Annotated in this window: 54 protein-coding genes (2 of these 54 cut by a window edge); 25 read left to right on the top strand and 29 right to left on the bottom strand. The window is 60.7% G+C overall.

Translation table 11 applies throughout. The annotated features are described in order from the left end of the window. From BUE92_RS19955 to fdhA, 4 genes are all read left to right on the top strand, one after another. Nucleotides 1-2,797 carry the 3' portion of a sarcosine oxidase subunit alpha gene (locus BUE92_RS19955; protein ID WP_073525867.1) on the top strand. 221 nt of this gene lie to the left of the window's left edge, so the window shows 2,797 of its 3,018 coding nt (coding positions 222-3,018); its start codon lies beyond the left edge, outside the window; it ends in the stop codon at nucleotides 2,795-2,797. 124 nt (nucleotides 2,798-2,921) lie between these two features. After that, entirely contained in the window at nucleotides 2,922-3,554 is a 633-nt protein-coding gene (locus tag BUE92_RS19950) for a sarcosine oxidase subunit gamma (protein WP_073525866.1), read from the top strand. A 161-nt stretch (nucleotides 3,555-3,715) separates the two neighbouring features. Beyond that, nucleotides 3,716-4,573: a formyltetrahydrofolate deformylase gene (gene purU / locus BUE92_RS19945; RefSeq protein WP_005792124.1), complete on the top strand. Its 858-nt coding sequence runs from the start codon at nucleotides 3,716-3,718 to the stop codon at nucleotides 4,571-4,573. Between the two features lie 135 nt (nucleotides 4,574-4,708). Continuing rightward, complete coding sequence (gene fdhA / locus BUE92_RS19940; protein ID WP_005792122.1) at nucleotides 4,709-5,908, top strand: formaldehyde dehydrogenase, glutathione-independent; 1,200 nt, start codon at nucleotides 4,709-4,711, stop codon at nucleotides 5,906-5,908. Between the two features lie 84 nt (nucleotides 5,909-5,992). Here fdhA and BUE92_RS19935 read toward each other — a convergent pair whose 3' ends face one another. From BUE92_RS19935 to BUE92_RS19915, 6 genes are all read right to left on the bottom strand, one after another. Further along, on the bottom strand, nucleotides 5,993-7,258 hold the full coding sequence (locus BUE92_RS19935; protein WP_256673990.1) for an efflux RND transporter periplasmic adaptor subunit: 1,266 nt from the start codon (nucleotides 7,256-7,258) through the stop codon (nucleotides 5,993-5,995). Beyond that, nucleotides 7,242-8,663 (bottom strand): TolC family protein, encoded by a 1,422-nt coding sequence (locus tag BUE92_RS19930; protein WP_073525864.1) that lies wholly within the window; start codon nucleotides 8,661-8,663, stop codon nucleotides 7,242-7,244. The genes BUE92_RS19935 and BUE92_RS19930 overlap by 17 nt, the downstream gene beginning before the upstream one ends. Next, on the bottom strand, nucleotides 8,656-9,867 hold the full coding sequence (locus BUE92_RS19925) for an ABC transporter permease (RefSeq protein WP_371915194.1): 1,212 nt from the start codon (nucleotides 9,865-9,867) through the stop codon (nucleotides 8,656-8,658). Before BUE92_RS19925 ends, BUE92_RS19930 begins: the two co-directional genes overlap by 8 nt. Continuing rightward, the gene (locus BUE92_RS19920) at nucleotides 9,855-10,565 is read right to left on the bottom strand and encodes an ABC transporter ATP-binding protein (RefSeq protein ID WP_073525862.1); all 711 of its coding nucleotides are present in this window, start codon (nucleotides 10,563-10,565) and stop codon (nucleotides 9,855-9,857) included. The genes BUE92_RS19925 and BUE92_RS19920 overlap by 13 nt, the downstream gene beginning before the upstream one ends. A 189-nt stretch (nucleotides 10,566-10,754) precedes the next feature. After that, entirely contained in the window at nucleotides 10,755-11,231 is a 477-nt protein-coding gene (locus tag BUE92_RS28175) for a hypothetical protein (protein ID WP_143170009.1), read from the bottom strand. Nucleotides 11,232-11,423: 192 nt separating this feature from the next. Next, the gene (locus tag BUE92_RS19915) at nucleotides 11,424-11,882 is read right to left on the bottom strand and encodes an anti-sigma factor domain-containing protein (RefSeq protein WP_371915193.1); all 459 of its coding nucleotides are present in this window, start codon (nucleotides 11,880-11,882) and stop codon (nucleotides 11,424-11,426) included. A 136-nt stretch (nucleotides 11,883-12,018) separates the two neighbouring features. Between BUE92_RS19915 and BUE92_RS19910 the strand changes: the two genes are divergently transcribed. Further along, nucleotides 12,019-12,591: a DUF2780 domain-containing protein gene (locus tag BUE92_RS19910; RefSeq protein ID WP_073525861.1), complete on the top strand. Its 573-nt coding sequence runs from the start codon at nucleotides 12,019-12,021 to the stop codon at nucleotides 12,589-12,591. On the opposite strand, the gene BUE92_RS19905 is transcribed toward BUE92_RS19910, so the two are convergent. Then, nucleotides 12,588-13,472 (bottom strand): acyltransferase, encoded by an 885-nt coding sequence (locus tag BUE92_RS19905; protein ID WP_073525860.1) that lies wholly within the window; start codon nucleotides 13,470-13,472, stop codon nucleotides 12,588-12,590. The genes BUE92_RS19910 and BUE92_RS19905 overlap by 4 nt on opposite strands. A gap of 171 nt (nucleotides 13,473-13,643) precedes the next feature. Here BUE92_RS19905 and rloA2 point away from each other — a divergent pair, with 171 nt between their 5' ends. The 5 genes from rloA2 to BUE92_RS29355 are packed head-to-tail and all read left to right on the top strand — an operon-like array spanning nucleotide 13,644 to nucleotide 17,843. After that, complete coding sequence (gene rloA2 / locus BUE92_RS19900; protein WP_073525859.1) at nucleotides 13,644-14,144, top strand: retropepsin-like aspartic peptidase RloA2; 501 nt, start codon at nucleotides 13,644-13,646, stop codon at nucleotides 14,142-14,144. Nucleotides 14,145-14,152: 8 nt separating this feature from the next. Continuing rightward, nucleotides 14,153-14,821 (top strand): two-component system response regulator CreB, encoded by a 669-nt coding sequence (creB, locus tag BUE92_RS19895; RefSeq protein ID WP_073525857.1) that lies wholly within the window; start codon nucleotides 14,153-14,155, stop codon nucleotides 14,819-14,821. Further along, nucleotides 14,821-16,260 carry a two-component system sensor histidine kinase CreC gene (creC, locus tag BUE92_RS19890; RefSeq protein ID WP_073525855.1) on the top strand — a complete coding sequence of 480 codons (1,440 nt, stop codon included), beginning with the start codon at nucleotides 14,821-14,823 and terminating at the stop codon, nucleotides 16,258-16,260. The genes creB and creC overlap by 1 nt, the downstream gene beginning before the upstream one ends. 51 nt (nucleotides 16,261-16,311) lie before the next feature. Next, a complete protein-coding gene (creD, locus tag BUE92_RS19885; protein ID WP_073525853.1) occupies nucleotides 16,312-17,661 on the top strand; it encodes a cell envelope integrity protein CreD in 1,350 nt (449 codons plus the stop codon). Next, nucleotides 17,658-17,843 carry a hypothetical protein gene (locus BUE92_RS29355; protein ID WP_178380730.1) on the top strand — a complete coding sequence of 62 codons (186 nt, stop codon included), beginning with the start codon at nucleotides 17,658-17,660 and terminating at the stop codon, nucleotides 17,841-17,843. The genes creD and BUE92_RS29355 overlap by 4 nt, the downstream gene beginning before the upstream one ends. Here the strand turns inward: BUE92_RS29355 and BUE92_RS19880 are convergent. The 8 genes from BUE92_RS19880 to BUE92_RS19850 form a co-directional block, all read right to left on the bottom strand. After that, entirely contained in the window at nucleotides 17,825-18,457 is a 633-nt protein-coding gene (locus BUE92_RS19880) for a glutathione S-transferase (protein WP_073525852.1), read from the bottom strand. The genes BUE92_RS29355 and BUE92_RS19880 overlap by 19 nt on opposite strands. 106 nt (nucleotides 18,458-18,563) lie before the next feature. Beyond that, nucleotides 18,564-18,734: a hypothetical protein gene (locus BUE92_RS28545; RefSeq protein ID WP_178380729.1), complete on the bottom strand. Its 171-nt coding sequence runs from the start codon at nucleotides 18,732-18,734 to the stop codon at nucleotides 18,564-18,566. Beyond that, nucleotides 18,731-19,834, bottom strand: a complete 1,104-nt coding sequence (locus BUE92_RS19875) for a PepSY-associated TM helix domain-containing protein (protein ID WP_073525851.1) — start codon at nucleotides 19,832-19,834, stop codon at nucleotides 18,731-18,733. Before BUE92_RS19875 ends, BUE92_RS28545 begins: the two co-directional genes overlap by 4 nt. A gap of 62 nt (nucleotides 19,835-19,896) precedes the next feature. Beyond that, the gene (locus BUE92_RS19870) at nucleotides 19,897-22,326 is read right to left on the bottom strand and encodes a TonB-dependent siderophore receptor (protein ID WP_073525850.1); all 2,430 of its coding nucleotides are present in this window, start codon (nucleotides 22,324-22,326) and stop codon (nucleotides 19,897-19,899) included. Nucleotides 22,327-22,533: 207 nt separating this feature from the next. Further along, entirely contained in the window at nucleotides 22,534-23,502 is a 969-nt protein-coding gene (locus BUE92_RS19865; RefSeq protein WP_073525849.1) for a FecR domain-containing protein, read from the bottom strand. Next, nucleotides 23,499-24,017, bottom strand: a complete 519-nt coding sequence (locus tag BUE92_RS19860) for an RNA polymerase sigma factor (protein ID WP_073525848.1) — start codon at nucleotides 24,015-24,017, stop codon at nucleotides 23,499-23,501. Before BUE92_RS19860 ends, BUE92_RS19865 begins: the two co-directional genes overlap by 4 nt. 94 nt (nucleotides 24,018-24,111) lie before the next feature. Further along, nucleotides 24,112-24,819 carry a 3'-5' exonuclease gene (locus tag BUE92_RS19855; protein WP_073525847.1) on the bottom strand — a complete coding sequence of 236 codons (708 nt, stop codon included), beginning with the start codon at nucleotides 24,817-24,819 and terminating at the stop codon, nucleotides 24,112-24,114. Beyond that, nucleotides 24,816-26,738: a putative nucleotidyltransferase substrate binding domain-containing protein gene (locus tag BUE92_RS19850; protein WP_073526455.1), complete on the bottom strand. Its 1,923-nt coding sequence runs from the start codon at nucleotides 26,736-26,738 to the stop codon at nucleotides 24,816-24,818. Before BUE92_RS19850 ends, BUE92_RS19855 begins: the two co-directional genes overlap by 4 nt. A gap of 246 nt (nucleotides 26,739-26,984) precedes the next feature. On the opposite strand from BUE92_RS19850, the gene BUE92_RS19845 reads away from it, so the two are divergent. After that, nucleotides 26,985-27,431, top strand: a complete 447-nt coding sequence (locus tag BUE92_RS19845; RefSeq protein WP_073525846.1) for a response regulator — start codon at nucleotides 26,985-26,987, stop codon at nucleotides 27,429-27,431. A 173-nt stretch (nucleotides 27,432-27,604) separates the two neighbouring features. On the opposite strand, the gene BUE92_RS19840 is transcribed toward BUE92_RS19845, so the two are convergent. Both BUE92_RS19840 and BUE92_RS28165 read right to left on the bottom strand, forming a co-directional pair. Next, nucleotides 27,605-29,782: a malate synthase G gene (locus tag BUE92_RS19840; RefSeq protein ID WP_073525845.1), complete on the bottom strand. Its 2,178-nt coding sequence runs from the start codon at nucleotides 29,780-29,782 to the stop codon at nucleotides 27,605-27,607. A 139-nt stretch (nucleotides 29,783-29,921) separates the two neighbouring features. Continuing rightward, the gene (locus BUE92_RS28165; RefSeq protein ID WP_143170008.1) at nucleotides 29,922-30,146 is read right to left on the bottom strand and encodes a hypothetical protein; all 225 of its coding nucleotides are present in this window, start codon (nucleotides 30,144-30,146) and stop codon (nucleotides 29,922-29,924) included. Here BUE92_RS28165 and BUE92_RS19835 point away from each other — a divergent pair. Beyond that, the gene (locus tag BUE92_RS19835; protein ID WP_073525844.1) at nucleotides 30,145-30,657 is read left to right on the top strand and encodes a glycine cleavage system protein R; all 513 of its coding nucleotides are present in this window, start codon (nucleotides 30,145-30,147) and stop codon (nucleotides 30,655-30,657) included. The genes BUE92_RS28165 and BUE92_RS19835 overlap by 2 nt on opposite strands. A 222-nt stretch (nucleotides 30,658-30,879) precedes the next feature. On the opposite strand, the gene rarD is transcribed toward BUE92_RS19835, so the two are convergent. From rarD to BUE92_RS19810, 5 genes are all read right to left on the bottom strand, one after another. Further along, nucleotides 30,880-31,764, bottom strand: a complete 885-nt coding sequence (gene rarD / locus BUE92_RS19830; RefSeq protein ID WP_073525843.1) for an EamA family transporter RarD — start codon at nucleotides 31,762-31,764, stop codon at nucleotides 30,880-30,882. Between the two features lie 189 nt (nucleotides 31,765-31,953). Then, nucleotides 31,954-32,928 (bottom strand): serine/threonine protein kinase, encoded by a 975-nt coding sequence (locus BUE92_RS19825; protein WP_057702225.1) that lies wholly within the window; start codon nucleotides 32,926-32,928, stop codon nucleotides 31,954-31,956. 165 nt (nucleotides 32,929-33,093) lie between these two features. Continuing rightward, complete coding sequence (locus tag BUE92_RS19820; protein WP_073525842.1) at nucleotides 33,094-34,992, bottom strand: PhoX family protein; 1,899 nt, start codon at nucleotides 34,990-34,992, stop codon at nucleotides 33,094-33,096. 79 nt (nucleotides 34,993-35,071) lie between these two features. Next, nucleotides 35,072-35,836 carry a TOBE domain-containing protein gene (locus BUE92_RS19815; protein ID WP_073525841.1) on the bottom strand — a complete coding sequence of 255 codons (765 nt, stop codon included), beginning with the start codon at nucleotides 35,834-35,836 and terminating at the stop codon, nucleotides 35,072-35,074. Nucleotides 35,837-35,894: 58 nt separating this feature from the next. Beyond that, nucleotides 35,895-36,632, bottom strand: a complete 738-nt coding sequence (locus tag BUE92_RS19810) for a ComF family protein (RefSeq protein WP_073525840.1) — start codon at nucleotides 36,630-36,632, stop codon at nucleotides 35,895-35,897. A 92-nt stretch (nucleotides 36,633-36,724) separates the two neighbouring features. Between BUE92_RS19810 and bioB the strand changes: the two genes are divergently transcribed. The 10 genes from bioB (at nucleotide 36,725) to BUE92_RS19760 (ending at nucleotide 49,220) form a co-directional block, all read left to right on the top strand. After that, nucleotides 36,725-37,780 (top strand): biotin synthase BioB, encoded by a 1,056-nt coding sequence (gene bioB, locus BUE92_RS19805; protein ID WP_014720209.1) that lies wholly within the window; start codon nucleotides 36,725-36,727, stop codon nucleotides 37,778-37,780. Nucleotides 37,781-37,845: 65 nt separating this feature from the next. After that, a complete protein-coding gene (gene bioF, locus BUE92_RS19800) occupies nucleotides 37,846-39,027 on the top strand; it encodes an 8-amino-7-oxononanoate synthase (protein WP_056783937.1) in 1,182 nt (393 codons plus the stop codon). Continuing rightward, entirely contained in the window at nucleotides 39,020-39,751 is a 732-nt protein-coding gene (locus BUE92_RS19795) for an alpha/beta fold hydrolase (RefSeq protein WP_073525839.1), read from the top strand. Before bioF ends, BUE92_RS19795 begins: the two co-directional genes overlap by 8 nt. Beyond that, nucleotides 39,744-40,556 (top strand): malonyl-ACP O-methyltransferase BioC, encoded by an 813-nt coding sequence (gene bioC / locus BUE92_RS19790; RefSeq protein ID WP_073525838.1) that lies wholly within the window; start codon nucleotides 39,744-39,746, stop codon nucleotides 40,554-40,556. The genes BUE92_RS19795 and bioC overlap by 8 nt, the downstream gene beginning before the upstream one ends. Then, nucleotides 40,553-41,233, top strand: coding sequence for a dethiobiotin synthase (gene bioD / locus BUE92_RS19785; RefSeq protein WP_073525837.1), 681 nt, complete (start codon nucleotides 40,553-40,555; stop codon nucleotides 41,231-41,233). The genes bioC and bioD overlap by 4 nt, the downstream gene beginning before the upstream one ends. A gap of 107 nt (nucleotides 41,234-41,340) precedes the next feature. Continuing rightward, nucleotides 41,341-41,622 carry a hypothetical protein gene (locus BUE92_RS19780; RefSeq protein ID WP_020302162.1) on the top strand — a complete coding sequence of 94 codons (282 nt, stop codon included), beginning with the start codon at nucleotides 41,341-41,343 and terminating at the stop codon, nucleotides 41,620-41,622. Nucleotides 41,623-41,937: 315 nt separating this feature from the next. Continuing rightward, complete coding sequence (locus BUE92_RS19775; RefSeq protein WP_073525836.1) at nucleotides 41,938-43,743, top strand: phenylacyl-CoA dehydrogenase; 1,806 nt, start codon at nucleotides 41,938-41,940, stop codon at nucleotides 43,741-43,743. Nucleotides 43,744-44,060: 317 nt separating this feature from the next. Then, nucleotides 44,061-45,350 carry a GGDEF domain-containing protein gene (locus BUE92_RS19770; protein ID WP_003194787.1) on the top strand — a complete coding sequence of 430 codons (1,290 nt, stop codon included), beginning with the start codon at nucleotides 44,061-44,063 and terminating at the stop codon, nucleotides 45,348-45,350. 90 nt (nucleotides 45,351-45,440) lie between these two features. Continuing rightward, a complete protein-coding gene (locus BUE92_RS19765; protein WP_073525834.1) occupies nucleotides 45,441-47,210 on the top strand; it encodes an acyl-CoA dehydrogenase C-terminal domain-containing protein in 1,770 nt (589 codons plus the stop codon). A gap of 231 nt (nucleotides 47,211-47,441) precedes the next feature. Then, on the top strand, nucleotides 47,442-49,220 hold the full coding sequence (locus BUE92_RS19760) for an acyl-CoA dehydrogenase C-terminal domain-containing protein (RefSeq protein WP_073525833.1): 1,779 nt from the start codon (nucleotides 47,442-47,444) through the stop codon (nucleotides 49,218-49,220). Nucleotides 49,221-49,446: 226 nt separating this feature from the next. Here the strand turns inward: BUE92_RS19760 and BUE92_RS19755 are convergent, their stop codons facing one another. Continuing rightward, nucleotides 49,447-50,346 (bottom strand): LysR family transcriptional regulator, encoded by a 900-nt coding sequence (locus BUE92_RS19755; protein WP_073525832.1) that lies wholly within the window; start codon nucleotides 50,344-50,346, stop codon nucleotides 49,447-49,449. 209 nt (nucleotides 50,347-50,555) lie between these two features. On the opposite strand from BUE92_RS19755, the gene BUE92_RS19750 reads away from it, so the two are divergent. The 3 genes from BUE92_RS19750 (at nucleotide 50,556) to BUE92_RS19740 (ending at nucleotide 52,634) form a co-directional block, all read left to right on the top strand. Further along, the gene (locus BUE92_RS19750; protein ID WP_073525831.1) at nucleotides 50,556-51,818 is read left to right on the top strand and encodes an aspartate aminotransferase family protein; all 1,263 of its coding nucleotides are present in this window, start codon (nucleotides 50,556-50,558) and stop codon (nucleotides 51,816-51,818) included. 246 nt (nucleotides 51,819-52,064) lie between these two features. Then, a complete protein-coding gene (locus BUE92_RS19745) occupies nucleotides 52,065-52,382 on the top strand; it encodes a helix-turn-helix domain-containing protein (protein WP_073525830.1) in 318 nt (105 codons plus the stop codon). A gap of 93 nt (nucleotides 52,383-52,475) precedes the next feature. Beyond that, entirely contained in the window at nucleotides 52,476-52,634 is a 159-nt protein-coding gene (locus tag BUE92_RS19740) for a YqaE/Pmp3 family membrane protein (RefSeq protein ID WP_003194776.1), read from the top strand. Between the two features lie 5 nt (nucleotides 52,635-52,639). Here BUE92_RS19740 and pqqE read toward each other — a convergent pair whose 3' ends face one another. The 6 genes from pqqE to pqqF all read right to left on the bottom strand — a co-directional run. Then, nucleotides 52,640-53,770: a pyrroloquinoline quinone biosynthesis protein PqqE gene (gene pqqE, locus BUE92_RS19735; protein ID WP_052200001.1), complete on the bottom strand. Its 1,131-nt coding sequence runs from the start codon at nucleotides 53,768-53,770 to the stop codon at nucleotides 52,640-52,642. Further along, on the bottom strand, nucleotides 53,763-54,038 hold the full coding sequence (gene pqqD / locus BUE92_RS19730; protein ID WP_073525829.1) for a pyrroloquinoline quinone biosynthesis peptide chaperone PqqD: 276 nt from the start codon (nucleotides 54,036-54,038) through the stop codon (nucleotides 53,763-53,765). Before pqqD ends, pqqE begins: the two co-directional genes overlap by 8 nt. Then, nucleotides 54,035-54,787 (bottom strand): pyrroloquinoline-quinone synthase PqqC, encoded by a 753-nt coding sequence (pqqC, locus tag BUE92_RS19725; RefSeq protein ID WP_003194770.1) that lies wholly within the window; start codon nucleotides 54,785-54,787, stop codon nucleotides 54,035-54,037. The genes pqqD and pqqC overlap by 4 nt, the downstream gene beginning before the upstream one ends. An 11-nt stretch (nucleotides 54,788-54,798) precedes the next feature. Next, entirely contained in the window at nucleotides 54,799-55,710 is a 912-nt protein-coding gene (pqqB, locus tag BUE92_RS19720; protein ID WP_073525828.1) for a pyrroloquinoline quinone biosynthesis protein PqqB, read from the bottom strand. Between the two features lie 71 nt (nucleotides 55,711-55,781). Continuing rightward, entirely contained in the window at nucleotides 55,782-55,856 is a 75-nt protein-coding gene (pqqA, locus tag BUE92_RS19715; RefSeq protein WP_003194766.1) for a pyrroloquinoline quinone precursor peptide PqqA, read from the bottom strand. Between the two features lie 158 nt (nucleotides 55,857-56,014). After that, a protein-coding gene (pqqF, locus tag BUE92_RS19710) for a pyrroloquinoline quinone biosynthesis protein PqqF (protein WP_073525827.1) crosses the window boundary here: on the bottom strand, nucleotides 56,015-56,034 show its 3' end. It continues 2,356 nt past the right edge of the window; 20 of the gene's 2,376 nt are visible here — the last part of the coding sequence; its start codon lies off the right edge, out of view; the stop codon is at nucleotides 56,015-56,017.

The following is a 56,034-nucleotide window of genomic DNA, read 5'->3' as shown; positions in this document are numbered from 1 at the left end:
CGGCGCCACCGAAGCCACGCAGATCCCCAACGTGCGCGCCACCCAACAGGCGCTGTACCAGGGCCTGGTCGCCACCAGCACCAACGGCTGGCCGAGCGTCAACAACGACATGATGGGCATTCTCGGCAAGGTCGGCGGCAAGCTGATGCCGCCGGGTTTCTACTACAAAACCTTCATGTACCCGCAATCGTTCTGGATGACCTACGAGAAGTACATCCGCAAGGCGGCGGGCCTTGGCCGTTCGCCCACCGAGAACGACCCGGACACCTACGACAACTTCAACCGTCATTGCGACGTGCTGGTCGTGGGCGCAGGCCCTGCGGGCCTCGCGGCTGCGCTGGCCGCTGCGCGCAGCGGTGCCCGTGTGATCATCGCCGACGAGCAGGAAGAGTTCGGTGGTTCGCTGCTCGATTCCCGCGAAAGCCTCGACGGCAAGCCGGCCACTGAATGGGTTGCCAGCGTCATTGCCGAATTGAAAGCCCTGCCGGACGTGGTGCTGCTGCCCCGCGCCACCGTCAATGGCTACCACGACCATAACTTCCTGACCATTCACGAACGCCTGACCGACCACCTGGGTGACCGTGCGCCGATTGGCGTGGTGCGTCAGCGTATCCACCGCGTACGTGCCAAGCGCGTGGTGCTGGCCACCGGTGCGTGCGAGCGTCCGCTGGTGTACGGCAACAACGATGTGCCGGGCAATATGCTCGCGGGGGCGGTGTCTACCTACGTGCGTCGCTACGGCGTGGCACCGGGTAAGAAGTTGCTGCTGTCGACCAACAACGATCATGCCTACCGCGTTGCCTTGGACTGGTTCGATGCGGGCCTCACCGTCGTCGCGGTGGCCGATGCGCGTCACAACCCACGCGGTGCCCTGGTTGAAGAAGCCCGCGCCAAAGGTATCCGCATCCTTACCGGCAGCGCCGTGATCGAGGCCCGTGGCAGCAAGCACGTGACCGGCGCCCGCGTGGCAGCCATCGACGTCAAGGCGCATAAAGTGACCAGCCCCGGCGAATGGCTGGACTGCGACCTGGTCACCAGCTCCGGCGGTTACAGCCCGGTGGTGCACCTGGCCTCGCACCTGGGCGGCAAGCCGACCTGGCGTGAAGATATCCTCGGGTTTGTACCGGGCGAAGCACCGCAAAAGCGCGTGTGCGTGGGTGGCATCAACGGCGTCTACGGCCTTGGCGATTCCCTTGCAGATGGCTTTGAAGGCGGCGTGCGTGCGGCCAGCGAAGCCGGTTTTGCCCCGGTTGAAGGCACGCTGCCAAAAGCCTTGAGCCGTCTTGAAGAGCCGACCCTGGCGCTGTTCCAGGTGCCGCACGAAAAAGCCACCGCACGGGCGCCAAAGCAATTTGTCGACCTGCAAAACGACGTCACCGCCGCCGCCATCGAGCTGGCCACCCGCGAAGGCTTCGAGTCGGTGGAGCACGTCAAACGCTACACGGCGCTGGGCTTCGGCACCGACCAGGGCAAGCTGGGTAACGTCAACGGCCTGGCCATCGCCGCCCGTTCGCTGAACGTGACCATCCCGCAGATGGGCACCACCATGTTCCGTCCCAACTACACGCCGGTCACTTTCGGTGCCGTAGCGGGCCGTCACTGTGGGCATATTTTCGAGCCGGTACGCTACACCGCCCTGCAAGCCTGGCACGTGAAGAACGGCGCCGAGTTTGAAGACGTCGGCCAGTGGAAACGCCCGTGGTATTTCCCGCGTAACGGTGAAGACCTGCACGCTGCGGTGAAGCGCGAATGCCTGGCCGTGCGCGACAGCGTCGGCCTGCTGGACGCGTCCACTCTCGGCAAGATCGACATTCAGGGCCCGGATGCGCGCGAGTTCCTCAACCGCATCTACACCAACGCCTGGACCAAGCTCGACGTGGGCAAGGCGCGCTACGGCCTGATGTGCAAGGAAGACGGCATGGTCTTCGACGACGGCGTGACGGCCTGTCTGGCCGACAACCACTTCCTGATGACCACCACCACCGGCGGCGCCGCCCGCGTGCTGCAGTGGCTGGAAATCTACCAGCAGACCGAATGGCCGGACCTCAAGGTGTACTTCACCTCGGTCACCGACCATTGGGCAACCATGACCCTGTCCGGCCCCAACAGCCGCAAGCTGCTCAGTGAAGTGACTGACATCGACCTGGACAAGGACGGCTTCCCGTTCATGACCTGGAAGGAAGGCCTGGTGGGCGGTGTGCCGGCGCGGGTGTTCCGTATCTCGTTTACCGGTGAGCTGTCGTTTGAGGTCAACGTGCAGGCCGACTACGCCATGGGCGTGCTGGAAAAGATCGTCGAGGCCGGCAAAAAGTACAACCTGACCCCGTACGGCACCGAGACCATGCACGTACTGCGCGCCGAGAAGGGCTTCATTATCGTCGGGCAAGACACCGATGGCTCGATGACCCCGGACGACCTGAACATGGGCTGGTGCGTTGGCCGTACCAAGCCGTTCTCGTGGATCGGCTGGCGTGGGATGAACCGTGAAGACTGCGTGCGTGAAGAGCGCAAGCAGTTGGTGGGGCTCAAGCCGATCGACCCGAACGTGTGGCTGCCGGAAGGCGCGCAGTTGGTGTTCGATCCGAAGCAGACGATTCCGATGAAGATGGTGGGTCACGTTACCTCAAGTTATGCGCATAACTCCCTGGGCTATTCGTTTGCCATGGGTGTGGTGAAGGGCGGCTTGAAGCGCATCGGTGAGCGGGTGTTCTCGCCGCAAGCGGATGGCAGCGTGATCGAGGCCGAGATTGTGTCTTCGGTGTTCTTTGACCCCAAAGGTGATCGGCAGAACATCTGATAGACCGAGGCGCGGCCTTCGCGAGCAAGCCCGCTCCCACAGGGGAAACGCGTTCCAAATGTGGGAGCGGGCTTGCTCGCGAAGACGCCAGTAGCCGCACAACAAAATTCAGGAAAGGTGCTCTATGACAGCAGCCAATGTTTACCAGCAACGCCCCACCACCGGTGCCAAGGCCGAGTCGTCGCTGCACCATGCCGACCTCGCCAGCCTGGTCGGCAAGGGCCGCAAGAATGCCGGCGTGACCGTGCGTGAAAAGAAACTCCTCGGCCACCTGACCATTCGTGGCGATGGCCACGACGCCGCCTTCGCCGCCGGCGTACACAAGGCCGTCGGTATCGAACTGCCCGGCCCCCTGAGCGTGGTCGTAAGCGGTGAAACCAGCCTTCAGTGGCTCGGCCCGGATGAGTGGCTGTTGATCGTGCCGAGCGGTGAAGAGTTTGCCGCCGAGCAAAAACTGCGCGCTGCCCTGGGCGACCTGCATATCCAGATCGTCAACGTCAGCGGCGGCCAGCAGATCCTCGAGCTGAGCGGCCCGAATGTGCGCGACGTGCTGATGAAGTCCACCAGCTATGACGTGCACCCCAACAACTTCCCCGTCGGCAAGGCCGTGGGCACGGTGTTCGCCAAGTCGCAACTGGTGATCCGTCATACCGGCGAAGACACCTGGGAATTGCTGATCCGTCGCAGCTTCTCGGATTACTGGTGGTTGTGGTTGCAGGATGCCTCGGCCGAATTCGGTTTGAGCGTTCAAGCCTGACATGGCGCTCGCGCTGTCTCCCCCCTTCACTGTAGGAGCGAGCTTGCTCGCGAAAAACTCAAAGACGCCGCGTTCATTCAGCATGCATGCATCATCGTTGGCGTTCTTCGCGAGCAAGCTCGCTCCTACAGTAGATAGCGTTGTTTGAGGAGTTATTCGTAATGAGCCGCGCACCCGATACATGGATTTTGACCGCCGACTGCCCCAGCGTGCTCGGCACGGTGGACGCGGTCACCCGCTACCTGTTTGAGCAGGGCTGCTACGTCACCGAGCACCATTCGTTTGATGACCGCCTCTCGGGTCGGTTTTTCATTCGTGTCGAGTTCCGTCAGCCTGACGGCTTTGACGAGCAGGCGTTCCGCGATGGCTTGGCCACCCGTGGTGAAGCCTTTGGCATGATCTTCGAACTGACGGCGCCGAACTACCGGCCCAAAGTGGTGATCATGGTCTCCAAGGCCGATCACTGCCTCAACGACCTGCTGTATCGCCAGCGCATCGGCCAGCTGTCGATGGACGTAGTCGCGGTGGTGTCCAACCACCCCGATCTGAAACCCTTGGCCGACTGGCACCAGATTCCCTACTACCATTTCCCGCTCGACCCCAACGACAAGCCGTCCCAGGAGCGCCAGGTGTGGCAAGTGGTGGAAGACACCGGCGCCGAGCTGGTGATCCTTGCGCGCTACATGCAAGTGCTGTCACCGGAGCTGTGCCGCAAGCTGGACGGCAAGGCCATCAACATTCATCACTCGTTGCTGCCCGGCTTCAAGGGCGCCAAGCCTTATCACCAGGCGTACAACAAGGGCGTGAAACTGGTGGGCGCCACGGCGCATTACATCAACAACGATCTGGATGAAGGGCCGATCATCGCCCAAGGCGTGGAGGTGGTGGATCACAGCCACTATCCCGAGGATTTGATTGCCAAGGGGCGGGATATCGAAGGGCTCACATTGGCGCGGGCGGTGGGGTATCACATCGAGCGGCGGGTGTTTTTGAACGCCAATCGGACGGTGGTGCTCTGACTGACGCCATCGGGGGCTTGCCCCCGATGAGGCCCTCACAAACAACGCAAAAACAGCATCTGTACCCGAGCACTTAAACGCGCTGCCCACCCAAGCGGCAACGCAGTTCCATAAAAACAACAGCGAGGTGAAAGCATGTCTGGTAATCGTGGTGTCGTGTATCTCGGCAACGGCAAGGTCGAAGTACAGAAAATCGACTATCCCAAAATGCAGGACCCCCGTGGCAGGAAGATCGAGCACGGCGTCATCCTGCGCGTGGTCTCCACCAACATCTGCGGCTCCGACCAACACATGGTGCGCGGCCGCACCACGGCCCAGACCGGCCTGGTGCTCGGTCATGAAATTACCGGCGAAGTCATCGAGAAGGGCAGCGACGTCGAGAACCTGAAAATCGGCGACCTGGTGTCCGTGCCTTTCAACGTGGCGTGCGGCCGCTGCCGTTCGTGCAAAGAACAACACACCGGCGTGTGCCTGACCGTCAACCCGGCCCGTGCCGGTGGCGCCTACGGCTACGTGGACATGGGCGACTGGACCGGCGGCCAGGCCGAGTACGTGCTGGTGCCGTATGCCGACTTCAACCTGCTGAAACTGCCGGACCGCGACAAGGCCATGGAGAAAATCCGTGACCTGACTTGCCTCTCCGACATCCTGCCCACTGGCTACCACGGCGCTGTTACTGCCGGCGTCGGTCCAGGCAGCACTGTCTACATCGCTGGTGCCGGCCCGGTGGGGCTGGCGGCTGCCGCCTCCGCTCGCTTGCTGGGTGCAGCGGTGGTGATCATCGGCGACGTCAACTCAATCCGCCTGGCCCACGCCAAGGCCCAGGGTTTTGAAATCGTCGACCTGTCTACCGACACCCCTCTGCACGAACAAATCGCCGCGCTATTGGGCGAGCCCGAAGTGGACTGCGCCGTTGACTGCGTGGGCTTCGAAGCACGCGGCCATGGCCACGACGGCGTCAAGGCCGAAGCCCCGGCCACCGTGCTCAACTCGCTGATGGGCGTGGTGCGTGTGGCAGGCAAAATCGGTATCCCAGGTCTGTACGTGACCGAAGATCCAGGTGCGGTCGATGCCGCCGCGAAAATGGGCAGCCTGAGCATTCGCTTTGGTCTGGGTTGGGCCAAATCCCACAGCTTCCACACCGGGCAAACGCCAGTGATGAAGTACAACCGCCAACTGATGCAGGCGATCATGTGGGACCGTATCAACATTGCAGAAATCGTCGGCGTACAGGTGATCAGCCTGGATGATGCGCCACGTGGCTATGGCGAGTTCGATGCGGGTGTGCCGAAGAAGTTTGTGATTGATCCGCATAAGTTGTTCAGTGCGGCGTAACGCGCTGGGTAAATGAAAAGGGCGGCCTGCGGGTCGCCCTTTTTGCGTATGTTGTTCAACTCTAAGAGTGGGGCGTCATTGTCATTATTGGGTGCCAAGGCGTACCAGACCCGGGGCCAGACCAAAAACCTCTACACCCTCCGCGTTGGCATGGCCAACCGTAACGACCCTGCGCTCAATCGGCTGATCCTCGTCCTTGCGGTAGGCCACGGTCATTTCATTGCCCTCTTGGCTGATTGCTTCTGGCGCAACGATCAGAGCCTGCTCATTGTGGTAGGTGATGATGCGCAGGCGTGCGCTCATGCCGGGCCGAATACGCCTGGCTTGTTCAGGGGACAGTTCAGGCAGGGCCAGCGTGACTGGAAACTGTGCGCTGGCGCTGGGGTCATCGTTGGGTAAGGCCAGGTTGCCGACCGTTTGTATATGGCCATGGAGCCGCTCTCCCTCAAACCCATCTCCAAGAATTTCGACGTGCTGACCTGGTTGTAATTGGTTGATATCCAATTCAGATGCCGTGGTGATTACCTTCAACGATTGGGTGTGAGCCAAGCCCAGCAATGATTGATTCTGGCTGACCCGATCGCCGGTTTGCACAGGGGCCACGACGCCCGATCCTTGTGATGCACTCACCGGAACAATCACGCCAGTGAAAGGGGCCACGACGGTTTGGCGGGTAAGTACTTGTTGCAGTTGTTCATACTTCACCGTGGCATTGATCAGCTCCATCTCGGCAATTTTTCGGGCCTCGCCTGTTCCTTCGCTGAGTAACGCTTGCAGTTCGTTTTGAGCGCTGATCCGTTCAAGCCGTTGCAATGTCGTTTGTTGATCCAGTTCGTCCAGTTCGTTACGCGCAATAATTCCGCGCTCGAAAAGATGGCGGCTTTCTCGCAGCCTGCCTTCCAGGCTGCTCAATGACATGTCGGCGGCGCGTAGCGCACGACGCGCTCGTGCGACTTGAGTGCCGTTTTCCCAACTCTTCAACTCTTGTAAGGCTCGTTGCGCCTTGAGTTGCCCGGATAAGGCTTCTCGTAACTGCAGCTCGATAAGTGTCGGGTCCATACTCAGGAGTGTTTGACCCTCTTGCACCCACTGTCCATGTTCTACTTCGAGAGATTGGATAACGCCTTCGAATGGTGCGTTGAGTACGATGGTTTGAATGGGCTCGAATTTCCCGACCAAGCCGATGTGTTGCGTCAGTGGTTGGTTCTGTATGCTCACCCATTGCGGTGCGGGAGGAGGCTGGATTACCCGTTTCTTCACGATCAGTGCAACGCATGTCAACGTCATGAGCACCATCAAACCTATGCGCCAATGGTACGAGCGAGGTGGGCTCTCAGTGTGGGTCTTCAAGTGCAATCTCCCATCGTTCCAGCGTCATGCCAAGGGTGTCGTCCAGTTGCGTTTGTGCATTCAAATAGGCGATCAGTGCGTTGATGCGAGCGTTTTCTGCATCGCGCAGATCGTTTTCGAAACTGATGATTTGAAAGTTGCTGGAGCGGCCGGCACTGAGCTTTTCGCGCTCGATATTCAGCTTGCGCATGGACAGTTCATTGGCGCGCAAAGCGATTTCATATTGGCGCCAGCGGGTACCAAGTTCGCGCACAACGTTATTGACGCTACGTTCCAACTCTTGACGGGCGTCGGCGATGAGCAATTGCTGGTGCTCTACGTTGATACGGGCATGTGTTTCTGCTTGACGGGTGCTGATGTCGCCAATGGGAATTTCCAACTGAAGACCGGTATAGCTTTCCCAACGTCGAACGGAGCCGGTACGTGGATGATCACGTACCTGATTGGCACCCGCCACCAGTGAGAGATCCCAGCGAGAAGCATCCTTGGCGATGATCATGTTCAGCTCGGCCTGTTGGCCATTGAGCAATGTGGAGAGGTATTGAGGTTGCTGAACTTGAGCCAGGCGTATGGCTTGTAATAGATCGACATCGACCGGTGTCGCCTGCAAGGCTTCAGTGGCCTGAAGATTCGTGGATAGGTCCAGAGCAAGCAGGCGCAGCAGTGCGAGGCGTTGAATATCCAGCTCGTTCTGTGCTTCTTCGACGCTCAATTCCTGCACGGCAATATCCGCTTCGGTCTGCACGATTTCGAATTGGGCCATGCGTCCGGCGTTGATCAGCGCCCTGTTTATCTCCAACAGGTCGCGGGCTCTTTGAAGCGATGCCTGGACAATGCTCAGCTGTTCCTGAGACCTGATCAGTTCCCGGTAGCTGGTGATGATAGCGGTGATGGACTGGGAAATACTGGCCTTGAGATTCAGGCGGTTGGCTTGCTCCGACAGTCTCGCGAGCCGCAGAGGGGCCGTGGTGACATCCGGGCCGGCCCCGCGCAACAACGGTTGGATTATCTCCAGGTTCACACCGTCGCTGCGTAGGTGCCCCGTCTGCTCGGTATGGTTGAACTGTTGGGTCCATCCCAAGTTCAGGCGAGTGCCGTACTGTCCGATCAGCGTAGCCGTGGGCGTTAGTGCGATTTGACGGGCCTGGTCATCGCTATCCTTGATGTTGCGGTACTCACTCTTGAGCAAGAGCTTCGGTTTGAAAGCATCTTCAGCAACGCGTAGATCGAATTTCTGCCCTACCCGTTGCAAATAGGCACTGCGGATATCCCGGTTGTTGCGCAGGCCCAGGTACAGGGCATCCGCGAGGCTCATGCGGATAGTCTGCTGACTTAATAACGTGGAGGCTTTGGCGCTCGGGACGAACACGAGTAACACCGCAGTCAGTACCAGGTACTTAGTCATCTTCACGCAGAGCTTCCACAGGTTGCAGCCGGGATGCCGAGAGGGCGGGATAAAGGCCAAAAAACACACCCACGGCGATCGCGCTGCACACACCCAATGGCACCGACGTCGGCGACAGCACGAAGCTCCAGCCCGATACACGGGCATAGAGGAGGGCCAGTCCAACGCCCAGAATGGCTCCGGTCAACGCTCCCAAGGTGGTCACGGTGAGCGCTTCGATCATGAACAGGTTGCGAATGTCACGTGGGCGAGCGCCCATGGCCATGCGCAAACCTATTTCTCGACGCCGCTGCGAGATATTCATCAGCATGACGTTCATCACGCCGATACCACTGGCGAGGAGCGAGATACTGGCGAGAGCGGCCAACAGGTAGGTGAAGGTACGATTCTGCTGGGACAGGCCATCGATGATTTGTTGGGGAACCAGCACATCGATAGCCTGGCCGGGAAACAGCGGGCTTAATGCATGTTCGAAGTCAGATACCACGCTATCAATGGGACTCGCGCCGGGGGCGCGCGCGAAAACGTGGGTGACAGGCGTCCAGGCTTGTAGTCGACTGATCCCCTCCAGTGGGATGAACAGTGACGTGTTGGTGTTGAAAGGCGCAATCGCTGAAGGGAACTTGGGATGCAGAATTCCGATGACTTGAAACAGCACGTGGCGCACTCGCAGTGTGTCGCCTATGCGTACCGGCTCGCCGGCCCCGGAGAGTTCATCGGCGAGTTGGTGGCCTATCACGGCATGAGTGGCTTTGTAATCGAATGCGCTCAAAAAACGTCCTTTGCGCATTTCCAAACCCAAGGCCTGCTTCAGTGGGGCCGTTGTGCCGATCAGCTCGATAGTGAGGTCGCGCCCCCTGAACATCACTGAGTTCCCCATCAGGGCAACGGGTGCAATGTCCTCCAGCTCAGGGACTTTCCTGCGCAAGTGAGCAATTTCAACGGTCAGGGGGCCGGCGTGCGTGATTTCTGCGTCATTTGAAATCTGTGCGACTACTGTATCGACGCCCATTCCCTGGAAGATTGCAGCGGCCTCTTCGGCGGCGTTGTGACCGATATTGATGAGGGCGACCACCGAGCAGCTACCCATGACGACGCCGAGAAGGGTGAGCACTGCCCGCCTGCCCAGGGTGCGCAGGTTTGTGCTGACGTCATGCAGCAGATCGTGAAAAGTCTGGCCTGCGCCGCTCATCAACTCTGACAAGGTGCAAGCTCACGCACGGTACGGTCTTGAACGCAGATTTGTCGGTCCAGGCGCTCGGCGATGGTTAAATCATGGGTGACGATAATCAGCGTGACGTGGTGCTCACGGTTGATCGCCAGCAGTAGGTCCAAGATGTCGTTTGCCGTACGGTTGTCCAGATTGCCAGTGGGCTCATCCGCGAGGATCAGGGATGGCTCACCCACCAGTGCTCGCGCAATCGCGACGCGCTGTCGTTGGCCGCCTGAGAGGTCGGCGGGTAGATGGTGTGCGCGGTGGCCGAGACCGACCTGGTGGAGTCTGTGCATGGCCCGCTGCAAAGCTTCACGCCGCCCAATGCCACGGTAGGACAGAGGCAAGGCGATGTTGTCCAGTGCGCTGAGGCGTGGCATCAGGTTGAAATTCTGGTAGATAAAACCGAGGTGTCGGTTGCGTAGAACTGCCAATTGATCCGGTGTCGCCTTGGACGTGTCGTGTCCGTAAAACTCATACCGCCCTTCATCTGCGCGATCCAAGAGGCCGAGTATGTTAAGTAACGTGCTCTTGCCAGAACCTGAAGTACCCAGCACGGCGCAGTTTTCACCCGCGCTTATCTGCAGATTTATATTTTCAAGAATCGAGATGGGGTGCCTGGCCAATTGATAGCGCTTGTGTATTCCCTGTAGAAAGAGACCGAGCGGGTGAGCGGGAGTGGCTGACATTGGAGGATCGGAACGTTTTGATAAGAAAGGAAAGATGGCAGTTGTGTGTCTTTATTTGTTACTTGAGCACAAACGAAAAGGCAGCGTGCGAGTTGCCTTTTCATTTGGCTGAGTGCCTGTCGCCTGGTCTTGGGTATATGGTCAATGCTGATAACTACTCAAGCGCACTGGCGATCAATGGTCAGCGGTTTAGATGGCGATTTTACATTTTATGTCGGGCCCGGACTTATCAAAAATCATTTCAACTTCTGCACTTCGCAGGCCCCGATTATAATTGGTCATTTTCAGGTCGTGCCACTGCCTATCCTGCTTCATAGCATCTGCTGACCTTGTCGTTATGGTTCCATTTGGTCCCACTGACCTGATATTTACATTGGCTTTGTTTCTGCTGGTATGACCGTCTGTTTTTACAATTCGATATCTGTCCACGCGGACGTACTGTATGGTTCTTCCGGTGCCACCCAAAACACCTTGTACATAGCCGGCAAACTTCCCGGCAGTGCATGAGTGTGAAAAAGCTGACTCAGTAATAACTTGAGTCGAAGAGCTGCCGCTCGAGAGTGTGACGCTCCCGATAGCGCCCGATAACCCGCTTGCACTCGCAATTGTCGGAAGAGCAAAGAGCGTTATTGCAAGTATCCCGGGTTTCAAGAAGGACTTAAGCATGTCGTAACTCCGAAAGATTTTGTTCTGTCTTCGGCGTATCGTAAGTCGCCTGGCCCGTTGTTTATTTGTGAAACGGGTTGGCTGCAGTTTGATAGTCTTCCAGTTTGAGTTAAGTAGGAGTTTTCCGAGATTTATCCGTAAAAAAGGGCGACTTCGAGGGTCACCCTTTTGTACCTGTTTGAGCGGTTGTTCTCAGCGGTTGGCCAGCGCCCCTTGGTAAACAGTCGGCCCTGTCGGCTGCTTGCTCACCGAGCCACCCTTGGTTTCCGAGCTCACCATCAATTCCACCGGCTTGCTGATGCTTTCCTGTTGGCGTGGGTTCAGGCCGATGATGCCTTTGCCGTCTTCCGGTAGCAGGCCGAGGGATACGGGCGTGCCGCCTTCGGGAAGAGCCCACAGTTCCAGGCTTTGGTCTGGCGCGGGCGCCGTGGAGGCAATCGGCTGCACTTCCAGGTAATCCTTGTGGGCCATGATTTGTGCGGCCGGCTGCTGGGTCGTGGTCACCAATGTCGCCGCGGATTTGACGCTGTCCTGGGTGTAGAGCGCGCCACCGATACCGGCAACCACCACCACGCAGGCGCCGATGAACAGGCGAGGGCGGCTCCAGAACGCAGGCTTGTGCTCAATCACTGGGGGTTGGATCGCAGTCATAAGTCTCTTCTCGACGAATTTTGTAGTCAGTTCATGGACCCGCTTATCCTCGATGGGTTCCTCAGGGGCTCCGGAACAACCGACGAGATACCCAGTCCAACGCCTGCTTTTACCCCTATACCCAGAGGTTGTTTCGATGAAGATTTCACGCGGTTTTGCCCTGTCCTGCCTGTTGACCGTCGCCGCCGGCCCGGTGTTCGCCGCAGGCTTCAGCCTTGGCGATGCAGCCAACGCCATTTCCGGCATGCAGGGTGGCAACAACAAGGCTGCCGCCGCCGCGCCTACGTCGGAGACGGCCGACCTGCTGACGGCCTTGACCTCGCAACTGAACATCACCCCCGAGCAAGCGGTGGGCGGCACGGGTGCCATGCTGGGCCTGGCCAAGAACAAATTGAGCGGCAACGACTTCTCGCAGCTCAGTAGCAGTGTGCCGGGCCTTGAGCAGTTGTCGGGTAATAACGCACTGGGCAGCCTCGGTGCTTTGAGCGGGATGCTCGGCCAAGCCGGCGGCAGCAAGACCAGCGGCCTGGACGGTCTGTTGGGCAACGTGAAAAGCACCAACGACTTGAACACCGCCTTCAGCGCCTTGGGCATGGACAGCGGCATGGTCGGCCAGTTTGCCCCGGTGATCCTCAAATACCTGGGCGGCGAGGGGGCCAGCAGTTCCGTGCTGGGCAAATTGGCTCAGGCCTGGGGCACCGGCAGCTAAGGTTCTTGGCGCAGTTGTTCGATGCGCGCATCCTTTTCCATCCAGAGCTGGTTGACCCAGTTCTGGACGGTCTGGCGAAACGCCGGATCATTCTCGTAATCTCCTTGCCACAACGCCGGGTCCAGTTCGCGGGTACGGATATCCACGATCACCTTCGGCACCGCGCCGCTGATCAAGTCCCAGAACCCCGGAATCTTTTGCTGTGGATACACCACGGTCACGTCGAGAATCGCGTCCAGTTGTTCGCCCATCGCCGCCAGCACAAATGCCACGCCGCCCGCCTTGGGCTTGAGCAATCGGGTAAACGGTGAAGCCTGTTGCTTGTGCTTGGCCTCGCTGAACCGCGTGCCCTCCAGATAATTGACCACCGTGACCGGCTGGCGCTTGAACAGCTCGCAGGCCTCTTTGGTGATCTTCAAATCCTGCCCCGCCAGCTCCGGGTGCCTGGCCAGGAACGCCTTGGTGTAGCGTTTCATGAAGGGGTAATCCAACGCCCACCAGGCCAGGCCGAGAAAGGGCACCCAGATCAGTTCTTTTTTCAGGAAGAACTTGAAGAACGGCGTGCGCCGGTTCAATGCCTGGATCAGCGCGGGAATATCGACCCAGGATTGGTGGTTGCTGACCACCAGGTAAGACGTATCACCGCGCAGGTCCTCGCCACCGCGAATATCCCATTGAGTGGGGATGCACGTGGCGAAGATCAGCTTGTCGATCTCGGCCCAGGTTTCGGCGATCCACATCACCGCCCATGAGGCATAGTCACGCGAGCGCCCTGGCGCCACCAGCTTGAGCAGGGCGAAGACCATCAAGGGGCCGATCAGGATCAGCGTGTTGAGTAACAGCAGCAGTGTAACCAGACAGCCGGTGAGCAGGCGGCGCATAAGCAACTCTTGGAATTCTGTGGGCGGGCCATGATAAGCAAGGTGAGTCTAGAGGCCAAATCGCAAAATGCCCGACGAATGTTTCACACTGTGCGCGGTATGCTCGGTCATCCAACTAAGTGCTGTGTTTGCGGTCTAGACTCCGCCCACTTCTTTCGAGGAAATCCTGCCGTGAAATTGCTTCTTGCCGCGTTCGCCCTGGTTGCTGTGCCTGTCATGGCCGCCGAACCGACCCTCTACGGTCGCTACGAATACATCCAGTTGCCGGAAATCGGCCAGACGTTCAAGGCCAAGATGGACACCGGCGCGCTGACCGCCTCGCTGTCGGCGCGCGACATCGAAACCTTTCAGCGCGACGGCGATGACTGGGTGCGCTTCCGCCTCGGCGGTGAGGACGCAGGCAACAAGGTGTATGAGCACAAGGTGTCGCGCATCAGCAAGATCAAGAGCCGCGCCGACGAAGATGATGACAAGGACGAAGCCAGCGTGGCCAAGCGCCCGGTGATCGATCTGGAGATGTGCCTGGGTGACGTCAAGCGCACCGTCGAGGTCAACCTCACTGACCGCAGCAGTTTCAACTACCCGCTGCTGATCGGCGCCAAGGCCCTGCGTGAGTTTGGTGCTGCGGTGAACCCGGCGCGTCGTTACACTGCCGAAAAACCGGACTGCTGATTGAACCCATGCCGCACATCCTGATTGTCGAAGACGAAGCGGCGATAGCCGACACACTGATCTTTGCCCTGCAAGGCGAAGGCTTCACCACCACCTGGCTGACGCTCGGCCAGGCGGCGCTGGAGCATCAGCGCCAGACCCCGGCTGACCTGGTCATCCTCGACATCGGCCTGCCGGACATCACCGGCTTTGAAACCTGCAAGCAATTGCGCCGCTTCAGTGAAGTGCCGGTGATGTTCCTCAGCGCACGGGATGCGGAGATCGACCGGGTGGTGGGGCTGGAGATCGGTGCCGACGATTATGTGGTCAAGCCTTTCAGCCCGCGGGAAGTGGCGGCGCGGGTCAGGGCGATTCTCAAGCGGGTCGGCCCGGGTGTGGCGCCAACCTTGTTCCAAGTGGATCTGGAACGCATGCAGATTCTCTATCGCGGCCAACCCTTGAGCCTCACGCGCCATGAGTTCCGCCTGCTGCAGAGTCTGCTGGAACAACCCGAGCGCGTGTTCAGCCGCGAGCAACTGCTGGACGCGGTGGGCGTACCCGCCGATGCCGGTTACGAGCGCAATATCGACAGTCATATCAAGAGCCTGCGCAGCAAGCTTCGGAGCGTGGCGGTGGATGCCGAGCCGATCCAGACCCATCGTGGCCTCGGCTATAGCTACAGCCCGAGCCACAGCTGATGCGTCTTGGGCTGCGGATTTTCCTGGTGTATGCGCTGTTTATCGGCCTGACCGGCTACTTCGTGCTCAACACCGTGATGAAAGAAATCCGCCCCGGCGTGCGCCAGTCCACCGAAGAAACATTAGTGGACACCGCCAACCTGCTGGCTGAAATCCTGCGTGCAGACGTTAAAAACGGCACCCTCGGCCAGAGTCATTGGCCAGAGCTGCTCAAGGCCTATGGCAACCGTCAGCCGGGTGCGGTGATCTGGGGGCTGCCGAAAAACCAGGTCAACCATCGCATCTACGTGACCGACGCCAAGGGCAGGGTATTGCTCGACTCCAGCGGTGAAGCGGTGGGCCAGGACTATTCGAAATGGAACGACGTGTACCTGACCCTGCGCGGCGAATACGGTGCGCGCTCCACCCGCAGCGATGCAGACGACCCCACCTCATCGGTGATGCACGTGGGGGCGCCGATTCGCGATAACGGCCAGATCATCGGCGTGGTCACCGTGGCCAAGCCCAACAGCTCGTTGCAACCCTACGTGGATCGCACCGAGCGGCGCCTGCTGTGGTACGGCGCCGGGCTGGTCACCCTGGGGCTGCTGCTGGGCGCGCTATTGTCGTGGTGGCTGACGGCGGCCCTCAGACGCCTTACCGCCTATGCCGAAGCCGTGAGCGAGGGCCGCCGCGCCGAGTTGCCGCATTATCGCGGCGGCGAACTCAAGCAGTTATCCACCGCCGTGGAACACATGCGCACGCAGCTGGAAGGCAAGGCTTACGTAGAGCGCTACGTGCATACGCTGACCCATGAACTGAAGAGCCCGTTGGCGGCGATTCGCGGTGCGGCGGAGCTGTTGCAGGGTGACATGAGCCGCGAGCAGCAGCAGCGGTTTGTCGGCAATATCGACAGCGAAAGCGCGCGCCTGCAACAGTTGATCGAGCGCCTGTTGAACCTGGCCCAGGTGGAGCAGCGCCAGGGTCTGGAAGAGCAGTCGAGCATTCCTTTGGCAGCCCTGGTTGAGGATGTGCTCAAGGCTCAATGTGCGCGGACCGAAGGCGCCGGCTTGCACATCGAGCAGGCCATCGCCGCTGATGTGCGGGTGTTTGGCGAACCCTTCCTGCTGCGCCAGGCCCTGGCTAACCTGCTCGACAATGCGCTGGATTTCACCCCGCCCGGCGGCACGCTGAGGTTCAGCGCCCAGGTGCAGCGTAACGAGGTGCAGGTCAGCCTGTTCAACCAGGCGGAGGCGATTCCCGATTACGCCTTGCCGCGCCTGAGCGAGCGCTTCTACTCGCTGCCGCGCCCGGCCAGCGGACGCAAAAGTACCGGCCTTGGGCTCAACTTTGTCGAAGAAGTGATGAAGCTGCACGGCGGTACCCTGCAGATCGGCAACGTACCGGGCGGCGTGCAAGCGGTGCTGCATCTCCACACAGTCTCCACATTGCCCACATAAATCCCCTATACCGGCTGGGCAGACTCTCCCCATCAAAACAGGGAGAGACCCATGAACCGCAACCTGCTTTTCAAACTGGGCGCGATTGCGCTGCTGATCCTGCTGTTGCTCATTCCATTGCTGATGATCAACGGCATCATCAGCGACCGTCAGCAACTGCGCGACGGCGTACTGATGGACATTGCCCGCAGCTCAAGCTTTGCCCAGCGCCTCACCGGGCCGGTGATGGTGGTGCCGTATCGCAAGACCGTGCGTGAGTGGAAGCTCAATGAAAAGCTCAACAAGCGCTACGAAGAAACCCGTGAAGAACGCGGCCGTTTGTATTTCCTGCCGGACCGGTTTGAGCTCGACGGCAAGGTGCAAACCGAACTGCGCTCGCGGGGCATCTACCAGGCGCGGTTGTTCCATGCCGACAACCGTATCAGCGGGCGTTTCGAGTTGCCTGCGCAGTTGGGGATCACCGAAGACTTTGCCGACTATCGCTTTGAGCCGGCGTTTCTGGCGGTGGGCATCAGTGATATTCGTGGCATTGAAAACGCGCTGAAACTGGAACTGGGCGAACAGCGGCTGGAGTTCTCGCCGGGCTCCCAGGTCGACTGGCTGGGCGAGGGCGTGCATGTGACGTTGCCCGAACAGGACAGCAAGAAACCCGCTGTGATGGAGTTCGCCTTCGACCTGCGCCTGCAAGGCACCGAGCAACTGCAAGTGGTGCCGGTGGGCAAGACCAGCCAGGTATCACTGGCGTCCAACTGGCCGCACCCCAGTTTTATCGGCAACTTCCTGCCGGCTCAACGTGAGGTCACCGACCAAGGCTTCAGCGCCAATTGGCAGACGACATTCTTCTCCACCAACCTCGAACAAGCCCTGCAGAACTGCCTGGACGGACAGGGCTGTGAAAACTTCAGCAACCGCAGCTTTGGTGTGAATTTCATCGACCCGGTAGACCAGTACCTCAAGAGCGACCGGGCGATCAAATATGCGCTGTTGTTTATCGCCCTGACCTTTGCCGGCTTCTTTCTCTTCGAGGTGCTCAAGAGTCTGGCGGTGCACCCGATCCAGTACGCCCTGGTGGGCGTCGCGCTGGCGTTTTTCTACCTGCTGTTGTTGTCGTTGTCCGAGCATCTGGGCTTTGCCCTGGCCTACCTGATATCTGCCAGCGCCTGTGTGGTGTTGATCGGCTTCTACGTGTGCCATGTGCTGCGCAGCGTCGGCCATGGCCTGGGTTTTTCGGCCGGGTTGGCGGCGTTGTATGGCTTGCTGTACGGCTTGCTCAGTGCCGAGGATTACGCGCTGTTGATGGGCTCGCTGTTGCTGTTTGGCCTGTTGGGCACGGTGATGGTGCTGACGCGCAAGCTGGATTGGTATGGGGTGGGTAAACGCAAGGTGGAGCAAGGGCAATGATCGGATTGCGCGAAGATCAGCTGATGAAAGTGAAGATGGTCAACTTCCTCAATCACACCACCTCTCACTGTAGGAGCGAGCTTGCTCGCGAAGAACGCAAGGCCACCGCGTTTAACCAGATGACCCGCGTGATCGTTGACGATTTTCGCGAGCAAGCTCGCTCCTACAGACCCGGCGGCTGAGTCTGCTGCATCGAAGACCGCTGGCTGACTTCGGCGTACCAGGCGGCGAGCCTGGGGTTATCTGTGCGCCATTGCAGATCCGGATGGCGAAAGTCGATATAGCCCAGGGCACAGGCCACGCTGATGGCGGCGACGTCGAAGTGGCTGGCCAGTTCGGCAGTGGCGTCTCGCTCCAGCTCGGCGAGGGCGCGGCGGATCTTGTTGCGCTGTTCGTCCAACCATTGGTCCCAGTGTTTCTCCACCGGGCGCATGGCAGTCTCGTAACGTACCAGCACGGCGGCATCCATGATGCCGTCAGCCATCGAGGCGAGGGTCAGGCGCCGCCAGCGGGCCGAGCCGTCGCGGGGGATCAGCGGGTTGCCGACATGCTGGTGGTCGAGGTAATCGAGAATCACCCGGCTGTCGTGCAATACCGAACCGTCGGCCAGGCGCAGGGCCGGGATCTTGCCCACGGGGTTGCCTTGCAGCACTTCGGCATCCGGGTTGACCGGAGTGGGCAGGCACGCGTGCAGGGCCACACGACCCTGCTGGCCGGTCTCGATCAGCAGCACGCGCACTTTACGTACGAAGGGCGAAGCGGGGTTGTGGAACAAGGTCATGCTGGGGGCGGACATGGGCATTCCTCTGTAGGAGCGAGCTTGCTCGCGAATAACGCCAACGATAACGCAGCTCGCCTGGTTTAACGCGGTGCTCTCGGGTTTTTCGCGAGCAAGCTCGCTCCTACAGTAGTTTGTAGACGGCGATGGCCACTGGTATGCCCAACCCGATCCAACTCAACGAATCCCACCACCCATCGCCCAGCAACGCCGCAAACAACCCGGCGGCACTGAGCAGGCCAACCCCCAGCGGTATGGCAAAGACCTTCCAGAAATTCGACTGCCGCGGCTTCATACCTTGGCCGCCTTGCGCCGTACGATCCATAAGTAAATGCCACTCATCAGCACGATGATGGTCAGCACATCCAGCACCGCCCACAGGACCTTCATCGGCATGCCACCGTAATCACCGAAATGCAGGGGTTGGGACATGCCCATGGCATCCATGTACCACGGCCGTTCGGCGATGGCGGTGACGGCCAGGGTGCTGGCGTCGATCAGTACCGGTGTCAGCAAATGGGAGGTCAGGTGCGTGCTGCCCTTCATGAACACGGCGTAGTGATGTTCGCTGGAAAAACGCGTGCCGGGGAAGGCGATAAAGTCTGGCTCCATACCGGGCGCGGCCTTGGCGGCAATGCTCAACAGCTCCGTGGCGGGCGCGCGCTGGGTCAGCGGCGGGGCGTTCTTGTAGGGTTCGATCATGGCGCTGAGGCTGTCCTCGCGCCACGCCGCGATGATCAGGTCGGCGCAGGCGCTGATCACGCCGGTTACACCCACTACCAGCGCCCAGGTCAAAGTGACCACGCCGATCAGGTTGTGCAGGTCGAGCCAGCGCAAACGGGTGGACTTGTCCTGGCGCACGGTGGCGAACTTCAAGCGACGCATGAATGGCAGGTACAACACCGTGCCCGAGATAATCGCCAGCACAAACAGAACGCCCATGAACGCCAGCAACAACTTGCCGGGCAGGCCGGCAAACATATCCACATGCAGGCGCAGCAGGAACAGAGTGAAGCCTCCATTGGCAGACGGCATTTCGACGGTTTCGCCAGTGCGGGCATCGAGCATGAAGGTGTGCGACGAATTTGGCTCAGTGCCGGCTGTGGCCGCCATGATCGCGATCACGCCGTTGTTGTCGTCTTCGTCCCAGGCAAGGTACTGCATGGCCTCGCCGGGCCGATGGGCCTGGGCTTTAGCCACAAGCTGCTCAAGGTTGAGCCGGGGCGTATCGGCGGGCATCTGCGCAAGTTCCGGCTCATTGCCCAGCAGGTGGTCGATCTCGTGGTGAAACACCAACGGCAGGCCGGTGAGGGCGAGCAACAGCAGGAATACGGTGCAGATCAGGCTGGTCCAGGTGTGGATGAAGGACCAGCGGCGGATGGTTTTGCTTTTCATTATCTAGCCTTCAGATGCACCAAAGCCGCCCTGTCGGGCGGCCTGATGGTTAGCTCAGCTGATTACCACTGGTAGGTGGCGCTGGCGACGACGCTGCGTTGGTCGCCGAAGTAGCAATAGGAGCCATCACAGGTGGAAATGTAGTCTTTGTTGAACAGGTTGGTCGCGTTCACTTTCACCGACGCACCCTTGAGGCTGTTGTCCAGGCGACCGAGGTCGTAATGCACGGAGCCGTCGAACACGGTGTAGGCGTTGGCCTTGCCGGCCCAGGTATTGGCTTGGTCGCCATAGGTATTGCCGGTGTAGCGTGCGCCGAAGCCGATACCGAAACCGTCGAGGGCGCCGGTGTGCCAGGTGTAGTCGGTCCACAGGGACGCTTGCTGGTTAGGCATCAGTTGCAGGCGGTTGCCTTTGTACTGACCTTTTTGCACCTCGGACTTGGCCAGGGTGTAGGCCGCGATGACCTTGAGGTTTTCGGTCACATCAGACACGGCTTCCAGCTCCAGTCCCTTGACCTTTACTTCTCCGGTCTGGTCGGTCACTGAGGCGCCACCGGACTGGAAGCTGGTGACTTGCACGTTCTTCTGGGTCAGGTCGTAGACTGCCGCACTAAGCAGGGTGTTGGAGCCGGGTGGCTGGTATTTGACCCCCAACTCCCACTGCTTGCCTTCCGTCGGCTTGAACGACTGGAGGGGATCGACGCTGGCGTTGCTCGCAGGCTGGAACGACTCGGCGTACGAGAGGTAGGGGACAAAGCCCGAGTCGAATACATAGCTCAGCGCCGCGTTGCCACTGAAATTCTTGCTGCGGTCGGTATTGGTCGCGTCGTTCTTGTTGAGGTAGGTGGTGCCCTGGTGCACCCAGTCTTCACGACCACCAAGCGTCAGGCGCCAGTTGTCCAGGGCCATCTGGTCCTGCACGTAAAGGCCGGTCTGCACGGTTTTCTGGTTGTAATCGTAGAACGCGGTGGAGCGCGCCGGGCGCACGATCGGCTGGCCATAGACCGGGTTAAAGATGTTCGTGGTGCCACCGTCGCCGAAAATCGCCAGGTACGAGGTGTCGGTGCGTTGATGATCCAGACCCAGCAGCACGGTGTGGGAGATGTCGCCAGTGGCAAAGTCAGCCTGGAAGTTGTTGTCCACCGCGAACTGGCTGATGTCCTCGTCCACATTGGTCGAAGAGCGGCTGATGTCGCCATTGGCATCGGCGGGGGAGAAGGCAAACGAGCCTACCGTCAGTTGCTGGAACGCCAACTCGGATTTGGTGTAGCGCAGGTTCTGCTTGAATTGCCAGGTATCGTTGAAGCGGTGCTCGAACGCGTAGCCCAAGGCGTAGTAGGTGCGGTCGTAGAAATCGTAGTTCGGGTCGCCGAGGTTCTTGTGGTGGGAAACCTCGCCTAGCGGCGATTTGATTTTGGTGCCCTGGATCGGCAGGAACTGGCTGGTGGTGCCGGTATCGTCACGGGTGAACTGTGACAGCAAGGTCAGCTTGGTATCGGTGTCGATATTCCAGGTCAAGCTCGGTGCGATGTTGTACCGCTTGTTGTCGATGTGATCGACCTGGGTACCGGCATCGCGCACCACGCCGCCAACGCTGTAGAGAAACTGGCCCTCATCATCGATCTTGCCAGTGCTTTCGAAATTGATCTGGCGGTAGTTGTCACTGCCGTATTGCATCTGGATGGCGTGGCTCGATTCAGCGCTGGGGCGGCGGCTGACCATATCCAGCAGGCCGCCCGGAGGAGTCTGGCCATAGACTGACGAGGCCGGACCGCGCAGCAGGGCGAGGCGGTCGAGGTTCCAGGTTTCGGCTTTCGGGTTGGCGTACACGCCACGGGGCAGTGGCAGGCCATCGAGGAATTGCGTCGGCTCGAAGCCGCGCACGCGCATCCAGTCGTAACGGGTGTCGCTGCCGTAGCTGGCGGACACGATGCCGGGCATGTATTTGACGGCATCGTCTAGGTTCTGGACGTTGCGGTCCTGCATCTGCTCGCGAGTGGCCACCGAAATCGAGCGTGGCGCCTCGACCAGCGCGGTATCGGTTTTGGTGCCGGCGGCGGTGCGCTTTGCTACATATCCTTCCACCGGCCCCCAAGCGCTTTCATAGCTGCCTTGGCCGGTGATGTTGGTGGTCGGCAAGGCAACGACGCCTTCCGGAACCGGCATCAGGGTGTAAGTGCCCGCACTGCTTTGTTCCAACTGCAAGCCAGTACCGCGCAAGGCCTCACGCAACGCGCCCTGCGCATCGAACTGGCCCTTGACCGGCGCCGAGGTCTTGCCGGCAGCGAGTGCGGGGTTGAGGGTCAGCGCCAGGCCGGCCTGGCTGGCGATCTGGTTCAGAGTGGTGGCCAGGGACGCAGCGGGCAGGTTATAGGCGCGCACACTGGAGGCTTGTTCGGCGGCGATCAGCGGGGTGCTGGCGAGCGGTGCGCTGAGGGCGATCGCCACGGCTAACAGGCTGGGGCGCAACAAGGTGTCTAGCGTGCGGGACATAAGGGCGGCTCCTGAATGGAAATATTTCTCAATTGCCTAGGTGCCGAGCGAGAATCGAAAAGTGATAGGGGTGAGTGAAAATATTTTTCGCAGGTGTGCTTGAGGGCCTCATCGCAGGCAAGCCAGCTCCCACAGTTGATGGTGTTCGCAATTCAAAATGTGGGAGCTGGCTTGCCTGCGATAACAATCGCCCAGGCGCTGCAGGACCTAAGGCTTACCCTTGACGGTCACCCACCACGACGTGTGCTGCTCGATCTGCACCGGCAAAGTCGGCAACAGCGCATTCAATGCCAACGTGGTGTCGTGCAGCGGGAAGCTGCCGGTGATGCGCAGGTCGGCCACGTTCTTATCCACCCCCAGGTAGCCGGTGCGATAGCGCGCCAATTCCTCGATCACATCCCCCAGCCGGGCGTTGTCGACCACCAGCATGCCGCGGGTCCATGCATCGGTGGCGGGAGTGACGGCCAGCAGCGGGCCAAGGCCGTCGCTGCGCATCAGCACCTGCTGGCCCGCCTTGAACACCTGTTCCTGGTGCAACGCCTCGGGCTGGGCGGCCACGGCTGACTGCAACACACTCAGGCGCGTGGCGTCGTCTTCGCGCTTGACGATAAAGCGGGTACCCAGGGCCCGCAGGCTGCCGTCGCGGGTTTGCACGTAGAAAGGGCGCGAATCGTCGTGGCCGGTTTCGACGAAAATTTCGCCTGCCTGCAACACGATCAAGCGGCGTGTTTCGTCGAAGCGCACATCAATGGCGCTGTGGGTGTTGAGGTTGATCCGCGTGCCGTCCGCCAGCTTCAGCGTGCGCTGTTCACCGGTGGCGGTGCGCTGGTCGGCCAGCCAATAGTGAATAGGCACGTAACGCTCACCGGCAAACAGCGCCAGGCCGCACACCAGCACGATACTGGCCAGGCCCCGGCCCAGCTTGCGCACGCGCTGGCGAATGCCGTGGCGCGACTGCAGCAGCGCCGCCCGAGCCGGGCCCGAGGCCACACTGAAACGCTGGTCGAGCATGCCCAACTGGCGCCAGGCGCGAGCGTGTTCCTCATCGCTGGCCAGCCACTTGCTGAACTCTTCCTGTTCCACCGCGCTGCCGTCGCCCGAGTCGAGGGACAGTTGCCAGGCAATCGCGGCATCCAGCACGCGCGACGACACCGGTTTGGAGCCGATCGCGGTCACGACGGCTCGCCATACAGTGCGATGTAGCACTGGCGAATGCCCTGGGCCAGGTATTGGCGCACGCGCGGCACCGAAACCCCCAGGCGCTGGGCGATCTCGGCATGGCCCAGGCCGTCGAGGCGGTTATAGAGGAACGCGGCGCGGGCCTTGCTCGACAACTTGCCGAGCAGGCGGTCGATGGCCTTGAGGTCTTCGAGGATCAGTTGCTGGGCTTCCGGCGAAGGCTGTTCGTTTTCCGGGATCAGCATCAATTCGGTGAGGTAGGCCTGTTCCAGGGCCGCACGACGGAAATAGTCAAACAGCAAACCCTTGGCGATGGCCACCAGGAACGCCCGCGGTTCGCGGGGCTCGCGCAACTCATCACGGCCCAGCAGGCGCATGAAGGTGTCCTGGCTCAGGTCTTCGGCACGGCTTGGGCACCCCACGTTACGTCGCAGCCACGCCAACAGCCAGCCACGGTGGTCGCGATACAACGCACCAACAAGCTCACTGCGTGGGGTATGGACCGACGACAAGGCATCACCGAATAAGGTTTAAACTAACGAGAATTATTCGCGATTGTGTCAGAGGCGTGGGGTGGGCGCAATTGGCGTCTGTCGGGTGATGACATTAAAACGATGGCGCCTGTTTGCGCCGTTTCCATTGTGCCAAACGCTCTTGCAGCACCAGGGGCGTGTCGATCTGTTGCTGCCGCGCACGGCTGAACAGGATCAGCATCAGCTCCGCCGTCGCCAATGCATCGGCGCTGGCATGGTGGCGTTCGCCGGCCTGTAGCTTGAAGTGGTTGAGCCAGTCATCCAGCCCGGCTTCGCGGATATGCGCCTCTGGGCATAACAGCGGGGCCAGGTCTGCTACATCCAGGAACGGATGGGCCAGGCGATATCCCAGGCTGTCCTTCAGCGCCCGGCACAGCATGTGTTGATCAAATGGCGCATGGAAGGCCAGCAGCGGACTGTCGCCCACGAACGCCATGAAATCCAGCAACGCCTCGGTCGGGTCGCTGCCAGCGGCGATTGCACTGGGCCCCAGCCCGTGGATCAGCACACTGGGGCTGAGCTTGGTGTCGGTGCGCTGCAGGGTGCGTTCGAACAGTTGGGAGAAATCCACCGCACCGTCTTCGATGACCACGGCGCCGATGGACAGCACCTGGTCGCGGTGAAGGTTCAGGCCGCTGGTTTCCAGGTCCACCACTACCCAGCGCTGGCTGCGCAATGGGCCGTTGCCCAGTTCGGCGGGCTTGGGTAACTGTTCCAGGCGCTGCTGTTGCGCAGCGTTGAGCCCAGGTTTTTTGGCGCGCAGCCAGCCAAACAAACTCACAGTTGATACCGCAAGCTCAAGCTGCTTTGCAGGCGTTGGGCCTGGCGCAGGGACTCACGCAGGATGCGCCGGTCCAGGTGGTTGAGGCTGTCGGGGTCGACGCGGTTGGAATAGGGCAGGTTCTCACGGGTCTGCAATTGATGCTGCTGCATGCGGGTCTGCTGGATAAAGTGGTAGGCCTCTTCATAGGCGGCGCCATCCAGAGGCTCGATCACGGCCTTGTCCACCAACTGGCGCAGGCGTTCCAGGGTGTTGTTGGCGTGGATGCCATTGGCCAAGGCCAACAGGCGCGCGCCGTCTACAAAGGGCGTAAGGCCCTGCACCTTGAGGTCGAGGGTGGCTTTTTCGCCATTTTTGCGGGTCAGCACGAACTCGCGGAAACGCCCCACCGGCGGGCGCCGCAGTAGCGAGTTTTCGGCCAACATGCGTTGGAACAAGCGGTTGTCCGCCACCTGATCGAGAATGCCCTGGCGCAGTTGTTCGCAACCGCGCTCATCGCCCCACACCACGCGCAAGTCAAAATAGATGCTTGAGCCCAGCAGGTTTTCTGGCGTCGCCTCACGAATGAACGCGCCGAAGCGCCGCGCCCACTCCACGCGGGACAAGCACAGCTCGGGGTTGCCGGCCATGATATTGCCCTTGCACAGGCTGAAGCCGCACAGCGCCAGGCTTTGGTTGATGTGCTGCGCCAGCGGCAGCAAGCGCTCACGCATGTCAGCAGCTTCGACGGCGTCCTTGGCCTCGAACAGGATGCCGTTGTCCTGGTCGGTGTACAGCGTTTGTTCGCGGCGGCCTTCGCTGCCAAAACACAGCCAACTGAAGGGCACACCGGGGTCGCCTTTTTCCGCGAGGGTCAGCTCGATCACCCGGCACACGGTGTGGTCGTTTAGCAGCGTAATGATATGGGTGATCTGGGTGGATGAGGCGCCATGGGCGAGCATGCGCTCCACCAACTGGCCGATTTCACCGCGAATCGCCACCAGGTTTTCCACCCGGGGCGCGTTGCGGATGGTGCGGGCCAGGTGCACCAGGTCCACACGCTGCAAGGAAAACAAGTCACGCTCGGAGACCACGCCACACAGGCGCTGATCTTGCACCAGGCACACATGGGCGATATGCCGCTCGGTCATGGCGATGGCTGCGTCGAAAGCGCTGTGCTCCGGGCTCAGGTAGAACGGTGCCTGGGTCATGTGCCCGGCAATGCCCTGGCTGAAATCGCTGGTGCCATCGGCGACCACCTGGCGCAGATCGCGCAGGGTGAAGATGCCCAGGGGCGCCTTGTGTTCGTTGATGATCACAATGCTGCCGACCTGCTGTTCGTGCATCAAGGTCACCGCTTCGCGCAACGGGGTGTGCGGGCTGCAGGTGACCGGGTGGCGCATGGCCAATTCACCCAGGCGGGTATTCAAGGAGTATTGGGTGCCGAGGGTTTCCACGGCTTTTTGCTGCACCTGCTGGTTGACCTGGTCGAGCAGGCTGCTGACCCCGCGCAAGGCGAAATCACGAAACGGGTTGGAAAGGGCGAACAGCTTGATAAAGGCCGGCTTGTTCAATTGCAGGCAGAAGGTGTCTTCAGCCGCTTTGTGTTCTGTGCGGGTAGCGCGTTCACCCAGCAGGGCGGCGAGGGGGAAGCATTCGCCGGTGGCGATTTCAAAGGTGGTGTCCGCCGAGTCTGGCCGCTCACCCACGACCCGGCCCTGCTTGACGATATAAAAGTGCTCGACCGGGCCGCCCGACGGTTTGAGGATGCTGTCGCCGGGGCCGTAGAAACGCAGTTGGCACTGTTCCACCAGGAAGGCCAGGTGCGCCTGTTCCATCTGGTTGAACGGTGGGAAACGTCGCAGGAATTGCAGGGTGCCGTGGATGTTCTGCAACACAGCGGTTTTACCCGCCTGTGCGAATGCATCAGCTTTACTCATAACAGTGACCGCAGTGTTTTTGTCGTTATCGTGCTGCATGGTCGACTCCTGCGCAGTGGGTGCCCATTGGACGTAAGTCTAGGTCGAGGAATACCGCGCAAAATTAGGGAAAAACCTTACATGACAATCGTCCAAAACCCGTAGAACACCCACTAGGCAAACTTTCCGACGAAGTGCACATTGTTCGCCCTTCCGCAGATGTCTGACGAGTGTGCTGGGAGATTGATGAGAACTGCTGAGAAACGTATGTCCGACCACGATATTTTGAGTGATGCCGAGCGCGAGGCGCTGAGCGCCGTGATGCTGGAGCCCGATTTACCCCCCCAACGCGTATTGATCGTGGACGACGACAAGGACGCGCGTGAACTGTTGGCGGAAATCCTGGGGCTGGACGGTATTCGCTGCATGACCGCCGACAGTGGGGAAGCAGCGTGGGATTTGTTGAAGACAAGCACTTCCATCGGTTTGTTGATCACCGACCTGCGCATGGCGCCCAGCAATGGCCTGGAATTGATTCGCCAGGTGCGTGAGTCCACCCGTGCGGCGTTGCCGATCATCATCATGTCTGGAGACGCGGAGGCGCCGGATGTGATCGATGCGATGCATTTGAGCGTGGTGGATTTCTTGCTCAAGCCGATTGATAGCGTGAAGTTGGCGAAGTTGGTGAAGCGGGAGTTGGGGATGGTTTCCTGATTCTTGTGGTGAGTGTGATGGCCTCTTCGCGAGCAAGCCCGCTCCCACATTCGACCGCATTCTTACCCGACTGAATGCAGTCGAATGTGGGAGCGGGCTTGCTCGCGAAGGCGTCAGTACATTCGACCTAAGAACTAAAAAGCCCCGATCTTTCGATCAGGGCTTTTTTTCATTTACAGGCCGTTCTTGGCCTTGAACTCCCGACGCCTGCGGTGCAACACCGGCTCGGTATAGCCATTAGGCTGCTTGGTCCCTTCAATCACCAACTCCACCGCTGCCTGGAATGCGATGTTGCTTTCGAAGTCCGGAGCCAGTGGGCGGTACAACGCATCCCCGGCATTCTGGCGGTCCACCACCGGCGCCATGCGCTTGAGGCTTTCCATCACTTGAGCTTCGTTGACAATGCCGTGGCGCAGCCAGTTGGCGATGTGCTGGCTGGAAATACGCAGGGTGGCGCGGTCTTCCATCAGGCCGACGTCGTTGATGTCCGGCACTTTCGAGCAGCCCACACCCTGGTCGATCCAACGGACCACATAGCCGAGGATGCCTTGGGCGTTGTTGTCCAGCTCGTTGCGGATCTCTTCCTCGGACCAGTCGGTGTTGCTGGCCAAAGGAATGGTGAGGATATCGTCCACCGAAGCGCGCTCGCGCTTGGCCAGCTCGGCCTGGCGGGCGAACACATCAACCTTGTGGTAGTGCAACGCATGCAGGGCCGCGGCGGTCGGCGACGGTACCCAGGCGGTGTTGGCACCGGCCAACGGGTGGGCGATTTTCTGTTCAAGCATCAAAGCCATCAGGTCGGGCATGGCCCACATGCCTTTACCGATCTGTGCACGACCTTGCAAACCGGTGCTCAGGCCGATATCGACGTTCCAGTTCTCATAGGCGCCGATCCACTTTTCTGCCTTCATGGCCGCCTTGCGCACCATCGCGCCGGCTTCCATGGAGGTGTGGATTTCATCGCCAGTGCGGTCGAGGAAACCGGTGTTGATAAACACCACGCGCTCGCTGGCCGCCTTGATGCAGGCCTTGAGGTTGACCGTGGTGCGGCGCTCCTCGTCCATGATCCCGACCTTGAGGGTGTTGCGCGCCAGGTTCAGCACCTCTTCGATGCGACCGAACAGTTCGTTGGTGAACGCGGCTTCTTCCGGGCCGTGCATCTTCGGTTTCACGATGTATACGGAACCGGTGCGGCTGTTCTTGCGCGTGTTGTTGCCGTTGAGGCTGTGGATCGCCGCCAGGCTGGTGATCAGGCCGTCGAGGATGCCTTCGGGTACTTCGTTGCCGTCTTTATCGAGGATCGCGTCGATGGTCATCAAGTGGCCAACGTTGCGCACGAACAACAGCGAACGGCCGTGCAGGGTCACGTCGCTGCCATCCACGCCGGTGTAGACGCGATCAGGGTTCATGGTGCGGGTGAAGGTCTTGCCGCCCTTGGCCACTTCTTCGGCCAGGTCGCCTTTCATCAGGCCGAGCCAGTTGCGGTAGATCACCACTTTGTCATCGGCATCCACGGCAGCCACGGAGTCTTCGCAGTCCATGATGGTGGTCAGCGCGGCTTCCATCAGCACGTCTTTGACGCCGGCAGCGTCGGTTTGGCCGACTGGGGTGCTGGCGTCGATCTGGATTTCGAAGTGCAGGCCATTGTGCTTGAGCAGGATCGCAATCGGCTCGGCCGCAGGGCCCTGGAAACCGATCAACTGGGCATCGTCACGCAGGCCGCTGTTGCTGCCGCCTTTGAGGCTGACGATCAGCGTGCCATCGACGATCTTGTAACCGGTGGAATCGACGTGGCTGCCGGCGCTGAGCGGTGCGGCTTCGTCGAGGAACGCGCGAGCGAAGGCAATGACCTTGTCGCCACGCACCTTGTTATAGCCCTTGCCCTTCTCGGCGCCGTTGGCTTCGCTGATGGCGTCGGTGCCATACAGCGCGTCGTACAGCGAGCCCCAGCGCGCATTCGAGGCATTGAGGGCGAAGCGGGCGTTCATCACCGGCACGACCAGCTGTGGGCCGGCCATGCGTGCGATCTCGTCATCGACGTTTTGGGTCGAGGCCTGGAAGTCTGCGGCTTCTGGCAACAGGTAGCCGATGTCTTGCAGGAAGGCTTTGTAGGCCACCGGGTCATGGGCCTGGCCTGCGTGGGTCTGGTGCCAGGTATCGATCCGCGCCTGGAAGTCGTCGCGTTTGGCGAGTAGGGCTTTGTTCTTCGGGGCCAGGTCATGGATGACCTTGTCGGCACCGGCCCAGAACTGGTCGGCAGTGATGCCGGTACCGGGAATGGCTTCGTTGTTCACGAAGTCGAACAGGACTTTGGCGACCTGCAGGCCACCGACTTGAACGTGTTCAGTCATTGCTTGCCTCACTCTGCGGAGCTTATGCGCTTTTTCAGATTTTCATTATGTAGTGCACGGTTGGGCATACTACATGATGACTTGCGGTTGTGAAAATTAGACTAAATACGTCGTTTAGCGACCCACTTTGGTCGTACGGTCACAGCGGAGAACCGGATGTTCTCAAAAAACTATTGGATTGTTCCAGATAAATATCAAAATGGTACACGATTTGTCTTCCAGCGACCGGGCGTCCACTTTGTAGGAGCGAGCTTGCTCGCGAAAAACCTGAGAGCACCGCAAGTGTCAGTTTTTTCGCGTTATCGTTGACGACCTTCGCGAGCAAGCTCGCTCCTACAGGAATAGCACCGAGGTATTTCGCCATGGACCATCTTGTACTCACTATTATCGCCGCCGACAAACCCGGCCTGGTTGAACGCATCGCGCAGAACATTGCCAGTTATGGTGGTAACTGGCTGGAAAGCCGCATGGCGCATATGGCCGGGCAGTTTGCCGGGATCCTGCGGGTGAGCGTGCCGAGCGAGCAGCGCCAGGCATTGGTGGGGGCATTGGAGGACTTATCCACCCATGGCATTCGTGTGTTGGTAGGTGAGGGCAGCAGCGGCCAGGCATCGGCGTCAAAACCGATCCTGATGACCCTGGTGGGCAATGATCGCTCGGGCATCGTGCGTGAGATCACCGCGCTGCTGAGCCAGCAGGGCGTCAACCTGGAACGCCTGAGCACCGATGTGCGCCCGGCGCCAATGAGCGGTGACCCGCTGTTCAATGCCGAGGCGTTGTTGCAAGTGCCGGCCACGCTGTCGCTGGAAACCCTGCAAGAGGCTTTGGAAACCTTGGCCGATGACTTGATGGTGGAGTTGCGTCAGGAGGAATAACGGTCCGCAAGGTTATGCAGGGAAATCTTGCATGGGCCTGTGGATAACCTGTAGAGACCCGACGCCAGGCCACGCCCGCCGGCCTTCTGCGCTAGTTGAGCAAAAAACGAGCAGTTTCAAGGGCTTGTGCACAAATGGCGGGGACCAGGTTGTGGATAACCTTGGGGTGGAACGCTGCAAGCCACGAAAGCTGTGGCTTGCAGAGGTTTGTACGTTATTTGATCAGCGTTTGCGCACGGTCAGCCAGGCATCCAGGCTGTACACCACCAGCCCGGCCCAGATAAAGGCGAAGGCGATCAGCGTGCTCGGCGCCAGGTGTTCACCGAACAACAGCACGGCTTCGAGCAATACCAGCGTCGGCGCCACATACTGCAAAAAGCCCAGGGCGGTGTAGGGCAAATGCCGTGCGGCGGCGTTGAAGCACACCAGGGGAATCAGCGTCACCGGGCCTGCGGCCACCAGCCACCAGGCCTCGTTGGTGCTCCAGAACGCCAGTTGCGCGCTGTGAGCGGTTGGGTTGAACAGCAACCAGGCGACGGCAATGGGTACCAGCATCCAGGTTTCCACCACCAGGCCTGGCAGCGCCTTGACCGGCGCCTGCTTGCGGATCAAACCGTAGAAGCCGAACGTCAGCGCCAGCGCCAGCGACACCCACGGCAGGCTACCGACCTGCCACACCTGCTGCGCCACACCTACCGCTGCCAACCCCACCGCTACCCATTGCAATCGGCGCAGGCGCTCGCCGAGGATCAGCATGCCCAGCAACACATTCACCAGCGGGTTGATGTAATAACCCAGGCTCGCTTCGAGCATGCGCCCGGTGTTCACCGACCACACATAGGTCAGCCAGTTAGCGGCGATCAACGATCCGCTGAGGGCCAGGATCGCCAGGCGCTTGGGGTTGTCGCGCAGTTCGCGGAACCAGCCGGGATGTTTCCACACCATCAGCAACAGCCCACCGAACAGCGCCGACCACAACACCCGGTGCACGATGATCTCGGCGGCGGGTACGCTGGCGATGGCTTTGAAGTAGAGCGGGAACAGACCCCAGATGACATAGGCGCTCAGGCCCAGGATGTACCCCTTGCGAGGGTTGGCGGCTTGCATTGCAGAATCCTTGCTTAGGCAGCTAACAAAGCGCGATTGTAAGGATATTTGTCAGACAATGGGATCTGCTTCTGTAGGAGCGAGCTTGCTCGCGAAGATCGTCAACGATAACGCGGGAGGCCTGTTACCCAATGACGCTCTCGGGTTTTTCGCGAGCAAGCTCGCTCCTACAGGAGAGCGTCGTGTTGCTCAGAAGAGTTTTAGGGGTTCTTCATTGAGTGCCGACAGTTGCTCGCGCAACGCCAGCACCTGGTCACCCCAATACCGCTCGGTGCCAAACCACGGGAAGCTGTGGGGGAACGCCGGGTCGTCCCAGCGTCGCGCCAGCCAGGCGCTGTAGTGCATCAGGCGCAAGGCGCGCAGCGGTTCTATCAGGGCCAGTTCGCGAGGGTCGAAGTCGTGGAATTCCTGGTAGCCGTCCATCAGTTCCGACAGTTGGCCCAGGCATTCCTGGCGGTCGCCAGCCAGCATCATCCACAGGTCCTGCACCGCCGGGCCCATGCGGCAGTCATCCAGGTCGACGATATGGAACATCTCGTCGCGGCACATCATGTTGCCGGGGTGGCAGTCACCGTGCATGCGGATGTTCTTGTGCGGGGTGGCCTTGTAAACCTCTTCCACACGCTTGAGCAGGTCGCGGGCCACGGACTCGTAGGCCGGCAACAGGCTTTTGGGAATGAAGTTGCCTTCAAGCAAGGTGGTGAGGGAGTCGTGACCAAAGTTCTTCACGCCCAGGGCTTCGCGATGTTCGAACGGGCGGGTGGAGCCCACGGCGTGCAAACGGCCGAGCAATTGCCCGAGGCGATAGAGTTGGTCAAGGTTGCCCGGCTCCGGCGCGCGGCCGCCACGGCGGGGAAACAGGGTGAAGCGGAAACCTGCGTGTTCGAACAGGCTCTCGCCGTTGTGGATCAACGGGGCGACCACCGGTACGTCGCACTCGGCCAGTTCGAAGGTGAAGCGATGTTCTTCCAGGATCGCCTCGTTGGTCCAGCGCTGGGGGCGATAGAACTTGGCGATCAGCGGTTCGGCGTCTTCGATGCCCACCTGGTAAACACGGTTTTCGTAGCTGTTGAGCGCAAGAACCCGCGCGTCGCTGAGGAAACCGATGCTTTCGACGGCGTCGAGCACCAGGTCTGGGGTGAGTGTTTCAAACGGGTGGGCCATGCGAACTCCTGCGCGCAGCAGGGCGCCGCGTCCGGCCGGGTATGGTAACGCTGTAGGAGCGAGCTTGCTCGCGAAAAACCAGAGAGCGGCGCGGGGAGTCAGGTTCCCCGCGTTATTGTTGACGTTTTTCGCGGGCAAGCCCGCTCCTACAGAGATAGCGGTCTATCAGGCGCCTACGATGCCGCCATCATCCCGCCGAATCGCCATCACCGAAGACCGGGGTTTGCCATTGGGCAGGTGTTCCGGCCAAGTCGAGCCACCGGTTTCCCCTGGGTGCTGAATGCCCACGAACAACGTCTTCTGGTCCGGCGAAAAGCTGATCCCCGTCACTTCACACGCCACCGGCCCCACCATGAAGCGACGGATTTCACCGGTGCTCGGGTCGGCACACAGCATCTGATTGTTGCCCATGCCCGCAAAGTCGCCGGCGTTGCTGTAGTCGCCATCGGTCAGGATCCACAGGCGCCCGGCTTTGTCGAAGCCCAGGCCGTCGGGGCTGTTGAACATGTTTTGCGGGTTGATGTTGGACGAGCCGCCCTTGGGATTGCCGGCATGCACGCCGGGGTTGCCGGCCACCACGAACAGGTCCCAGGTGAAGTCCGTTGCACCGTGGTTATCGGCGTCGGCTTTCCAGCGCAGGATCTGGCCGTAGACGTTTTTCTCCCGTGGGTTGGGCCCGCCCGCCGGCTGGCCCTCTTCGCCGCGCTTGGCGTTGTTGGTCAGGGTGCAATAGACCTGGCCGTCGGTGGGGCTGACCACGATCCATTCCGGGCGGTCCATGCGCGTGGCTTTCACCACGCTGGCGGCCAGGCGTGCGTGAATCAGCACCTCGGCCTGGTTGGCGAAACCGCTGTTGGCGTCGATGCCGTTTTTGCCATGGGTGAGTTCAACCCACTGGCCTTTGCCCTTGGGGTGGTCGGCATCACCGTCGCCCGCGTCGAAGATCGCCACGTACAAGGTGCCGTGGTCGAGCAGGTCTTTATTGGCCTTCGGATTGTTGTGGTTGATCTGATCGCGGCTGACGAACTTGTAGATGAATTCACCGCGCTCATCGTCGCCCATGTACACCACCGCGCGACCGTCACGGGTTTCGGCGAGGGCCGCGTTTTCGTGTTTGAAGCGCCCCAGGGCCGTGCGTTTTACCGGGGTGGATTGCGGATCGAACGGGTCGATTTCCACCACCCAACCATGACGATTGAGTTCGTTGGGGTTCTTGGCCATGTCAAAGCGCGGGTCGTGCTGATGCCAGTTGATGTCCTTGCTGGCGGCCACTACGCCGTAGCGCTTCTGCCCTGCGTCGAAGGTTTGCTGCGGGTTGCTGCTGCCGAAGCAGTCGGTGAAGTTTTCTTCGCAGGTCAGGTAGGTGCCCCACGGCGTCTTGCCGTTGGCGCAGTTCTGGAACGTGCCGAGGACTTTTTTGCCGCTCTTGTCGGCGCCGGTTTTCAGCCAGTCATGGCCGGCGGCAGGGCCACTCAAACGGATCGGTGAATTGCCGTGGATGCGCCGGTTGTAGCGCGAGTCCTGGACGAACTGCCAGGTGTCACCCTTGCGGCGCACCTCGATCACCGACACGCCTTCGCTGGCCAGGGCCTTGCGCACGTCTTCGGCAGATTGCGGTGCGCCGCCGTGGGCGTAGAGGTAGCGATAGTTGGTGTATTCGTTGTTGATCACCATCAGCGCGCGGTTGTCGTCGCCCGGGAATGGAAACAGGCTCATGCCGTCGTTGTTGTCGCCGAACTGCTGCTCCTGGGCCTTGGCCGTGCCATTGCCCGATGGGTCGAAAGCCGGAGCGTTCTTGTGCAGGGGCTGGCCCCAACTGATCAATACCGAAGCGCTGTAGCCAGGTGGCAGGGTGATGGTGTCGCTGGTGGCGGCGGCGATGCTGGTGAACCCCAGCAACGGGCTGGCGGAAGCGGCATTCACGGCCAGCGCGCTGCGGCTCAGCAGGTTGCCGCCGAGGAACATCGCGGCGCCGCACAAGGCGCCTGCGCCGATAAAGCGACGGCGGGTCAGGCCCACCATCTGTTCAAGGTCGGTGGCTTGGTTTTCTTCTAATAGGCTCATCACAGGCTCCTTAAGGTTTTTGCAGACACCTTAAGCAGGGGTTGTGACCGAATTGTTGCAGCTTGAAGACGTGCGCCCGTTACACCGGGGTGCCGAGCAATACATGGCTGGGTGCGAACTGCACGCGGATCGCCTGGCCCTGCGCTGCATCAATGGCCTTGAGTGCGACGGGCGGCGCCAGCGCGCACAATACTTGGCCGTTGGGCAGGGCGATACGCACCTCACTGGGGCCGTCTTCGGCGGCGAGAATGGTCTCGATCACGCCGCTCAGGCAATTGTGTCCAAGTGTTTCGGCTTGCCCGTCCGCCAGTAATTCAAGCCACCCGGCCTTGATCAGGGCCACCACTTCCACGCCGGTTTGCAGTTCCAGGCGCAGGGTGCTGTCATGGGTGATCTGTGCGTCGAGGTGCAGGCCGCCGGCCAATTGCAGGCGGATCATATCGTTGTGGCCATGGCTCCCTATGGCGCTGACCTGGCCGTGCAATTGGTTGCGCGCGCTGGTGCGCAGCATCAAGCGGCCCAGCAGGTTGAAGTCGCTGGCCGCTTCGTCCGAGCCAAGGATCTCGGCCTGAAGCAATTGCAGGCGCTGATAAAGGCGCAGCACCCGTTCCCCTTCCTGCGTCAGTTTGGCGCCGCCACCGCCCTTGCCACCGACGCTGCGTTGCACCAGTGGTTTTTGCGCCAGGTTGTTCAGTTCATCAATGGCGTCCCAGGCGGCCTTGTAACTCAACCCGGCACTCTTGGCCGCACGGGTGATGGAGCCCTGCTCGGCAATATGCCCCAACAAGGCAATACGCTGGGGGCGGCGGATGATGTGTTGGCTGAGAGGGCTGGGCACAGACATGGCAGATACGCTTGGGTGAGATGCGCCGACGTTGCCGCGCTGGCGCGGGGGAGTCAAGTCAGCTGCCTGGTTTGGGCGTACGGGCCAGGCAATACACATCCACCTGGCGCGCGCCGGCGTTTATCAACAAGCGCGACAGGCTGTGGGCCGTGGCGCCGGTGGTGAGGACGTCGTCTACCAGCGCCAGATGTTGCCCGGCAACCTGGATGCCGGGGGCCAGTGCGAAGGCGTTGAGCAGGTTGCGTTTGCGGGTCTTGGCATCGAGGTCTTGCTGCGCCACGGTTTCATGGGGGCGTAACAGCGCGTGTTCATCAACGGGAATGTCGAGGGCGTGATTGAGCCAGCGGGCCAGCATCAACGCTTGATTAAAGCCGCGTTCGCGCAGGCGTTTGCGCGCCATGGGCACTGGCAGCAGGCAGTCGGGGCGCTCCAGTTCGGCGTTATCGAAGCGATGCTGCAAGTGCTGCGCCAGCAGGCGCGCCAGCAAGTGCCCCAGCGGCCAACGCGCCTGATGCTTGAAACGGCTGATCAGGGTGTCCACGGGAAAGCTGTAGGTCCAAGGCGCGACCACTTGGTGAAAGGCCGGAGGTCGTTTTTGGCACTGGCCGCAGATCAACCCATCCATGGGCAAGGGCAGGGCGCAGCGCTCGCATTGTTCCATCAGCCATGGCAATTGCGTTTCGCAGGCGCTGCACACGGCCTCGGCCGATTCAGTGCATTCATCGCAAATCAGGCAGGGCTGTATGCTTTTTAACCAGATGTAAACCTGGTGTTTGTGCTTGGGTTGACAGTGCATGGATCTTCCTTAAATATGCCGAGCATCCGTGTCGTGCCTGTGGGTATTGCCCTTCCCGCAGCGCTTGCCAAAGCATAATCAAGGAATCGCCCATGAGCGCCAGCACCTCTGCCACCCTGCGTCACGATTGGTCTTTAGCTGAAGTCAAAGCCCTGTTCGTGCAGCCCTTCAACGACCTGTTGTTCCAGGCGCAGACCGTGCACCGCGCGCATTTCGACGCCAACCGCGTGCAAGTGTCGACCCTGCTGTCGATCAAGACTGGCGCCTGCCCGGAAGATTGCAAATATTGTCCGCAGTCGGGCCACTACAACACTGGCCTGGAAAAAGAGAAGCTGATGGAGGTGCAGAAGGTCCTCGAAGAGGCCGCACGCGCCAAGGCCATCGGTTCGACGCGTTTCTGCATGGGCGCGGCGTGGAAGCATCCGTCGGCCAAAGACATGCCCTATGTGCTGGAGATGGTCAAAGGCGTGAAGGCCATGGGCCTGGAAACCTGCATGACCCTCGGTCGCCTCGACCAGGACCAGACCGAAGCCCTGGCCCAGGCCGGCCTGGACTATTACAACCACAACCTCGACACGTCGCCAGAGTTCTACGGCTCGATCATCACCACCCGCACCTACAGCGAGCGCCTGCAAACCCTGGCGTACGTGCGTGATTCGGGGATGAAGATCTGCTCGGGCGGCATCCTCGGCATGGGCGAGTCTCTCGATGACCGTGCCAACTTGCTGATCCAGTTGGCCAACCTGCCGGAGCATCCGGAGTCGGTGCCGATCAACATGCTGGTGAAGGTAGCGGGCACGCCGTTGGAAAACGCCGATGACATCGACCCCTTCGATTTCATCCGCATGCTGGCGGTGGCGCGCATCCTGATGCCGCAATCCCACGTGCGCCTGTCCGCGGGCCGCGAAGCCATGAATGAGCAGATGCAGGCCCTGGCATTTTTTGCCGGCGCCAACTCGATCTTCTATGGCGACAAACTGCTGACCACCGCCAACCCCCAGGCTGACAAAGACATGCAACTGTTCGCGCGCCTGGGCATCCTGCCCGAAGCCCGTGAAGAGCATGCCGACGAAGTGCACCAGGCGGCGATCGAGCAGGCGTTGGTAGAGCAAAAGAGCAGCGAGCAGTTCTACAACGCTGTGGTGTAACCACCTTTGGAATGCATTCCAGCTCCTCCATTGGATTGAGTTGAACCTGTTAAATCGAGGCCAGCATGTCTTTCGATCTCGCCGCGCGCCTCGCTGCCCGCCGTGCCGACCATCTTTACCGCCAGCGCCCCTTGCTGCAGAGCCCGCAAGGCCCGCATGTGGTGGTGGACGGGCAACCGTTGTTGGCCTTCTGCAATAACGATTACCTCGGCCTGGCCAATCACCCGCAAGTGATCGAAGCCTGGCGCGCCGGTGCGTCCCGCTGGGGCGTGGGCGGTGGCGCTTCGCATTTGGTGGTGGGCCACGCCACACCGCACCATGAACTGGAAGAAGCCCTGGCTGACTTGACCGGTCGCCCGCGTGCCTTGCTGTTCACCACCGGTTACATGGCCAACCTCGGTGCGGTCACGGCGCTGGTGGGGCAGGGCGATACGGTACTGGAAGACCGGCTTAACCACGCGTCCTTGCTGGATGCCGGTTTGCTGTCCGGTGCGCGCTTCAACCGCTACCTGCATAACGACGCAGGCAGCCTGGCCAAGCGCCTGGAGAAAGCCACCGGCAATACCTTGGTGGTCACCGACGGCGTGTTCAGCATGGACGGCGACCTCGCCGACCTGCCCGCGCTGGCCCGTGAGACCAGGGCCAAAGGTGCCTGGCTGATGGTGGATGACGCCCATGGCTTCGGCCCGCTGGGCGCCAATGGCGGCGGTATCGTCGAGCATTTCGGCTTGAGCCAGGACGACGTGCCTGTGCTGGTTGGCACCTTGGGCAAAGCGTTCGGCACTGCGGGGGCTTTTGTGGCCGGCAGTGAAGACTTGATCGAAAGCCTGATCCAATTCGCCCGCCCGTATATCTACACCACCAGCCAACCACCGGCACTGGCCTGCGCCACCCTCAAAAGCCTGGAACTGCTGCGCAGCGAACATTGGCGACGCGAGCACCTCAACGCGTTGATCCGCCAGTTCCGTCATGGCGCCGAGCAGATAGGCCTGGCATTGATGGACAGCTTTACGCCGATCCAACCGATCCTGATTGGCGACAGCGCCCGGGCACTGCGCCTCTCGCAGATGCTGCGCGAGCGCGGCCTGATGGTGACTGCCATTCGCCCACCGACCGTGCCCGCCGGCAGTGCCCGTCTACGGGTGACATTGACGGCGGCCCACAGCGAGGCGCAGGTGCAGCTATTGTTAGACGGGTTGCAAGCGTGTTTTCGCTTGTTAGACGCCTCGGAGCCCGGCTATGCGTAATCGACTGATCCTGCTACCGGGCTGGGGCCTGGGTGTGTCACCGCTGGAACCGTTGGCCGCTGCGCTGCACGGCCTGAACGAGCATGTGCAGGTACAGATCGAACCCTTGCCGGCGCTGCAGGCCAGCGAACTCGGTGAATGGCTCGATGAACTCGATGCGACGCTGCCGGACAACGCCTGGCTCGGGGGCTGGTCGCTGGGCGGCATGCTGGCGTCCGAGTTGGCGGCACGCCGTGGCGAGCGGTGCTGTGGTTTGCTGACTCTGGCGAGCAACCCGTGTTTCGTCGCCCATGACGGCTGGCCCCATGGGATGCCTGCTGAAACCTTCGACGCATTTCTGGCCGGCTGCCATGCCGACTCCCAGGTCACGCTCAAGCGCTTTGGCCTGTTGTGCGCCAAGGGTGCCGAAGACCCGCGCGGCTTGTCGCGGTTGTTGGTCAGTGGGGCGCCGAATACCTCCCCCAGCGTCTTGATGCCCGGCCTGGAGCTGCTGGCCCAACTGGATACGCGGGCGGCCTTGCAGGCCTTTCGTGGGCCACAGTTGCACCTGTTTGCCGGCCTGGATGGGCTTGTGCCTGCCGAAGCCGCCAGTGACCTGCTGGCCTTGCTCCCCGATGTAGAAATCGGCCTGATTGAACAGGCCGGTCACGCGTTTCTTCTGGAAGACCCTCACGGAGTAGCCGGGGCCATCCAGGCTTTTTTGCATGAGTGTGTTGATGACTGACCTATCCCACCCGCCCTTGCCAGGGGGCTTGCCGGACAAGCGCCAGGTCGCAGCCTCGTTCTCCCGTGCGGCGGCCAGTTACGACGGCGTGGCCGAGTTGCAGCGTGCGGTCGGGCATGAACTGCTCAGCCGTTTGCCGCACGGCCTGGCGCCACAGCGTTGGCTAGACATGGGCTGCGGCACGGGCTACTTCAGCCGCGTATTGGGCGAGCGTTTGCCCGGCAGCCAAGGTGTGGCGTTGGACATTGCCGAGGGCATGCTCAGCCACGCGCGTCCACTGGGCGGCGCTGCGCATTTCGTGGCTGGCGATGCAGAACGCTTGCCACTTGCAGCTGACAGCTTCGAACTGCTCTTCTCCAGCCTCGCGGTACAGTGGTGTGCCCATTTTGATGCGGTGCTCAGCGAAGCCCGGCGTGTGCTGCGACCAGGTGGCGTGCTGGCCTTTGCCAGCCTGTGCGTAGGCACCCTGGATGAGTTGCGCGAGAGCTGGCGGGCGGCGGACGGCCTGGTACACGTCAATCGCTTCCGCACCTTCGAGGTTTATCAGCAACTGTGTGCGGCCAGTGGTTTGCGGGTGATAAGCCTGGCGCGACAGCCCCATGTGTTGCATTACCCGGATGTGCGCAGCCTGACCCATGAGCTCAAGGCATTGGGCGCCCACAACCTCAACCCAGGCCGCCCGGGAGGGTTGACGGGCCGTGCGCGGATTGTCGCGCTGGTAGAGGCCTACGAGCAGTTCCGCCAGGCCCAGGGCCTGCCCGCCACGTACCAAGTGGTGTATGCCGTACTGGAGAAACCGTTATGAGCGCCGCTTACTTCATCACCGGTACAGACACCGATGTTGGCAAGACCACCATCGCCGCCGGCCTGTTGCATGCCGCCAGGCTCGCCGGCAAAAGCACGGCCGCCGGGAAACCGGTGGCGTCGGGCTGCCAACTGACGACCCAGGGCTTGCGCAATGCCGACGCCTTGGCGTTGCTGGCCGAGTGTTCAGTGCCGCTCAGTTATGCCGAGGTCAACCCGGTGGCCTTCGAGCCCGCTATCGCGCCTCACCTGGCGGCGCGCGAGGCGGGCGTCGGGCTCACGGTGCAATCGCTGCTCAAGCCGATGCAGCAGATCCTGGCGCGGGGCGCGGACTTCACCCTGATCGAAGGGGCGGGTGGTTGGCGCGTGCCCTTGGCCGATCAAGCCAACCTGTCGGACCTGGCCATGGCGCTCAAGCTACCGGTGATCCTGGTGGTGGGCGTGCGACTTGGGTGCATCAGCCATGCGTTGCTCACCGCCGAAGCCATCGGTCGGGACGGCTTGCCGCTGGCGGGCTGGGTGGCAAATATCATCGACCCCAAGACCTCTCGTCTGGAAGAAAACCTCGCTACCCTGGCGGAGCGCTTGCCGGCGCCCTGCCTGGGGCGGGTGCCAAGACTCAAGCATGCCGGGGCCGCTGCGGTGGCCGAGTACCTGATGCTGGACCTGCTTGACTGATTTTGGCTATCGATAAGGCAATATGCCATTAGTGTTTTTGACGGGCCTTTTGCCAGGATGTCTGGTTCAATCGGGCTTCACGATTTTCTCAAAGGCAGGCTTACGCCATGGACATCTCTGGAAGCAGCGCGTTTTATTCGGGCCTGAGCACTATTCAGACCGGGCAGAACCGCGTCGACCAGGCGGCCGGCAAGATTGCCAGCGCCGCGACCACCCAGCCATCGGCCGCGCAAAGCGACCGTCTGCAAGCCAATGACCGCGCCCAAGCGTCCAATTCGGCGAGCAACATGGTGGAAATGGCCCAGGGCAAGTTTCAAGTCGAGCTGGGGGCGAAAGTCGCCAAGGCTTCGGACGAAATGCTCGGTACGTTGATCGATACCTACGCCTGATCCCGTCCCACCCTGTAGGAGCGAGCTTGCTCGCGAAAAACGCCAACGATAACGCGTACCGCCTGGACTAGCACGGTGTGCTGATGTCCTTCGCGAGCAAGCTCGCTCCTACAAAAAATTCATCTTTCCTAAAAGTTCTGTGTGGCATCCAGCCGCAGGCATCGCCGTGCCTGGCTGACCCGCATCAAGACAAACGGCATCTGGCCGACGCTTGACAACCCTGGGTCGTAAACGTATGTTTCAAACACCTGTTTGACCGCCATAACAAATCCACGCGGTTGTTCATCCCAGCTACATCAGCAGAGGTTTATCGCTATGCCTGACTACAAGGCCCCCTTGCGTGATATTCGCTTCGTTCGTGACGAACTGCTCGGTTATGAAGCGCACTATCAGAGCCTGCCGGCTTGCCAGGACGCTACCCCGGACATGGTCGACGCCATCCTCGAAGAAGGCGCCAAGTTCTGTGAGCAAGTACTGGCACCGTTGAACCGCGTGGGCGACATCGAAGGGTGTACCTGGAGTGAGTCAGGCGTTAAAACCCCAGCGGGCTTCAAAGAAGCCTACAAACAATTCGTCGAAGGCGGCTGGCCAAGCCTGGCCCACGACGTGGAGCACGGTGGCCAAGGCCTGCCGGAATCCCTGGGCCTGGCCGTGAGCGAAATGGTCGGCGAAGCCAACTGGTCCTGGGGCATGTACCCGGGCCTGTCCCATGGCGCGATGAACACTATTTCCGAACACGGCACCCCCGAGCAGCAAGAGGCTTACCTGACCAAGCTGGTGTCGGGCGAATGGACCGGCACCATGTGCCTGACCGAGCCACACTGCGGTACCGACCTGGGCATGCTGCGCACCAAGGCCGAGCCTCAGGCTGACGGTTCCTACAAAGTCTCCGGTACCAAGATCTTCATCTCGGCCGGCGAACACGACATGGCCGATAACATCGTCCACATCGTACTGGCTCGCCTGCCGGACGCACCGGCCGGCACCAAAGGCATCTCGCTGTTTATCGTGCCCAAGTTCCTGCCCAACGCCGATGGTTCGGTGGGCGAGCGCAACGCAGTCACCTGTGGTTCCCTGGAACACAAGATGGGCATCCACGGTAACGCCACCTGCGTGATGAACTTCGACGCGGCCACCGGTTTCCTGATCGGCCCGGCGAACAAAGGCCTGAACTGCATGTTCACCTTCATGAACACCGCTCGCCTGGGCACCGCGCTGCAAGGCCTGGCTCACGCCGAGATCGGCTTCCAGGGCGGCTTGAAATACGCGCGTGATCGCCTGCAAATGCGCTCCCTCACCGGCCCCAAAGCGCCGGACAAAGCCGCTGACCCGATCATCGTGCACCCTGACGTACGCCGCATGCTGCTGACCATGAAAGCCTTCGCCGAAGGTAACCGTGCGATGGTGTACTTCACTGCCAAGCAAGTGGATATCGTCAAGTACGGCACCGACGACGAAGCCAAGAAACAGGCCGACGGCCTGCTGGCCTTCATGACCCCGATCGCCAAGGCGTTCATGACCGAAGTCGGTTTTGAGTCGGCCAACCACGGCGTGCAGATCTACGGTGGCCACGGCTTTATCGCTGAGTGGGGCATGGAGCAGAACGTTCGCGACAGCCGCATTTCGATGCTGTACGAAGGCACCACCGGCATTCAGGCGCTGGACCTGCTCGGCCGTAAAGTGCTGATGACCCAAGGCGAAGCGCTCAAGGGCTTCACCAAGATCGTGCACAAGTTCTGCCAGGCCAACGAAGGTAACGACGCGGTCAAAGAGTTCGTTGCACCGCTGGCGGCACTGAACAAAGAGTGGGGCGAGTTGACCATGAAGGTCGGCATGGCCGCGATGAAAGACCGTGAAGAAGTCGGTGCTGCTTCGGTGGACTACCTGATGTACTCCGGCTACGCCTGCCTGGCTTACTTCTGGGCCGACATGGCACGCCTGGCCGCCGAGAAACTGGCCGCCGGCACCAGCGAAGAGGCGTTCTACACGGCCAAGTTGCAGACTGCACGCTTCTACTTCCAGCGCATCCTGCCGCGTACCCGCACCCACGTGGCAACCATGCTGTCGGGCGCCAACAACCTGATGGACATGAAAGAAGAAGACTTCGGCCTGGCTTACTAAGCCTTACCGGGTTCTTCTAAAAACCGCCGCCTCCTTCGGGACGCGGCGGTTTTTTTGCACTTGTGTAGGAGCGAGCTTGCTCGCGAAGGTCTTTAACGATAACGCGGGCATTCTGGGTAAGCGCGGTGCCTATGGGTTCTTCGCGAGCAAGCTCGCTCCTACAGAAGGCGCGCATAAAAAACCGCAGTGATGCACTCAGGGATTGCAACCCGCTGCCGTTACAGTGATGGCAATGTGATACATGGTCGGTCGGTTGTGCTTAACTGATCGCTTAGAGGCACAGTGCCATTATTTGTTAGCGGGTCGGAGCTTTACCCTTGTCACGCGTGTCCGCTGTACGTTTCAGCCATTTTCTTCCTTCGCTGCTGCTGTTGCTGGCCGGGCTCTCGGCTGCGTACGTCAAGGACCTCAGCGTCTTCTTCACCTCGCTGTTCAACGTGTTGCCGACCCTGGTCCTGCTGCTGGGCGGTGCCTATTGCGCGGTGTATCGACGCCAGCGTGAACTGTTCCTGATGGTCACGGTGTACGTCGCCTATTTCCTGCTGGATACCCAGACCGACTTCTACCGTGACAATGGCCGCGTGCGTGAAGACGCTGCCGTGGTGTTCCACCTGTGCTGCCTGCTGTTGCCATTGCTGTTCAGCATCTATGCGCTGTGGCAGGAAAAGACCCATCTGTTCCGTGACTTCGTCGCCCGCTGCGCGGTGTTGCTGGCGGTGGGCAGTGTGGCGCTGGCCTTGGAGCAAAGCTTCCCCCAGGCTTTGCTGGGCTGGTTGGCGGAGATCCGCTGGCCGATGCTGCATGGCGCCTGGATGAGCCTGATCCAACTCTCATACCCGATGTTCCTGATCGGCTTTCTCACCCTGGCCGCCCAATACTGGTACCAGCCGCGCCCGCTACACGCCGCGCAACTGGTGGGGTTGCTGGGGATGTTCTGGATGTTGCCGCAAACCTTCATCCTGCCGTTCACCCTCAACATCATGTGCAGCCAGGTGATGCTGATGATCGCTGCGGGGGTGGCGCACGAGGCGTATCAAATGGCGTTTCGTGATGAGCTCACTGGCTTGCCGGGGCGCCGTGCCCTCAACGAGCGCATGCAGCGGCTGGGGCGCAACTATGTGCTGGCGATGAGCGACGTCGATCACTTCAAGCGTTTCAATGACACCCACGGCCACGATGTGGGCGACCAGGTGCTGCGCCTGGTGGCGAGCAAGCTGTCCAAGGTCAACGGCGGCGGGCGGGCCTACCGTTACGGCGGTGAAGAGTTTGCCGTGGTGTTTGCCGGCAAGACTCTGGATGAGTGCATGCCGCACCTGGAGGAGATCCGCGAGATCATCGCCAGCTACGACATCAAGTTGCGCAACCCGGACCGCCCCCAGGACGACCATCAAGGCCGCCAGCGCCGTGCGGGCAGCGGCGCGTCCAGTGTGTCGGTGACGGTGAGCATCGGCGTGGCCGAACGCCAGGCCGAGCAGCGCAGCCCCGACGAGGTGCTCAAATCCGCCGACCAGGCGCTGTACGCGGCCAAGGGAGCGGGGCGTAATTGCGTGGTCGCGGCCGGGCAAACCCGTCGTGGCGCGGTGCGCATGCAGAGCGCTGCCGGTTGAGTAATGGCGCTGTATTCAGCAGCGCTACAGTGATTGTCCACGGCCATGGCCGGCAGTAGGTTAACCCTATCTGCTGCCGGAGACATTGCCATGCCTGAGTACAAAGCTCCCCTGCGCGACATGCGCTTTCTGATCGACAACGTATTCGATTTCCACGGCCACTACGCGGCCCTGGGCGCCACGGATGCCAGCCCGGACATGGTCAGTGCGATCCTCGAAGAAGGCGCCAGGTTCTGCGAAAACGTACTCGCGCCGCTCAATCGCAGCGGCGATGAAGAGGGCTGCCATTTCGATAATGGTGTGGTGACCACTCCCAAAGGTTTCAAGCAAGCCTTTGCCCAGTATGTGGAAGGCGGCTGGCACGGCGTGGCGGCAGACCCGGCCTACGGTGGCCAGGGCCTGCCTCATTCCCTGGGCCTGGTGCTGAGCGAGATGATCGGCTCCAGCAACACCTCCTGGGGCATGTACCCGGGCCTGACCCACGGCGCGATGTCGGCCATCCACGCCCACGGCACCGACGAACAGAAAGCCACCTACCTGAGCAAGCTCACCGCCGGCGAATGGGCCGGCACCATGTGCCTGACCGAAGCCCACTGCGGCACCGACCTGGGCTTGATCAAGACCCGCGCCGTGCCGCAGGCGGACGGCAGTTACGCGGTCACCGGCAGCAAGATCTTCATCTCGGCCGGCGAGCACGACATGAGCGCCAATATCATCCACTTGGTGCTGGCCAAGCTGCCGGACGCGCCGGCGGGCACCAAGGGCATCTCGTTGTTTATCGTGCCCAAGTTCCATGCCGACTCCGGCGAGCGCAATGCAGTGCACTGCGGCTCTATCGAACACAAGATGGGCATCAAGGCCTCTGCCACCTGCGTGCTGAACTTTGATGGCGCCAAAGGCTATTTGATTGGCGAGGCGAACAAGGGCCTCAACTGCATGTTCACGATGATGAACCACGCACGCCTGGGCACCGGCATGCAGGGCCTGTGCAACGGCGAGGCGAGCTTCCAGGGCGCGATCAAGTACGCCAACGACCGCCTGCAAATGCGTTCGCTGACCGGCGCCAAGGCCCCGGAGAAAGCCGCCGACCCGATCATCGTGCACGCCGATGTACGCCGCATGCTGCTGACCATGAAGGCTTTCAACGAGGGCAACCGCGCGCTGACCTATTTCACCGCGCAACTGCTCGATACCGCACACCTTGGCAGCGATGCTGGCCAACGCCAGGAAGCCGAGGACCTGTTGGCCTTCCTCACGCCGATCTGTAAAGCCTTCATGACCGAAACCGGCCTGGAGGTGACCAACCACGGCATGCAGGTATTCGGCGGCCATGGCTATATTCGTGAGTGGGGTATGGAGCAACTGGCCCGTGACGCACGGATTGCGCCGATCTATGAAGGCACCAACGGCATCCAGGCCCTGGACCTGCTCGGGCGCAAGGTGCTGGGCAGCCAGGGCAGGTTGCTGCGTGGGTTTACCAAAATTGTGCATAAGTTCTGCGCGGCCAATGGCGAGCATGCGCAACTCAAGGCCCATGTGGCGCAACTCAATGAACTGAACCAGCAATGGGGCGAACTGACCCTGAAGGTCGGCACGGCAGCGATGAAAAACCCTGACGAAGTGGGCGCGGCGGCCATGGATTACCTGATGTACAGCGGTTACATCATCCTCGCCTACCTGTGGTTGCGCATGGCGATCGCGGCGCACGCCCAGGATGACCAAGGGTTTGCCCAGGCGAAGCTTGCGACCTGCGACTTTTATTTCAAGCGCTTGTTGCCGCGTACGGCCATGCACCGTGCTGCGGTAGAGGCGGGGAGCGAATGCCTGATGAGTCTCCCAGCCGACGCTTTCTCCCTGTAGGAGCGAGCTTGCTCGCGAAGAACGTCAACGATTACGCGAACGTCTGGTTTAGCGAGGTGTTCTTGAGTTTTTCGCGAGCAAGCTCGCTTCTACAAGAAACTTCATTGTGTGACTGGTAAATACTTAATGGTCACGAACGGACCCTATGTGTCTGAAAAGTTGTTCGGGTACACTCGGCGTCTGTAAAACCGATCCTATCGAATCACTTTTCAAGTTCTCACGAGGTTTGCCATGGCTGATTACAAAGCGCCGTTGCGTGATATGCGCTTCGTCCTCAACGAAGTGTTTGAGGTCGCTAACACTTGGGCCCAGTTACCGGCATTGGCAGACAGCGTTGACGCCGAAACCGTCGAAGCGATCCTGGAAGAGGCCGGCAAGGTCACCGCCAAATCCATTGCGCCGCTCAGCCGCGGCGGCGATGAGCAAGGCTGCCACTGGGCGGACGGCGCCGTCACGACTCCCGACGGCTTCCCCCAGGCCTACAGCACCTACGCCGAAGGCGGCTGGGTAGGCGTGGGCGGCGACCCGACCTACGGCGGCATGGGCATGCCCAAGGCCGTGTCGGCGCAGGTTGAAGAAATGATCAACTCGTCGAGCCTGGCCTTCGGCCTGTACCCGATGTTGACCTCCGGCGCCTGTGTATCGATCAACACCCACGCCAGTGAAGAACTCAAGGCTACCTACCTGCCGAAGATGTATTCCGGTGAGTGGGCCGGTTCCATGTGCCTGACGGAAGCCCATGCCGGTACCGACCTGGGGATGATCCGTACCAAGGCCGAGCCTCAGGCGGACGGTTCCTACAAGGTCAGCGGCACCAAGATCTTCATCACCGGTGGCGAGCACGACCTGACCGAAAACATCATCCACCTGGTACTGGCCAAACTGCCGGATGCACCGGCAGGGCCCAAGGGCATTTCGCTGTTCCTGGTACCGAAGTTCCTGGTAAATGCCGATGGCAGCCTGGGCGCGCGTAACCCGGTGAATTGCGGCTCCATTGAACACAAGATGGGCATCCAGGCCTCCGCCACCTGTGTGATGAACTTCGACGAAGCCGTGGGTTACCTGGTCGGTGAGCCCAACCGTGGCTTGGCGGCGATGTTCACCATGATGAACTATGAGCGCCTGGGCGTCGGTATCCAGGGCTTGGCTTCTGGCGAGCGGTCCTATCAGAACGCGATTGAATATGCCCGCGACCGTCTGCAGAGCCGTTCCCCGCTAGGTGCGCAGGCCAAGGACAAGCCGGCAGACCCGATTATCGTGCACCCGGATGTCCGTCGCATGTTGCTGACCATGAAGGCGGCGAACGAAGGCGGCCGGGCGTTCTCCACCTACGTGGCGACGCAGTTGGACATCGCCAAGTTCAGCGACGATGCGCAAGCGCGCGAGCGTGCCGATAACCTGGTGGCGTTGCTGACGCCAGTTGCCAAGGCGTTCCTCACCGACCTGGGCCTGGAAACCACCGTACTCGGCCAGCAGGTGTTTGGTGGCCACGGTTACATTCGCGAGTGGGGCCAGGAGCAACTGGTGCGTGACGTGCGCATCACCCAGATCTACGAAGGCACCAACGGCATTCAGGCCCTGGATCTGATGGGTCGCAAGATCGTCGGCAGCGGCGGTGCGTTCTATACCTTGTTTGCTGATGAGATCCGCCAGTTCATCGCCGCATCGGGCCTTGAGTTGGACGAGTTCACCAAGCCACTGAGTGTGGCAGTAGATAACCTGGATGAGCTGACGGCCTGGGTACTTGACCGCGCCAAGAGCAATCCTAATGAAATCGGCGCGGCCTCGGTGGAATACCTGCATGCGTTCGGCTATATGGCCTATGCCTATATGTGGGCGCGCATGGCCAAGGCGGCCTTGGGCAAAGAGGGCGAAGAGGATTTCTACGCCAGCAAACTGGGGACTGCGCGTTTCTACTTTGCCCGTCTGTTGCCGCGTATCCACTCGTTGAGTGCATCGGTAAAAGCCGGTAGCGAATCACTGTTCCTGATGGATGAAGCCCTGTTTTAAAGGCGTGGAGGGCGTGTAAGCATTCTCTTACATGACGTGCTGCTAATCGTCCTCTATCGCCACATTGGATCCACGGCTAATCTACTTCACATGGACGTCGCGCAGGAAGCGCAAAGCAACAACACGGACACGTAGGATTCTGCCAGGACGGCGGAGTGAAATGGATGTCAGGGAAACAGTCTGCAAAGCCCCGCTTCGGCGGGGTTTTCTTTTGTCCGCGAAAAAGTCAGGCGGTTGCCGGCGGGGCATTCATCACGTCTTCCAGCAGGGTGCGCAGCAACGCCACCGTCGCCTGCTGGCGTTGCACATCGCGGCATACCAACCCCACTTTCAGCGCTACCCTGGGTTCGCTCAAGGGTTTCCACAGCAGCGCCTTGCTGTTGTGCTCGTCCTGGGAGCGCCCAGGCAGCACGGTCGCCAAGCGGGTGTGAGGCAGGCTGTCGAGAATGCCCACCATGGTATTGAGCTCCGCCTGCACTTGCGGACGCCGCCCGAGGTTGGACAGTTGGCCTTGCCAGATCTGCCGAACCTGAAACTCTTCCCCCAGCAGCAACATCGGCAACTCGGCGGCTTGTTTGAGCGAGACTTTCTTGAACTCGCGCAGCGGATGGTCTTCGGGAATCACCACTTTCAACTCGTCCTCATACAGCAACACGCCGTGCAGGCCCGGTTGACGCGGTGGCAGGTAGCTGATGCCAATATCGAGTGAGCCGTTGAGCAACCGCCGTTCAATCTCAAGCCCGGTCAGCTCGTAGATCTGCACCACCAGATGGGGCTGGGCCTTGCGCACGCGCTCAAGCATCTGCGGCACCAGGCTGGTGTGCACGGTTTGCAGCACGCCGATGGCCAGGGTGCGCATGGCCTGGCCTTTGAAGTTGCGGAGCGCCTCGACGGCTTGCTGCATGCCATCAATCAGCGGCAACGCATGGTTGTATAGGGTGTGGGCCGCCAGGGTGGGCAACAGCCGCTTGCTGCTGCGTTCGAACAGGCTGACGTCGAGGTTCTGTTCCAGTTGGCGAATCTGTTGCGACAACGCTGGCTGGGAGATCGACAGACGCTCCGCGGCACGGCCTACGTGGCCTTCCTCGTACACCGCGACGAAATAACGCAGTTGCTTGATATCCATAAGGTTTGCTTATCGAAAAAGCTGGAAAATCGAAATGGCCGCTGGCCCCCGCGGCGCCTAGTCTAGCGCCTATTCGCAGGGCTTACAGGGCCGGATCGGACAATGAACAGCGTTTTTGTTGATAGCGTTTATATAGGCAAGGCAAAAAATCTGAAAGCCTCATCACCAGGTGGCATCGACCAAGGTCAGGTTGCCAGCGGGGGTGAAGTGTGAACTTGTTCCGTCGCTGTGCGCCGAGTCTGGATGACCTGGTTGTGCATGCCCCGCGTGCAGATGTTTCCAGCCAGTGCCTGATGCCCACTGTGGCGCGCCCGCCCCAAGTATTTGTGCAGGGGCAGGGTTCCTGGCTTTCGGACGCTGACGACCGCGCCTATCTGGATTTCAGTCAAGGCGGCGGCGCCAACAGCCTGGGTCACAGCCCCCAGGCCGTACGCGACGCCATTGCCGAACAGATGCACAGCGTGATCAACCCTGGCCTGGGTTTGCACAACCGCGCGCAACTGGATCTTGTCGATCGTCTGTGCCACCACACCTGCAGCGACCAGACCTATTTGCTCAACAGCGGTGCCGAAGCCTGTGAAGCGGCCATCAAGTTGGCACGCAAGTGGGGCCAACTGCATCGCGGTGGCGCTTACCACATCATCACCGTAAACAATGGCTGTCATGGGCGGAGTCTGGGGGCGATGTCGGCGTCGGCCGTGGTCTGCGAAAACCGATTCGAACCGCAGTTGCCAGGTTTCAGCCAAGTGCCATTTAACGATCTGCCGGCCCTGCATGCAGCGGTCGATGCGCAGACCGTCGCCATCATGCTGGAGCCGATACAAAGCGGCGGCGGTGTCTTCCCTGCGACAGAACATTACCTCAAGGGCGTCGAACGCCTGTGTCGTGAGCTGGGGATCCTGCTGATCTTCGACGAAGTGCAAACCGGTATGGGCCGCTGCGGCAGCTTGCTCGCCGAACAGCAATACGGCGTGCGCGCCGACATCATTGCCCTGGGAAAAGGCCTGGGCGGCGGCGTGCCCCTGGCGGCGCTGCTGGCGCGTGGCACTGCCTGTTGCTTCGAACCGGGCGAGCTGGACGGTACACATCATGGCAATGCACTGATGGCATCTGCGGGTATCGCAGTACTCGACGCTCTATTGGAGAACGGCTTTCTCGAGCACCTACGTGAATCTGGCTTGTACCTGGCAGAAGGCCTTGCCCGCCTGGCCTACCGTTACGGCCATGGCCCCTTGCGCGGCAACGGGCTGCTTTGGGGCCTGACACTGTCGGACGATTGCGCCGCTGCAGTGGTCAAAGCCGCGCTGCACGAAGGCTTGATTCTCACTGCCGCGCAACCTGACTGCCTGCGCTTTACCCCTGCGCTGAACGTCAGCAAAAACCATATCGACGAAATGCTTCTTCGGCTTGCCCGCGCCTTTTCTCGGGTGCGTACCGCTCAAGTGCAATGCCGCAAGGGCATCGCGGTGTGACCCCAGTTTCCTGAACCGTCTCGCGGCATACGCGGCGCCTCCAGCCTGATTTTTTTGGCTGGGGGCGTTTTTTTGTCTGGGTAATTTCTGGTGTGAAAACGTTGATTGAGCCTCTCTGGAAACAGTGGTTTCTTAGCGGGCGTCGGCAAGGACCACCGATGGGGCACAATGTGCTCGACTTTCAATCTATACCACTGGGTGGTATGTTTTTGGGAAGGGAACTCAAGGAGTTTGTGGAGATACAACATGACCAAGAAGTATAAAAGCGAGGCGTTTGAGTCCATTCACCAGTCAGCCAAGGCGCTTCATGCTGTCGGCGCCATCAGCAAAACCACTCTGCGAGAATATGACGAGGCGTGCTTATCCATGCCAGACCAAATCCCTGCCGAACAGATCAAGCAACTACGTGAAAGCAGCCATGTCAGCCAACCTGTGTTCGCCCGCTACCTGAACACCAGCGCGTCCACGGTCAAAAAATGGGAGTCGGGAGAGAAGCGGCCCAGCGGCATGGCGCTCAAGTTACTGAGCATCGTGCAAAAGCATGGCCTGGAGATTCTGGCCTGAGATGGCCCAATGCCAGAATCCACTGAACCCTCACGAACCGCCAAGGTCGATTAGCTACACGGCTCACACGAGCCGATTTTCTGGAGCTGACCCATGGACATCATTCGTATCATCATCGCCATTCTGCTGCCGCCATTGGGTGTGTTCCTGCAAGTAGGCTTCGGCGGTGCATTCTGGCTGAATATCCTGCTGACCCTGTGCGGTTACTTCCCTGGCATCATTCACGCGGTGTACATCATCGCCAAGCGTTGAAGCCCTCAGCCTTTTGCAATGAGCCTTGAGTTGCGCTCATTGCGAAAGGCCAGTTGCTCGATGGTCTGGGTGGCATGTTCGGCCTCTTCCCGCGCTTGCAGGATGATGCCGTGCTGCTCGGATTTGCTGCATACCGGGTCGGCATTGCTGGCGTCACCGGTGAGCATGAAGGCCTGGCAACGGCAGCCGCCGAAGTCCTTTTCTTTTTCGTCGCATGAACGGCATGGCTCAGGCATCCAGTCGTAGCCACGAAAGCGATTGAAGCCAAACGAGTCGTACCAGATGTGCTGCATGCTGTGGTCGCGCACATTGGGAAACTGCACTGGCATCTGCCTCGCGCCGTGGCAGGGCAGGGCGGTGCCGTCGGGTGTGACTGTCAGGAAGATGCTGCCCCAGCCGTTCATGCAGGCTTTGGGGCGCTCTTCGTAATAGTCCGGTGTGACGAAGATCAGCTTGCACGGGTGGCCTTCGGCTTCCAGTTTGGCGCGGTATTCATTGGTGATACGTTCGGCGCGCACCAACTGCTCGCGGGTGGGCAGCAGGCCCACGCGATTGAGCTGTGCCCAACCGTAGAACTGGCAGGTGGCGAGCTCGACGAAATCCGCTTCCAGCGCAATGCACAGTTCGATGATGCGGTCGATCTTGTCGATATTGTGCCGATGGGTGACGAAGTTCAGCACCATCGGGTAGCCGTGGGCTTTCACCGCACGAGCCATTTCCAGTTTTTGCGCAAAGGCTTTTTTCGAGCCGGCCAGAAGGTTATTCACCTGCTCGTCACTGGCCTGGAAGCTGATCTGGATATGGTCCAGCCCGGCTTTCTTGAAGTCGCTGATTTTTTGTTCGGTGAGGCCGATGCCAGAGGTGATCAGGTTGGTGTAGAAACCCAGCTTGCGAGCCTCGCCGATCAGTTCGGCCAGGTCCTGGCGCACCAGCGGCTCACCGCCGGAAAACCCCAGCTGCGCCGCGCCCATTTCACGGGCTTCGCGAAATACCTTGATCCATTGTTCGGTGCTCAGCTCTTTGCCCTGCTCTGCGAAATCCAGCGGGTTGGAGCAATACGGGCACTGCAACGGGCAGCGATAGGTCAGCTCGGCCAGCAGCCACAGCGGCAGGCCGATGGCTGGCTTTTCAGGCAAGGGTGATCCAGTGCTCAGCACGGGCGACCTCCATGAATTGCTCGATGTCGTCACCCAGCTCCGGGACGCCGGGGAATTGCTTGTCCAGCTCGGCAATGATGGTGGCCACATCACGCTCGCCGTCGATCAGGCCACCGATCAATGCGGCGCTGTCGTTGAGCTTGATCATGCCTTCGGGGTAGAGCAATACGTGGCCTTTTTGCGCAGGCTCGTACTGGAAGCGGTAGCCCGGGCGCCAGTTCGGGATGTTGCTGCGATCAAAGCTCATAGGGTGATTCCTTTATGCCATACCCGCTGCTCGGTCACGCTGTGATAGGGCGGGCGTTTGAGTTCGTAGGCCATGCTCATCGCGTCCAGCATGCTCCAGAGGATGTCCAGCTTGAACTGGAGAATTTCCAGCATGCGCTCCTGCCCCTCGCGGGTGGTGTAGTGCTGCAAGGTGATCGCCAAGCCGTGTTCCACATCGCGACGGGCCTGGCCCAGGCGTGTGCGGAAGTATTCGTAGCCGGCCGGGTCGATCCACGGATAATGCTGCGGCCAACTGTCGAGGCGCGACTGGTGGATTTGCGGCGCGAACAGCTCAGTCAGCGAGCTGCTGGCGGCCTCTTGCCAGCTGGCGCGGCGGGCGAAGTTGACATAGGCGTCCACGGCGAAGCGCACGCCGGGCAGCACCAACTCCTGGGAGCGCAGTTGGTCGGGGTCCAGGCCCACAGCCTGGCCCAGGCGCAGCCAGGCTTCGATACCGCCGTCTTCACCGGGCGCGCCGTCGTGGTCGAGCAGGCGCTGGATCCATTCGCGACGGATTTCACGGTCTGGGCAGTTGGCCAGAATCGCCGCATCTTTCAGCGGAATATTCACCTGATAGTAGAAGCGATTGGCGACCCAGCCCTGGATCTGCTCACGGCTGGCGCGGCCTTCGTACATCGCCACATGATAGGGGTGATGGATATGGTAGAAGGCGCCCTTGGCGCGCAGGGCGGCTTCGAACTCAGCCTTGCTCAACGGTGTGTCGGTCATCTCGAACGCTCCTACAATTCAATGCTCATGCCGTCGTAAGCGACTTCGACATTGCGCCGCACCAGCTCCGCTCGCTCGGGAGAGTCTTCATCGAGGATCGGGTTGGTGTTGTTGATGTGGATAAGCACCTTGCGCTGCTTGGGCAGTTGCTCCAGTACCTCAAGCATGCCGCCGGGGCCGTTCTGTGCCAGGTGGCCCATCTCGCGCCCGGTACGGGTGCCGACGCCACGGCGCTGCATTTCGTCGTCGTCCCACATCGTGCCGTCGACCAGCAGGCAGTCACTGCTGGCCATGATGTCCAGCAACGGTGCGTCGACCTTGCCCAGGCCCGGGGCGTAGAACAATTTGCCGCCGGTGCGCAGGTCCTCGACGATCAGGCCGATGTTGTCACCAGGGTGCGGGTCGAAGCGGTGCGGCGAATAGGGTGGTGCGGCGCTGCGCAACGGCAGCGGGGTGAAGCGCAGGTTGGGGCACGCCGGGATGGTGAAGCTGGCGTCCAGCTCGATGCGGTTCCAGGCCAGGCCACCGTTCCAGTGGGTCAGCATGGTGAACAACGGGAAACCGGTGCTCAGGTCTTCGTGGACCATGTCGGTGCACCACACCTGGTGCGGGCAGCCTTCGCGCAGGCTCAGCAGGCCAGTGGTGTGGTCGATCTGGCTGTCCATCAGGATGATTGCGCTGATGCCGGTATCACGCAGGGCGCGGCCCGGTTGCATGGGCGCAAAGCCCTGGAGTTGCGCGCGGATATCCGGCGAGGCATTGCAGAGCACCCAATTCACGCCATCGTCGGAGATCGCGATGGACGACTGGGTACGCGCCTGGGCCCGCAGGCTGCCATCGCGAAAACCTGCGCAGTTCACGCAGTTGCAGTTCCACTGCGGGAAGCCACCGCCGGCGGCGGAACCTAGAATCTGGACAAACATGATCGCTCCATCAAGCACAGCTCAAAACAAAAACGCCCCGGGCGAACCGAGGCGTTGTATTACTCAGCCAATCAACGGCTGGCGAAGTACATGGTGACTTCGAAACCAATACGCAGATCAGTGTAAGCAGGTTTGGACCAGGTCATATTCTTACTCCTATCAAGGGATGGGACGTTCACTACCAAGTAATACATATAGTCCACCTCCCATTGGAGATGTTCAGATATTGCTGCGCAATGTTACGCAATTTTATTCAAGTTAGCGCTGTCTCGGTGGAGAAAGCCTGTTGCAGGGTTGGCAATGATCACGGCGCCGCTTGCCAGT

Source organism: Pseudomonas fluorescens (assembly GCF_001902145.1).
GTDB lineage: Bacteria > Pseudomonadota > Gammaproteobacteria > Pseudomonadales > Pseudomonadaceae > Aquipseudomonas > Aquipseudomonas fluorescens_BV.
The sequence above is the reverse complement of the archived record's forward strand: the minus strand, read 5'-3'. Positions and strand labels throughout refer to the sequence as shown.

What these genes read in the sequence shown, in the direction of transcription:
- creC (WP_073525855.1), top strand. Translation starts at nt 14,821, where the DNA reads ATGCGTCTTGGGCTGCGGATTTTCCTGGTGTATGCGCTGTTTATCGGC.
- BUE92_RS19880 (WP_073525852.1), bottom strand. Translation starts at nt 18,457, where the DNA reads ATGTCCGCCCCCAGCATGACCTTGTTCCACAACCCCGCTTCGCCCTTC.
- BUE92_RS28545 (WP_178380729.1), bottom strand. Translation starts at nt 18,734, where the DNA reads ATGAAGCCGCGGCAGTCGAATTTCTGGAAGGTCTTTGCCATACCGCTG.
- BUE92_RS19850 (WP_073526455.1), bottom strand. Translation starts at nt 26,738, where the DNA reads ATGAGTAAAGCTGATGCATTCGCACAGGCGGGTAAAACCGCTGTGTTG.
- rarD (WP_073525843.1), bottom strand. Translation starts at nt 31,764, where the DNA reads ATGCAAGCCGCCAACCCTCGCAAGGGGTACATCCTGGGCCTGAGCGCC.
- BUE92_RS19815 (WP_073525841.1), bottom strand. Translation starts at nt 35,836, where the DNA reads ATGTCTGTGCCCAGCCCTCTCAGCCAACACATCATCCGCCGCCCCCAG.
- BUE92_RS19915 (WP_371915193.1), bottom strand. Translation starts at nt 11,882, where the DNA reads ATGACTGCGATCCAACCCCCAGTGATTGAGCACAAGCCTGCGTTCTGG.
- BUE92_RS19840 (WP_073525845.1), bottom strand. Translation starts at nt 29,782, where the DNA reads ATGACTGAACACGTTCAAGTCGGTGGCCTGCAGGTCGCCAAAGTCCTG.
- fdhA (WP_005792122.1), top strand. Translation starts at nt 4,709, where the DNA reads ATGTCTGGTAATCGTGGTGTCGTGTATCTCGGCAACGGCAAGGTCGAA.
- BUE92_RS29355 (WP_178380730.1), top strand. Translation starts at nt 17,658, where the DNA reads ATGATCGGATTGCGCGAAGATCAGCTGATGAAAGTGAAGATGGTCAAC.
- bioF (WP_056783937.1), top strand. Translation starts at nt 37,846, where the DNA reads ATGTCTTTCGATCTCGCCGCGCGCCTCGCTGCCCGCCGTGCCGACCAT.
- BUE92_RS19835 (WP_073525844.1), top strand. Translation starts at nt 30,145, where the DNA reads ATGGACCATCTTGTACTCACTATTATCGCCGCCGACAAACCCGGCCTG.
- BUE92_RS19780 (WP_020302162.1), top strand. Translation starts at nt 41,341, where the DNA reads ATGGACATCTCTGGAAGCAGCGCGTTTTATTCGGGCCTGAGCACTATT.
- BUE92_RS19845 (WP_073525846.1), top strand. Translation starts at nt 26,985, where the DNA reads ATGTCCGACCACGATATTTTGAGTGATGCCGAGCGCGAGGCGCTGAGC.
- BUE92_RS19930 (WP_073525864.1), bottom strand. Translation starts at nt 8,663, where the DNA reads ATGACTAAGTACCTGGTACTGACTGCGGTGTTACTCGTGTTCGTCCCG.
- BUE92_RS19905 (WP_073525860.1), bottom strand. Translation starts at nt 13,472, where the DNA reads ATGCGCCGCCTGCTCACCGGCTGTCTGGTTACACTGCTGCTGTTACTC.
- BUE92_RS19950 (WP_073525866.1), top strand. Translation starts at nt 2,922, where the DNA reads ATGACAGCAGCCAATGTTTACCAGCAACGCCCCACCACCGGTGCCAAG.
- pqqD (WP_073525829.1), bottom strand. Translation starts at nt 54,038, where the DNA reads ATGAGCTTTGATCGCAGCAACATCCCGAACTGGCGCCCGGGCTACCGC.
- pqqC (WP_003194770.1), bottom strand. Translation starts at nt 54,787, where the DNA reads ATGACCGACACACCGTTGAGCAAGGCTGAGTTCGAAGCCGCCCTGCGC.
- BUE92_RS28165 (WP_143170008.1), bottom strand. Translation starts at nt 30,146, where the DNA reads ATGGCGAAATACCTCGGTGCTATTCCTGTAGGAGCGAGCTTGCTCGCG.
- BUE92_RS19920 (WP_073525862.1), bottom strand. Translation starts at nt 10,565, where the DNA reads ATGTCAGCCACTCCCGCTCACCCGCTCGGTCTCTTTCTACAGGGAATA.
- BUE92_RS28175 (WP_143170009.1), bottom strand. Translation starts at nt 11,231, where the DNA reads ATGCTTAAGTCCTTCTTGAAACCCGGGATACTTGCAATAACGCTCTTT.
- creB (WP_073525857.1), top strand. Translation starts at nt 14,153, where the DNA reads ATGCCGCACATCCTGATTGTCGAAGACGAAGCGGCGATAGCCGACACA.
- BUE92_RS19765 (WP_073525834.1), top strand. Translation starts at nt 45,441, where the DNA reads ATGCCTGAGTACAAAGCTCCCCTGCGCGACATGCGCTTTCTGATCGAC.
- BUE92_RS19825 (WP_057702225.1), bottom strand. Translation starts at nt 32,928, where the DNA reads ATGGCCCACCCGTTTGAAACACTCACCCCAGACCTGGTGCTCGACGCC.
- pqqB (WP_073525828.1), bottom strand. Translation starts at nt 55,710, where the DNA reads ATGTTTGTCCAGATTCTAGGTTCCGCCGCCGGCGGTGGCTTCCCGCAG.
- BUE92_RS19795 (WP_073525839.1), top strand. Translation starts at nt 39,020, where the DNA reads ATGCGTAATCGACTGATCCTGCTACCGGGCTGGGGCCTGGGTGTGTCA.
- bioB (WP_014720209.1), top strand. Translation starts at nt 36,725, where the DNA reads ATGAGCGCCAGCACCTCTGCCACCCTGCGTCACGATTGGTCTTTAGCT.
- BUE92_RS19875 (WP_073525851.1), bottom strand. Translation starts at nt 19,834, where the DNA reads ATGAAAAGCAAAACCATCCGCCGCTGGTCCTTCATCCACACCTGGACC.
- BUE92_RS19740 (WP_003194776.1), top strand. Translation starts at nt 52,476, where the DNA reads ATGGACATCATTCGTATCATCATCGCCATTCTGCTGCCGCCATTGGGT.
- BUE92_RS19745 (WP_073525830.1), top strand. Translation starts at nt 52,065, where the DNA reads ATGACCAAGAAGTATAAAAGCGAGGCGTTTGAGTCCATTCACCAGTCA.
- bioD (WP_073525837.1), top strand. Translation starts at nt 40,553, where the DNA reads ATGAGCGCCGCTTACTTCATCACCGGTACAGACACCGATGTTGGCAAG.
- BUE92_RS19820 (WP_073525842.1), bottom strand. Translation starts at nt 34,992, where the DNA reads ATGAGCCTATTAGAAGAAAACCAAGCCACCGACCTTGAACAGATGGTG.
- BUE92_RS19775 (WP_073525836.1), top strand. Translation starts at nt 41,938, where the DNA reads ATGCCTGACTACAAGGCCCCCTTGCGTGATATTCGCTTCGTTCGTGAC.
- BUE92_RS19755 (WP_073525832.1), bottom strand. Translation starts at nt 50,346, where the DNA reads ATGGATATCAAGCAACTGCGTTATTTCGTCGCGGTGTACGAGGAAGGC.
- purU (WP_005792124.1), top strand. Translation starts at nt 3,716, where the DNA reads ATGAGCCGCGCACCCGATACATGGATTTTGACCGCCGACTGCCCCAGC.
- BUE92_RS19810 (WP_073525840.1), bottom strand. Translation starts at nt 36,632, where the DNA reads ATGCACTGTCAACCCAAGCACAAACACCAGGTTTACATCTGGTTAAAA.
- BUE92_RS19910 (WP_073525861.1), top strand. Translation starts at nt 12,019, where the DNA reads ATGAAGATTTCACGCGGTTTTGCCCTGTCCTGCCTGTTGACCGTCGCC.
- creD (WP_073525853.1), top strand. Translation starts at nt 16,312, where the DNA reads ATGAACCGCAACCTGCTTTTCAAACTGGGCGCGATTGCGCTGCTGATC.
- BUE92_RS19760 (WP_073525833.1), top strand. Translation starts at nt 47,442, where the DNA reads ATGGCTGATTACAAAGCGCCGTTGCGTGATATGCGCTTCGTCCTCAAC.
- bioC (WP_073525838.1), top strand. Translation starts at nt 39,744, where the DNA reads ATGACTGACCTATCCCACCCGCCCTTGCCAGGGGGCTTGCCGGACAAG.
- BUE92_RS19870 (WP_073525850.1), bottom strand. Translation starts at nt 22,326, where the DNA reads ATGTCCCGCACGCTAGACACCTTGTTGCGCCCCAGCCTGTTAGCCGTG.